70 protein-coding genes, 1 rRNA gene and 1 pseudogene are annotated in these 55,067 nt (G+C 36.9%); 32 read left to right on the forward strand and 40 right to left on the reverse strand.

From position 1 onward, the window contains the following. Nucleotides 1–835: ribosomal RNA gene (locus tag C6988_RS00005) — 16S ribosomal RNA — on the reverse strand; the annotation flags it as partial. Nucleotides 836–1,141: 306 nt separating this feature from the next. On the opposite strand from C6988_RS00005, the gene C6988_RS00010 reads away from it, so the two are divergent. Both C6988_RS00010 and C6988_RS00015 read left to right on the forward strand, forming a co-directional pair. Continuing rightward, a complete protein-coding gene (locus C6988_RS00010) occupies nt 1,142–2,419 on the forward strand; it encodes an aspartate aminotransferase family protein (RefSeq protein WP_182132483.1) in 1,278 nt (425 codons plus the stop codon). 40 nt (nt 2,420–2,459) lie between these two features. Next, on the forward strand, nt 2,460–3,278 hold the full coding sequence (locus C6988_RS00015; RefSeq protein WP_182132317.1) for a tetratricopeptide repeat protein: 819 nt from the start codon (nt 2,460–2,462) through the stop codon (nt 3,276–3,278). A 1-nt stretch (nt 3,279) separates the two neighbouring features. Here the strand turns inward: C6988_RS00015 and C6988_RS00020 are convergent, their stop codons facing one another. Then, nucleotides 3,280–3,987 (reverse strand): hypothetical protein, encoded by a 708-nt coding sequence (locus C6988_RS00020; RefSeq protein WP_182132319.1) that lies wholly within the window; start codon nt 3,985–3,987, stop codon nt 3,280–3,282. Nucleotides 3,988–4,075: 88 nt separating this feature from the next. On the opposite strand from C6988_RS00020, the gene C6988_RS00025 reads away from it, so the two are divergent. The 3 genes from C6988_RS00025 to C6988_RS00035 are packed head-to-tail and all read left to right on the forward strand — an operon-like array spanning nt 4,076 to nt 5,638. Next, the gene (locus C6988_RS00025; protein ID WP_342752352.1) at nt 4,076–4,534 is read left to right on the forward strand and encodes a cupin domain-containing protein; all 459 of its coding nucleotides are present in this window, start codon (nt 4,076–4,078) and stop codon (nt 4,532–4,534) included. 21 nt (nt 4,535–4,555) lie between these two features. Next, the gene (locus C6988_RS00030; RefSeq protein WP_182132321.1) at nt 4,556–4,918 is read left to right on the forward strand and encodes a cupin domain-containing protein; all 363 of its coding nucleotides are present in this window, start codon (nt 4,556–4,558) and stop codon (nt 4,916–4,918) included. A 42-nt stretch (nt 4,919–4,960) separates the two neighbouring features. Beyond that, nucleotides 4,961–5,638: a ferredoxin gene (locus C6988_RS00035; RefSeq protein WP_182132323.1), complete on the forward strand. Its 678-nt coding sequence runs from the start codon at nt 4,961–4,963 to the stop codon at nt 5,636–5,638. Between the two features lies 1 nt (nt 5,639). Here the strand turns inward: C6988_RS00035 and C6988_RS00040 are convergent, their stop codons facing one another. Genes C6988_RS00040 through C6988_RS00050 form a run of 3 tightly spaced genes read right to left on the reverse strand, consistent with a single transcriptional unit; the run spans nt 5,640 to nt 6,528 of the window. Then, nucleotides 5,640–6,047: an HIT family protein gene (locus C6988_RS00040; RefSeq protein WP_182132325.1), complete on the reverse strand. Its 408-nt coding sequence runs from the start codon at nt 6,045–6,047 to the stop codon at nt 5,640–5,642. A gap of 35 nt (nt 6,048–6,082) precedes the next feature. Beyond that, the gene (locus tag C6988_RS00045; protein WP_182132327.1) at nt 6,083–6,361 is read right to left on the reverse strand and encodes a hypothetical protein; all 279 of its coding nucleotides are present in this window, start codon (nt 6,359–6,361) and stop codon (nt 6,083–6,085) included. 2 nt (nt 6,362–6,363) lie between these two features. Next, complete coding sequence (locus C6988_RS00050; RefSeq protein WP_182132329.1) at nt 6,364–6,528, reverse strand: hypothetical protein; 165 nt, start codon at nt 6,526–6,528, stop codon at nt 6,364–6,366. Between the two features lie 54 nt (nt 6,529–6,582). Here C6988_RS00050 and C6988_RS00055 point away from each other — a divergent pair, with 54 nt between their 5' ends. Further along, on the forward strand, nt 6,583–7,722 hold the full coding sequence (locus C6988_RS00055; RefSeq protein WP_182132331.1) for a 3-hydroxyacyl-CoA dehydrogenase: 1,140 nt from the start codon (nt 6,583–6,585) through the stop codon (nt 7,720–7,722). Here the strand turns inward: C6988_RS00055 and C6988_RS00060 are convergent. After that, nucleotides 7,712–8,221, reverse strand: a complete 510-nt coding sequence (locus tag C6988_RS00060; protein WP_182132333.1) for a TIGR00725 family protein — start codon at nt 8,219–8,221, stop codon at nt 7,712–7,714. The genes C6988_RS00055 and C6988_RS00060 overlap by 11 nt on opposite strands. Before the next feature lie 75 nt (nt 8,222–8,296). On the opposite strand from C6988_RS00060, the gene C6988_RS11110 reads away from it, so the two are divergent. The 3 genes from C6988_RS11110 to C6988_RS00070 all read left to right on the forward strand — a co-directional run bounded on the left by C6988_RS11110 (nt 8,297) and on the right by C6988_RS00070 (nt 9,112). Beyond that, entirely contained in the window at nt 8,297–8,422 is a 126-nt protein-coding gene (locus C6988_RS11110) for a hypothetical protein (RefSeq protein ID WP_255464074.1), read from the forward strand. A gap of 80 nt (nt 8,423–8,502) precedes the next feature. Then, a complete protein-coding gene (locus C6988_RS00065; protein ID WP_182132335.1) occupies nt 8,503–8,913 on the forward strand; it encodes a hypothetical protein in 411 nt (136 codons plus the stop codon). A 4-nt stretch (nt 8,914–8,917) separates the two neighbouring features. Beyond that, nucleotides 8,918–9,112, forward strand: a complete 195-nt coding sequence (locus C6988_RS00070) for a C2H2-type zinc finger protein (RefSeq protein WP_182132338.1) — start codon at nt 8,918–8,920, stop codon at nt 9,110–9,112. Here C6988_RS00070 and C6988_RS00075 read toward each other — a convergent pair whose 3' ends face one another. From C6988_RS00075 to tuf, 3 genes are read right to left on the reverse strand one after another with little or no spacing between them, the layout of a single operon-like run. Next, nucleotides 9,113–9,313, reverse strand: coding sequence for a TFIIB-type zinc ribbon-containing protein (locus C6988_RS00075; protein WP_182132340.1), 201 nt, complete (start codon nt 9,311–9,313; stop codon nt 9,113–9,115). Nucleotides 9,314–9,352: 39 nt separating this feature from the next. Further along, nucleotides 9,353–9,661: a 30S ribosomal protein S10 gene (gene rpsJ / locus C6988_RS00080; RefSeq protein WP_182132342.1), complete on the reverse strand. Its 309-nt coding sequence runs from the start codon at nt 9,659–9,661 to the stop codon at nt 9,353–9,355. Nucleotides 9,662–9,671: 10 nt separating this feature from the next. Then, on the reverse strand, nt 9,672–10,970 hold the full coding sequence (gene tuf, locus C6988_RS00085) for a translation elongation factor EF-1 subunit alpha (protein WP_182132344.1): 1,299 nt from the start codon (nt 10,968–10,970) through the stop codon (nt 9,672–9,674). 131 nt (nt 10,971–11,101) lie between these two features. On the opposite strand from tuf, the gene fbp reads away from it, so the two are divergent. The 5 genes from fbp (at nt 11,102) to endA (ending at nt 15,839) form a co-directional block, all read left to right on the forward strand. After that, nucleotides 11,102–12,238: a fructose-1,6-bisphosphate aldolase/phosphatase gene (fbp, locus tag C6988_RS00090; RefSeq protein ID WP_182132347.1), complete on the forward strand. Its 1,137-nt coding sequence runs from the start codon at nt 11,102–11,104 to the stop codon at nt 12,236–12,238. A 56-nt stretch (nt 12,239–12,294) separates the two neighbouring features. Beyond that, nucleotides 12,295–12,705: a hypothetical protein gene (locus C6988_RS00095; protein ID WP_182132349.1), complete on the forward strand. Its 411-nt coding sequence runs from the start codon at nt 12,295–12,297 to the stop codon at nt 12,703–12,705. Nucleotides 12,706–12,742: 37 nt separating this feature from the next. After that, on the forward strand, nt 12,743–14,512 hold the full coding sequence (locus C6988_RS00100; protein ID WP_182132351.1) for an ATP-dependent DNA ligase: 1,770 nt from the start codon (nt 12,743–12,745) through the stop codon (nt 14,510–14,512). A 68-nt stretch (nt 14,513–14,580) separates the two neighbouring features. Next, a complete protein-coding gene (locus C6988_RS00105) occupies nt 14,581–15,234 on the forward strand; it encodes a DUF47 domain-containing protein (RefSeq protein WP_182132353.1) in 654 nt (217 codons plus the stop codon). Nucleotides 15,235–15,302: 68 nt separating this feature from the next. Then, nucleotides 15,303–15,839 carry a tRNA-intron lyase gene (gene endA / locus C6988_RS00110; RefSeq protein WP_182132355.1) on the forward strand — a complete coding sequence of 179 codons (537 nt, stop codon included), beginning with the start codon at nt 15,303–15,305 and terminating at the stop codon, nt 15,837–15,839. Here the strand turns inward: endA and C6988_RS00115 are convergent. Both C6988_RS00115 and C6988_RS00120 read right to left on the reverse strand, forming a co-directional pair. Further along, nucleotides 15,836–16,210, reverse strand: a complete 375-nt coding sequence (locus tag C6988_RS00115; RefSeq protein WP_182132357.1) for a hypothetical protein — start codon at nt 16,208–16,210, stop codon at nt 15,836–15,838. The genes endA and C6988_RS00115 overlap by 4 nt on opposite strands. Before the next feature lie 2 nt (nt 16,211–16,212). Further along, nucleotides 16,213–16,449, reverse strand: coding sequence for a hypothetical protein (locus C6988_RS00120; RefSeq protein WP_182132359.1), 237 nt, complete (start codon nt 16,447–16,449; stop codon nt 16,213–16,215). Between the two features lie 91 nt (nt 16,450–16,540). Between C6988_RS00120 and C6988_RS00125 the strand changes: the two genes are divergently transcribed. Beyond that, nucleotides 16,541–18,316 carry an SDR family oxidoreductase gene (locus C6988_RS00125; protein WP_182132361.1) on the forward strand — a complete coding sequence of 592 codons (1,776 nt, stop codon included), beginning with the start codon at nt 16,541–16,543 and terminating at the stop codon, nt 18,314–18,316. Nucleotides 18,317–18,318: 2 nt separating this feature from the next. After that, a complete protein-coding gene (locus tag C6988_RS00130; RefSeq protein WP_182132363.1) occupies nt 18,319–18,768 on the forward strand; it encodes a hotdog family protein in 450 nt (149 codons plus the stop codon). Here C6988_RS00130 and C6988_RS00135 read toward each other — a convergent pair. The 5 genes from C6988_RS00135 to C6988_RS00155 form a co-directional block, all read right to left on the reverse strand. Next, the gene (locus tag C6988_RS00135; protein WP_182132365.1) at nt 18,760–19,518 is read right to left on the reverse strand and encodes a sulfite exporter TauE/SafE family protein; all 759 of its coding nucleotides are present in this window, start codon (nt 19,516–19,518) and stop codon (nt 18,760–18,762) included. The two genes, C6988_RS00130 and C6988_RS00135, sit on opposite strands and share 9 nt — an antisense overlap. Before the next feature lie 53 nt (nt 19,519–19,571). Further along, nucleotides 19,572–20,498 carry a sensor histidine kinase gene (locus tag C6988_RS00140; RefSeq protein ID WP_182132367.1) on the reverse strand — a complete coding sequence of 309 codons (927 nt, stop codon included), beginning with the start codon at nt 20,496–20,498 and terminating at the stop codon, nt 19,572–19,574. A gap of 64 nt (nt 20,499–20,562) precedes the next feature. Next, a complete protein-coding gene (locus C6988_RS00145) occupies nt 20,563–21,192 on the reverse strand; it encodes a hypothetical protein (RefSeq protein ID WP_182132369.1) in 630 nt (209 codons plus the stop codon). Between the two features lie 40 nt (nt 21,193–21,232). Beyond that, the gene (locus C6988_RS00150; protein ID WP_182132371.1) at nt 21,233–21,724 is read right to left on the reverse strand and encodes a DUF192 domain-containing protein; all 492 of its coding nucleotides are present in this window, start codon (nt 21,722–21,724) and stop codon (nt 21,233–21,235) included. Between the two features lie 41 nt (nt 21,725–21,765). Further along, nucleotides 21,766–22,164, reverse strand: coding sequence for a hypothetical protein (locus C6988_RS00155; protein ID WP_255464084.1), 399 nt, complete (start codon nt 22,162–22,164; stop codon nt 21,766–21,768). A gap of 156 nt (nt 22,165–22,320) precedes the next feature. On the opposite strand from C6988_RS00155, the gene C6988_RS00160 reads away from it, so the two are divergent. Next, nucleotides 22,321–22,707 carry a metal-dependent transcriptional regulator gene (locus C6988_RS00160; protein ID WP_182132489.1) on the forward strand — a complete coding sequence of 129 codons (387 nt, stop codon included), beginning with the start codon at nt 22,321–22,323 and terminating at the stop codon, nt 22,705–22,707. On the opposite strand, the gene C6988_RS00165 is transcribed toward C6988_RS00160, so the two are convergent. Genes C6988_RS00165 through C6988_RS00175 form a run of 3 tightly spaced genes read right to left on the reverse strand, consistent with a single transcriptional unit; the run spans nt 22,694 to nt 25,331 of the window. Then, a complete protein-coding gene (locus tag C6988_RS00165) occupies nt 22,694–24,511 on the reverse strand; it encodes a PINc/VapC family ATPase (RefSeq protein ID WP_182132373.1) in 1,818 nt (605 codons plus the stop codon). The genes C6988_RS00160 and C6988_RS00165 overlap by 14 nt on opposite strands. A 58-nt stretch (nt 24,512–24,569) precedes the next feature. Continuing rightward, the gene (locus tag C6988_RS00170) at nt 24,570–24,932 is read right to left on the reverse strand and encodes a response regulator (protein ID WP_182132374.1); all 363 of its coding nucleotides are present in this window, start codon (nt 24,930–24,932) and stop codon (nt 24,570–24,572) included. A gap of 36 nt (nt 24,933–24,968) precedes the next feature. After that, entirely contained in the window at nt 24,969–25,331 is a 363-nt protein-coding gene (locus C6988_RS00175; protein WP_182132376.1) for a hypothetical protein, read from the reverse strand. A gap of 65 nt (nt 25,332–25,396) precedes the next feature. Here C6988_RS00175 and C6988_RS00180 point away from each other — a divergent pair, with 65 nt between their 5' ends. From C6988_RS00180 to C6988_RS00200, 5 genes are all read left to right on the forward strand, one after another. Then, nucleotides 25,397–27,271 (forward strand): sensor histidine kinase, encoded by a 1,875-nt coding sequence (locus tag C6988_RS00180; protein WP_182132378.1) that lies wholly within the window; start codon nt 25,397–25,399, stop codon nt 27,269–27,271. A 65-nt stretch (nt 27,272–27,336) separates the two neighbouring features. Beyond that, nucleotides 27,337–27,477: a hypothetical protein gene (locus C6988_RS00185; protein ID WP_182132380.1), complete on the forward strand. Its 141-nt coding sequence runs from the start codon at nt 27,337–27,339 to the stop codon at nt 27,475–27,477. 36 nt (nt 27,478–27,513) lie between these two features. Then, complete coding sequence (locus C6988_RS00190; protein ID WP_182132382.1) at nt 27,514–28,932, forward strand: TldD/PmbA family protein; 1,419 nt, start codon at nt 27,514–27,516, stop codon at nt 28,930–28,932. After that, nucleotides 28,925–29,470 (forward strand): uracil-DNA glycosylase, encoded by a 546-nt coding sequence (locus C6988_RS00195; protein ID WP_182132384.1) that lies wholly within the window; start codon nt 28,925–28,927, stop codon nt 29,468–29,470. Before C6988_RS00190 ends, C6988_RS00195 begins: the two co-directional genes overlap by 8 nt. A 1-nt stretch (nt 29,471) precedes the next feature. Continuing rightward, nucleotides 29,472–30,029 carry a DNA-3-methyladenine glycosylase gene (locus tag C6988_RS00200; protein WP_182132386.1) on the forward strand — a complete coding sequence of 186 codons (558 nt, stop codon included), beginning with the start codon at nt 29,472–29,474 and terminating at the stop codon, nt 30,027–30,029. Here the strand turns inward: C6988_RS00200 and C6988_RS00205 are convergent. Continuing rightward, entirely contained in the window at nt 30,019–30,669 is a 651-nt protein-coding gene (locus C6988_RS00205) for a VTT domain-containing protein (RefSeq protein WP_182132388.1), read from the reverse strand. The two genes, C6988_RS00200 and C6988_RS00205, sit on opposite strands and share 11 nt — an antisense overlap. 95 nt (nt 30,670–30,764) lie before the next feature. On the opposite strand from C6988_RS00205, the gene C6988_RS00210 reads away from it, so the two are divergent. After that, nucleotides 30,765–31,139, forward strand: a complete 375-nt coding sequence (locus tag C6988_RS00210; protein WP_182132390.1) for a hypothetical protein — start codon at nt 30,765–30,767, stop codon at nt 31,137–31,139. On the opposite strand, the gene C6988_RS00215 is transcribed toward C6988_RS00210, so the two are convergent. Beyond that, nucleotides 31,130–32,062 carry an ABC transporter ATP-binding protein gene (locus C6988_RS00215; protein ID WP_182132392.1) on the reverse strand — a complete coding sequence of 311 codons (933 nt, stop codon included), beginning with the start codon at nt 32,060–32,062 and terminating at the stop codon, nt 31,130–31,132. The two genes, C6988_RS00210 and C6988_RS00215, sit on opposite strands and share 10 nt — an antisense overlap. A 43-nt stretch (nt 32,063–32,105) precedes the next feature. Then, complete coding sequence (locus C6988_RS00220; RefSeq protein WP_182132394.1) at nt 32,106–32,465, reverse strand: DUF6659 family protein; 360 nt, start codon at nt 32,463–32,465, stop codon at nt 32,106–32,108. A 130-nt stretch (nt 32,466–32,595) separates the two neighbouring features. On the opposite strand from C6988_RS00220, the gene C6988_RS00225 reads away from it, so the two are divergent. Together C6988_RS00225 and phaC are read left to right on the forward strand one after the other, a co-directional pair. Beyond that, nucleotides 32,596–33,096 (forward strand): poly(R)-hydroxyalkanoic acid synthase subunit PhaE, encoded by a 501-nt coding sequence (locus C6988_RS00225; protein ID WP_182132491.1) that lies wholly within the window; start codon nt 32,596–32,598, stop codon nt 33,094–33,096. 10 nt (nt 33,097–33,106) lie between these two features. Continuing rightward, complete coding sequence (gene phaC, locus C6988_RS00230; protein WP_182132493.1) at nt 33,107–34,171, forward strand: class III poly(R)-hydroxyalkanoic acid synthase subunit PhaC; 1,065 nt, start codon at nt 33,107–33,109, stop codon at nt 34,169–34,171. Between the two features lie 46 nt (nt 34,172–34,217). Here the strand turns inward: phaC and C6988_RS00235 are convergent, their stop codons facing one another. Genes C6988_RS00235 through C6988_RS00245 form a run of 3 tightly spaced genes read right to left on the reverse strand, consistent with a single transcriptional unit; the run spans nt 34,218 to nt 35,874 of the window. Beyond that, entirely contained in the window at nt 34,218–34,634 is a 417-nt protein-coding gene (locus C6988_RS00235) for a hypothetical protein (RefSeq protein ID WP_182132396.1), read from the reverse strand. Then, complete coding sequence (locus tag C6988_RS00240; RefSeq protein ID WP_182132398.1) at nt 34,631–35,053, reverse strand: AbrB/MazE/SpoVT family DNA-binding domain-containing protein; 423 nt, start codon at nt 35,051–35,053, stop codon at nt 34,631–34,633. The genes C6988_RS00235 and C6988_RS00240 overlap by 4 nt, the downstream gene beginning before the upstream one ends. A 38-nt stretch (nt 35,054–35,091) precedes the next feature. After that, nucleotides 35,092–35,874 carry an alpha/beta fold hydrolase gene (locus C6988_RS00245; protein WP_182132400.1) on the reverse strand — a complete coding sequence of 261 codons (783 nt, stop codon included), beginning with the start codon at nt 35,872–35,874 and terminating at the stop codon, nt 35,092–35,094. Between the two features lie 116 nt (nt 35,875–35,990). On the opposite strand from C6988_RS00245, the gene C6988_RS00250 reads away from it, so the two are divergent. From C6988_RS00250 to C6988_RS00260, 3 genes are read left to right on the forward strand one after another with little or no spacing between them, the layout of a single operon-like run. Further along, nucleotides 35,991–36,509, forward strand: a complete 519-nt coding sequence (locus C6988_RS00250; RefSeq protein WP_182132402.1) for a transcription elongation factor NusA — start codon at nt 35,991–35,993, stop codon at nt 36,507–36,509. A gap of 2 nt (nt 36,510–36,511) precedes the next feature. Beyond that, complete coding sequence (gene aspS, locus C6988_RS00255) at nt 36,512–37,798, forward strand: aspartate--tRNA(Asn) ligase (protein ID WP_182132404.1); 1,287 nt, start codon at nt 36,512–36,514, stop codon at nt 37,796–37,798. A 34-nt stretch (nt 37,799–37,832) separates the two neighbouring features. Beyond that, on the forward strand, nt 37,833–38,189 hold the full coding sequence (locus tag C6988_RS00260) for a hypothetical protein (protein ID WP_255464089.1): 357 nt from the start codon (nt 37,833–37,835) through the stop codon (nt 38,187–38,189). Here C6988_RS00260 and C6988_RS00265 read toward each other — a convergent pair. Genes C6988_RS00265 through ilvB form a run of 4 tightly spaced genes read right to left on the reverse strand, consistent with a single transcriptional unit; the run spans nt 38,186 to nt 42,932 of the window. Beyond that, a complete protein-coding gene (locus tag C6988_RS00265) occupies nt 38,186–39,202 on the reverse strand; it encodes an isocitrate/isopropylmalate dehydrogenase family protein (RefSeq protein WP_182132406.1) in 1,017 nt (338 codons plus the stop codon). The two genes, C6988_RS00260 and C6988_RS00265, sit on opposite strands and share 4 nt — an antisense overlap. Before the next feature lie 37 nt (nt 39,203–39,239). Beyond that, on the reverse strand, nt 39,240–40,757 hold the full coding sequence (locus C6988_RS00270; protein ID WP_182132408.1) for a 2-isopropylmalate synthase: 1,518 nt from the start codon (nt 40,755–40,757) through the stop codon (nt 39,240–39,242). After that, nucleotides 40,747–41,238, reverse strand: a complete 492-nt coding sequence (gene ilvN, locus C6988_RS00275; RefSeq protein ID WP_182132410.1) for an acetolactate synthase small subunit — start codon at nt 41,236–41,238, stop codon at nt 40,747–40,749. The genes C6988_RS00270 and ilvN overlap by 11 nt, the downstream gene beginning before the upstream one ends. A 5-nt stretch (nt 41,239–41,243) precedes the next feature. Beyond that, nucleotides 41,244–42,932 (reverse strand): biosynthetic-type acetolactate synthase large subunit, encoded by a 1,689-nt coding sequence (gene ilvB, locus C6988_RS00280; protein WP_182132413.1) that lies wholly within the window; start codon nt 42,930–42,932, stop codon nt 41,244–41,246. Between the two features lie 218 nt (nt 42,933–43,150). On the opposite strand from ilvB, the gene C6988_RS00285 reads away from it, so the two are divergent. Then, nucleotides 43,151–43,555 carry a YybH family protein gene (locus C6988_RS00285; RefSeq protein ID WP_182132415.1) on the forward strand — a complete coding sequence of 135 codons (405 nt, stop codon included), beginning with the start codon at nt 43,151–43,153 and terminating at the stop codon, nt 43,553–43,555. 1 nt (nt 43,556) lies between these two features. Here the strand turns inward: C6988_RS00285 and lsrF are convergent, their stop codons facing one another. Next, on the reverse strand, nt 43,557–44,483 hold the full coding sequence (gene lsrF / locus C6988_RS00290; RefSeq protein WP_182132417.1) for a 3-hydroxy-5-phosphonooxypentane-2,4-dione thiolase: 927 nt from the start codon (nt 44,481–44,483) through the stop codon (nt 43,557–43,559). Nucleotides 44,484–44,529: 46 nt separating this feature from the next. Further along, entirely contained in the window at nt 44,530–45,558 is a 1,029-nt protein-coding gene (locus tag C6988_RS00295; RefSeq protein WP_182132419.1) for a zinc-dependent dehydrogenase, read from the reverse strand. Between the two features lie 126 nt (nt 45,559–45,684). Between C6988_RS00295 and C6988_RS00300 the strand changes: the two genes are divergently transcribed. Next, nucleotides 45,685–45,918, forward strand: a complete 234-nt coding sequence (locus C6988_RS00300) for a hypothetical protein (protein WP_182132421.1) — start codon at nt 45,685–45,687, stop codon at nt 45,916–45,918. Here the strand turns inward: C6988_RS00300 and C6988_RS00305 are convergent. Then, entirely contained in the window at nt 45,915–46,208 is a 294-nt protein-coding gene (locus tag C6988_RS00305; protein WP_182132423.1) for a V-type ATP synthase subunit F, read from the reverse strand. The genes C6988_RS00300 and C6988_RS00305 overlap by 4 nt on opposite strands. A 90-nt stretch (nt 46,209–46,298) precedes the next feature. On the opposite strand from C6988_RS00305, the gene C6988_RS00310 reads away from it, so the two are divergent. Beyond that, a complete protein-coding gene (locus C6988_RS00310) occupies nt 46,299–46,592 on the forward strand; it encodes a hypothetical protein (RefSeq protein WP_182132424.1) in 294 nt (97 codons plus the stop codon). Between the two features lie 2 nt (nt 46,593–46,594). Here C6988_RS00310 and C6988_RS00315 read toward each other — a convergent pair whose 3' ends face one another. The 3 genes from C6988_RS00315 to C6988_RS00325 are packed head-to-tail and all read right to left on the reverse strand — an operon-like array spanning nt 46,595 to nt 47,592. Beyond that, entirely contained in the window at nt 46,595–46,846 is a 252-nt protein-coding gene (locus C6988_RS00315; RefSeq protein ID WP_255464093.1) for a hypothetical protein, read from the reverse strand. Nucleotides 46,847–46,882: 36 nt separating this feature from the next. Continuing rightward, the gene (locus C6988_RS00320; RefSeq protein ID WP_182132426.1) at nt 46,883–47,254 is read right to left on the reverse strand and encodes a DUF6659 family protein; all 372 of its coding nucleotides are present in this window, start codon (nt 47,252–47,254) and stop codon (nt 46,883–46,885) included. 41 nt (nt 47,255–47,295) lie between these two features. After that, nucleotides 47,296–47,592, reverse strand: coding sequence for a hypothetical protein (locus C6988_RS00325; RefSeq protein WP_182132428.1), 297 nt, complete (start codon nt 47,590–47,592; stop codon nt 47,296–47,298). Between the two features lie 34 nt (nt 47,593–47,626). Here C6988_RS00325 and C6988_RS00330 point away from each other — a divergent pair, with 34 nt between their 5' ends. Then, nucleotides 47,627–48,376, forward strand: coding sequence for a metallophosphoesterase (locus C6988_RS00330; RefSeq protein ID WP_182132430.1), 750 nt, complete (start codon nt 47,627–47,629; stop codon nt 48,374–48,376). On the opposite strand, the pseudogene carB reads toward C6988_RS00330, so the two are convergent. The 5 genes and pseudogenes from carB to C6988_RS00355 all read right to left on the reverse strand — a co-directional run. Continuing rightward, nucleotides 48,373–51,531: pseudogene (gene carB / locus C6988_RS00335) on the reverse strand (carbamoyl-phosphate synthase (glutamine-hydrolyzing) large subunit); the annotation flags it as partial. The gene C6988_RS00330 and the pseudogene carB sit on opposite strands and share 4 nt — an antisense overlap. A 91-nt stretch (nt 51,532–51,622) precedes the next feature. Beyond that, on the reverse strand, nt 51,623–52,795 hold the full coding sequence (carA, locus tag C6988_RS00340; protein ID WP_182132432.1) for a glutamine-hydrolyzing carbamoyl-phosphate synthase small subunit: 1,173 nt from the start codon (nt 52,793–52,795) through the stop codon (nt 51,623–51,625). A 51-nt stretch (nt 52,796–52,846) separates the two neighbouring features. Continuing rightward, nucleotides 52,847–54,040 (reverse strand): AAA family ATPase, encoded by a 1,194-nt coding sequence (locus C6988_RS00345; RefSeq protein WP_182132434.1) that lies wholly within the window; start codon nt 54,038–54,040, stop codon nt 52,847–52,849. 39 nt (nt 54,041–54,079) lie between these two features. Beyond that, the gene (locus C6988_RS00350; RefSeq protein WP_182132437.1) at nt 54,080–54,538 is read right to left on the reverse strand and encodes a hypothetical protein; all 459 of its coding nucleotides are present in this window, start codon (nt 54,536–54,538) and stop codon (nt 54,080–54,082) included. Continuing rightward, the gene (locus C6988_RS00355) at nt 54,535–55,035 is read right to left on the reverse strand and encodes a hypothetical protein (RefSeq protein ID WP_220463393.1); all 501 of its coding nucleotides are present in this window, start codon (nt 55,033–55,035) and stop codon (nt 54,535–54,537) included. Before C6988_RS00355 ends, C6988_RS00350 begins: the two co-directional genes overlap by 4 nt. Between the last annotated feature and the right edge of the window lie 32 nt (nt 55,036–55,067).

Below are 55,067 nucleotides of genomic sequence, written 5' to 3' on the forward strand. Positions count from 1 at the left end.
GTACGTACTTCCCAGGCGGCAAACTTAACGGCTTCCCTGCGGCACTGCACTGGCCACAAGCCAATGCATCACTGAGTTTGCATTGTTTACAGCTGGGACTACCCGGGTATCTAATCCGGTTTGCTCCCCCAGCTTTCATCCCTCACCGTCGGACGTGTTCTGGTAGACCGCCTTCGCCACAGGTGGTCATCAATAGATCAAAGGATTTTACCCCTTCCTACCGAGTACCGTCTACCTCTCCCACTCCCTAGCTGTACAGTATTCCCGGCAGCCCATACGTTGAGCGTATAGATTTAACCGAAAACTGATACAACAGGCTACGGATGCTTTAGGCCCAATAATCCTCCTGACCACTTGAGGTGCTGGTTTTACCGCGGCGGCTGACACCAGAACTTGCCCACCCCTTATTCATCGGTGATTCTACGACCGACAAAAGATTTCTTTAGCAGAAATCACTCGGATTAACCTTGTCGTGCTTTCGCACATTGCAAAGTTTTCTCGCCTGCTGCGCCCCATAGGGCCTGGGTCCGTGTCTCAGTACCCATCTCCGGGCCACTCCTCTCAGAGCCCGTACCTGTAATTGTCTTGGTGGGCCATTACCCCACCAACAAACTGATAGGCCGCAGTCCCATCCTACGGCGATAAATCATTTGGACCATAAACCATTCCAGGAGTTATGATCTATCGAGTATTATTCTCAGTTTCCCGAGGTTATCCTCGTCCATAGGGTAGATTGACTACGTGTTACTGAGCCGTCTGCCTTGTATTGCTACAAAGACTCGCATGGCTTAGTATCAATCCGATAGCAGTCAGGTCCGGCAGGATCAACCGGATTCAGTGGATTATAGAAGTACTATTGTACTTAATTGGAATTGAACGGAATGCACATAATCTTCACATTTCAGATTTGATCATTTGATCAGATCCTCATTTTGTATGCGTAACTGGAGGCTTGGGAATCATAAAATGGTCCAATACCATACTTCATCACAAGCGCCGCTCTTGCGTTACGTATGCAGAGGGTGAAGTTTCTCAAATACATATAAACCATGCCAAGAAGTTTCGATCTTTGATTAAATTGACGATCAAATAATAGAAAATAGGACTGAAAAAAGTGGATTATATTTCAAAATACAAAAAAATGACAAGGAGATCCTCAAAGATTTTTGCAAGATCACAAAAATTTCATGTTGGCGGAGTAAGTCACAACATTAGATTTTTTGAGCCATATCCATTTGTTGTAAAATCTGCCAAAGGCAAAAATCTGATTGATGTCGATAATAACAAATTTGTAGATTATTGGATGGGGCACTGGAGTTTAATTCTTGGACATGCTCCAAGCTCAGTAAAAAATAGAGTCCAAAAACAAGTAAACAATGGATGGATGTTTGGTACAGTCAACAATCCAACAGTTGAGCTATCAAGCACAATACAAAAGACAGTGCCGGCTGCAGAAAAGATTCGCTATGTAACATCAGGTACTGAGGCCACAATGTATGCAGTAAGATTAGCTCGCTCAGTCACTGGAAAAAAAATTGTTGCAAAGATTGACGGAGGATGGCATGGATACACATCTGAGCTTCTAAAAACTGTCAACTGGCCGTTTAGTAAATCAGAAAGTAGTGGACTAGTAAATGAGGAAAACATAATATCAATTCCATACAATGATGTAGAAAAATCAATTGAAATTTTAAATTCTGTCAAAGAGGATTTGGCATGTACCATTATTGAGCCAGTACTAGGAGGCGGAGGATGTATTCCAGCAACTCAGGAATACCTCAAGGCAGTGGAAGAATTTGTACATAAAAACAATTCATTATTTTTACTAGATGAGATTGTTACAGGTTTTAGATTCAGATACGGTTGTCTTTATCCAACAATGAAACTTGATCCTGACATTGTCACTTTGGGAAAAATTGTAGGAGGCGGGTTCCCAATAGGAGTCCTGTGTGGTAAAGAAGAGATAATGGAGTATGCAAACACCGGAAAATATGCTAAAGAAGAAAGATCATATATTGGAGGCGGAACATTTTCTGCAAATCCTATTTCAATGACATCAGGTCATGCAACCCTAACAGAGTTAAAGAAAAAATCAATCTACTCAAAGATTAGCAAACTAGGAAATTATGCAAGAAGAGAATTAAAGAAAACATTTGGTGATAAAGTAATCATCACAGGAAAGGATTCATTATTTATGACCCACTTTGTCAAGGATGGAGTCACACAAATCAATAATGCATCAGATGCAGCAAAATGTGACGTAGAGTTATTGCATAGATATCACACGGAATTAATTGCAAAAGATGGCATCTTCTTTTTACCTGGAAAGCTTGGAGCAATATCTAATGCACATTCAATTTCAGATATCAAAAATTTGGTTAATGCCACACAAAGATTTACAGAAGATTTCCATCATTGAGAATTTGAAAATTATTAAGTACTAAGGATATTGAAATAGCATGATATTTTTTGGAAAAAAAGAGGACCCAGAAGACTTAATCTATCAAGGAGTGGCTTTTCTTGAAAAGAATCAGCCCAAGGCGGCACTAGTACTGTTTTCCAAAGCCCTCAAAAACGACCCAGAAAATTTGTCTGCCCTACACAAAAAAGGCCTAACCCTAAATCAATTAAAAAAATATCAAGATGCGATAACATGCTTTGATAAAATTATCGAGATAAAGAAGGATGATCCTGATGCGTATAACAACAAGGCAATTGCTCAAGCAGAACTTGGCAATACAGATGGAGCATTGGAATCATATGACAAGGCAATTGCTACAGATTCAAAGTATGCTGCTGCATATTTTAACAAAGGAGTGCTTTTTGATAGACTTGAAAAGCATGAAGAAGCATTAGTGATTTTAGATGAAGCTATAAAATTAGATCCCAGAAAGCCAAATGCATTATTTTACAAAGGAATTGTATTAGGAAAGCTTGCAAGACATGAGGAGGCACTTAATTGCTTTGAGAAAGTATCAAAAAACAATCCAAGTCATCTTGATGGTTTGTTTCACAAGGGAATTGAACTAGCAGAACTAGGAAAGCATGAGGAAGCAGTAAGAGTTTTTGATAAAATTTTAGAGAAGCATAAAGACAATGTCAATGTAATTTATGCCAAAGCAAGAAGTAAAGCTGCATTAGATGAGGTCAGTCAATCTCTAGAATTACTAAAGAGGGCAATAATGAAAGAGCCAAAAACCATAAAAAAATGGGCAAGAGCTGAAAAAATATTTGAAAGATTTGAAGACGACGAACGATTTAGAAAAATGGTAAAATAAATTACAAAATTTTGTTTCTTACAGCATCTATTCGGAGGAGTTCTACTTTCTTTTTTGGACCTACAATTCGTGATTCGTAAATTGGAACATAGATCTCATAAACTTCATCAATAGTAAAATCTTCTCTTAAATCTCTAACATTTTCGACATCAAGTTGTTTTAACTTAGTTTTTAATTTCGTCATAGCATCTTCTACAGACAAATCTGGTTTTTTTACACCAGATTGATTTTTTTGTAAAACTCTTGTAGGATAGTTTTCTAAATTTTTAGAATCCAATTTGAAGGGAAATTTTATTTCGGTCCCATGTTGATCGAAATACATTGAATCAGAGTTTACAGTGTAAGCGTGCTCTTCCATTTGAATATCTACTTTGTTCTTTCCTTTTTTACCTGAAAGCATTTTAGCAAATTTCGATTTTTCACGAATAGGAAATGTTCCGTCACCCAAAACTACCTCACTAACATTATGGTCTACAGATATCTCATGAGTTGCTTTTCTATAGTAATCAGCAGTGTAAGTACCAGAGACATAGAGTACTCCCTCATAGATTAAATCAGTTGATGCAACATTGACCTCGTCTGCTTTAGGTTTTGAGAAGAGACTCTTAAAGACACTAATCTTTTTTTGTTCTGTTATCTTTGTTGCTTCGAATTTATCGAGATTTACTTTTAAAACAAAGGTCTTACTCTCATAATCAACATTTGACAATAATACATCAAAGTTGAATCAACTTTTAAAGATTGCATGCAAGTCAGAATGATTAAAACAGATAAAACACAGTCAGATAAGGAAAATTATGGAAATTCAAAAGACGAATCTTGCTCAAGTTAAAACAAAAAATGCCGACAGCGTATATTTTACAGGAAAGACAGTAATGAAAGAGATCACCAGCAAAATAAAATCAAATGATGAAAAATTATATCATGTAACCTTCAAAAATGGTAGTAGGACGAAACTACATTACCATACAGGTGGTCAGACGTTAATCGTTACAGAAGGAATTGGCAGTCTCGAAATTTTTAAAAAAAATACAAAAACAAAGAACTCATTATTTGAAATAAAATTAATCAAAACGACTTCTTTAAAGAAAGGAGACATTGCATATATTCCGGCAAAAACACTGCACACACACGGTTCTGTAAGCAAGAAGACTTTTTCTCATTTTGCCATTAATGCATATATGCCATCAAAGAAAGAGCCAAAAACCATTTGGTTTGAATCAGACTTTAATTCAAAAGTGATAAAGAAATTATAATTATTCATCCTATAGTGTGTTATGTCGTTTAAAGATCTAAACGAAGTGGAAACAATTCATGGAAATGAAGGAACTATTATTCGCCAATTATTTCATCCACACAACACTTTGGATGGGATAAGGTATAGTATTGCACATTTTACTTTGAATCAAGGAAAAAAATCATCAAAGCACAAACTAAAGTCATCTGAGGTCTATTATTTTCTAAAGGGTAACGGAATCATTCATGTTGATGATACATCATTAAAAGTCAAAACTGGCAGTGTGATTTACGTGCCACCCATGTCACCGCAACATGTAGAAAACACCGGAAGCGAAAATTTGGAGTTTTTATGTATAGTAGATCCTGCTTGGAAACAAGATGATGAGATCATAATAAAGTGAGACACAAATTGTTTTTAAAATAGCCATGGCTTTAGGAGATTAGTGAATACATCCCAAGCTTACCAGACTTTGGAAATAAAGAATGATGCATCTTTTGATGAAGTAAAGATAGCATACAGAAAGTTGGCCCTAGAATTACACCCAGATAGATCAAAGGGAGATGATAAAAAATTCAAACTTGTAACAGAAGCATATCATATTTTAAAAAATAATCAAAGCAATCAATCAAAGAACAAGAGTTGGGATTTTACTGATGATGAAACAAAACAGAGAAAAGATATCAGAAAAAATAATTCACAGTGGGGAGCTCCACCAAAAAATGATCCACCCCAACAAGACTGGAGCAAGTATACTCAAGACTTTGAAGATGAAAATCCAGGATTTTGGAAAGAATATGAAAGAAAGTTTTGGGAAGCATATGATGCAAAGGTTAACAACAATGGAAAAAATGAAGAATTTGAAAAAACAAAAGAGCCCAAAAAGCAACCCAATCTTTTTGTCAATGTCGACCCAAGCTTATGCATAGGATGTTGTAGTTGTGAGATGATTGCACCAAATGTTTTTGAAGTTGATAGATTATCAAGGATGAATCCAAAATCAAAAGTTCACAACATGAAAGGAGCAGGCATAAATAAAATTATGAATGCAGCAGAGACATGCCCCACAAAGGCAATCATAGTTGAAAACCTAGACACTAAAGAGAAACTATATCCCCATTAAATTACATAATTAACTTTTTAAAAATTTCTTCAGTTGTTTTGTTATCTGGTTTTGGTGTGTTTTGAAACATGCTATGAACAGGTCCTGCAGAATCATCATCACTCCTAGGAATCAGGTGAACATGTACATGAGGTACTTCCTGCCCGCTTTGCTTACCATTATGTATAGCAATCAAAGTTGCACCCGTTAATTGATCAATTTTTGATGTGACCATCCTCACTGTCTCAAAGAGGTCTTTATTTTCCTCAGAGGGAAGATCTTGTACTTTTTCATAATGATTTCTTGGAATTACCAGACAATGACCTGCAGTTACTGGGAATGCATCTAAAAATGCCAGAGATTTTCCTGTTTCTAGAATTTTTTTTGATGGAATCTCACCGCTAACAATTTTACAAAAAATACAATCCATAGTCGATAGTGGAATTATCAAGATATTAAATTCAACTACGGTGTTACTATTTCAGCCCAAGCTAAATCTCGTCCAAATTTAATAGTAACAGTATCACCAACTTGGGCATTACAGTTTTCTATGGTTTTAGGGACATTGTCTTGGGTTGCAACATAGCAAACACCATCTTTGTTTGAGAGAATTTCAACTTCCTCAAAAACATCTTCACGAATCAAATTCCAAAAAGGAAACACCACAGTAGCCAAAACCAAGCCTGCAATGATAATTGCACCTCCAAAAATTAATCCATGCTTTTGTGATTCTGATAGTTCCAAAATTACCAAAGACCCCCATCACTACCTTTAGGGTCCAATTTTTTTGCAGGTACATTTCCATGTGCCTTCTTTAGATGTCTCTTTAGGCGTTCAGGGTCATGTAATTCCATACCACATTCTTTACATTTTGTTTGATTTGGATCTTCTTTTTTTCGTAGTAATCCCATTACAGATTAAAATTTTGAAATATATTATAAAGGATACTAGTTTTCATCAAACATATGGCGATTAAGAATATTACAGTTTTAGGTTCAGGAATAATGGGTCATGGGATTGCTCAAGTTTCTGCAATGTCAGGGTACAGTGTTGTCTTACGAGATATTGAGCAGAAATTTCTTGATAAAGCAATGGAGAAGATAAAGTGGAGTTTAGATAAACTAGTATCAAAACAAAAAATTACAAAAGAACAGTCTGAGGACATTTATTCACGAATAGTTCCTATCGTTGACTTGAAAGAAGCAGTAAAGAATGCAGACATGGTCATTGAGGCAGTTCCAGAGATCATGGATTTGAAGAAAAAAGTATATGCAGAGCTAGATGAGGCTGCTGATGAAAATGTTATCTTTGCATCAAATACAAGTACACTACCAATTACAGAGATTGCAAACACAACAACCAGACCTGAAAAATTTATTGGAATTCATTTCTTTAACCCACCTCAACTAATGAAACTGGTGGAGGTAATCCCAGGAGAAAAAACTGGAAAGGATATTTTAGATATAACAAATAACTATGTAAAATCAGTAAACAAGCAACCAGTAGTTTGCAGAAAAGATGTTCCAGGATTTATTGTGAACCGATTATTCATTCCACTTGTTCACGAAGCATGTTACGTTATGGGTAGATTTGAATACGATAAGACAGAGATTGATTCTGCTGTAAAATTCAAGCTTGGTTTCCCAATGGGAATATTTGAGCTTGCAGATTTTACTGGAATGGATGTCATACACAAAGCTACAATTGAGATGCATCTGAGAGATAAAAAAGTAATCAACCCACATCCGACAATTGAAAAATTATTTAACGAAAAGAAATTAGGTCAAAAGACTGGAGAAGGGTTTTACAAATACTCAGATGACAAATATGAGAGAATTCCTTTATCAGAAGATCTTGCTAACAAATGTAACCCCATTCAAATTGTTTCAAATATTTTAAACAATGCAGCATGGTTAGTATCAAATGGGGCAAGCGACATTGAAGAGATTGAAAAAGCAGCACAATTAGGATTAGGACTCAAAAAGCCATTGTTTGAAACAGCAAAAGAAATTGGAATGTCAAACATTGTAAATGAGTTAAACCAGTTGGCGCAAAAACATGGAAAGTTTTACGAGCCTGATCCACTACTAGTTTCTATGAAGTAATTTTAGATAGAATTAACTTTACAGCATCCTTAGGATTATCCGCACCAAGAATCTTAACATTATTTCTGTGGTCCAGATATTTGTCAACATACTGTTGAGATACACCGCCGGTATTTTTTATGACCACCATTGGTTTTTTGTGCATGTATGCAGCTGCCATCTCAGAGAGAGTTCCAGAACCTCCACCAATTACAATTATTCCATCAGCAGAAAGTGCATTTAGAAAATCACGAGTTAGTCCCATTCCACTCGGTATAACAATATCACAAAATTCATTTGCAAATGTTGGATCATCTTGAGGAATTATCCCTACAGTCAAACCTCCAGCATCTCTGGCCCCATGACAAGATGCCCTCATGACACCACCTAGACCACCAGATATCAATACGGCGCCTGATTTTGCAATCTCAGATCCAGTCTCGTAAGCAATTTTTTCATGCTCCGGAGTACATCCATTATCGTTATGACCTATTACCAAAATTTGGATTCGTTTTGTCATGTCTGCCATGATAAGCATCATATCAAAAATCTTTCCAATCGTAAAGGATATTAAATAAAAAAAAGATAGTAAAGTATGGAAAAACGCTCAATGCCAATTTGCTTTTCAAATGATCAATACAAGATGATCGAAGAATTTGCAAAAAAACATGGTATGGTTAATGCAAGCCAAGCAATAGAAAAGATTATTGAACAAGCCTAAACGGCCTATATTCATTTTTGATATTTGTTTTAGATTTAGACAGGGTAAACTATTTTTTAGACCTGAATATACAGTCAAAGATGCGATTATTCAGTAGAGGTCCTACATATTGCGCAGTTTGTAACAAAGAGATCACTCACAAACACAAGCCAAAAAGAGAGTGGAATATCAAGGGCTCACTTTGTGGAAACTGCCATGTGGATAAGAGTAAGGAGTATTTTGAAGCAAAATCGCGTCAGCCCTGTGCACAATGCGGAATAACGAAAAAAATTTCAGATTTATGGGAGCCAAGATGGCAATGGGATATGGACGGATTGCTTTGCAAGGAATGCTTTGATAAAAAAGAGACAAGTCATAAAAATGAAAAAAATTTCTGTAGTGTCTGCGGAAGCAAGATGGGTTTTATCAGATATAATCCAAAATCAAAGTGGAAGATGACAGGACAGCTTTGTAGAAATTGTTGGGACGAACAAAAAGCAAAATCAGGATGAGTTAATGTTTTTTAAAAAAAATGTATGCGAAATATGTAAAGCAAAATTCTCAAAGATAGAAGAGCTCATGCAACATCAACAAGTAACACACTACAAGGACCTTCCATACGATTGTAAAGAATGCAATGAATCGTTTTCAAATATGGAAGATATGAGAACTCATCTACAAAGAGAACATAGTTACAAAAAAGACAGATAGCTATACTGCGTTAACAGATTTTACTACTGGTGGACGTACTTTATTGAATACTCTAAATCCACAAATGCATTTTATTTCTGGCAAGCGAGTCAATTCGGTATTTGATACAGTTGTTCCACATCTAAGACAAGAGTAGATTACTTCAAACTGCTCAGAGGGTGCAGATTCCTCCATAGATACATCAGGGGTTTCTTCAGACATGATATTTGCTCACTTTGCTGTAATTTAAGGCTAACAAACCTAAGTTAGTGATAATTCGATGTAGACATCATCAGGAATCTTTAGTCTCATTAATTGCCTAATTGCCTTATCGTCTGCATTAATATCAATAATTCTTCTATGCATTCTCATCTCCCATTTCTCATAAGTTTCTGTTCCGTTTCCACAAGGAGATTTTCTTGTAGCAACATGCAATCTTTTTACAGGAAGTGGAGTTGGTCCTTTTACTCTAACACCAGTTTTCTTTCCAATCCCCATTATCTCGCCACAAACACCATCTAGTTTAGGGAGACTGGTGCTTGTTAGTTTGATGCGAGCAGATTGAGTCATCTACTCCTACCTATGGTTTGTGTTCTTCAGTAATTTCTTTAACAATACCAGCAGCGATTGTTGCACCCATGTCCCTTAGAGCAAATCTGCCCATCTCAGGGAAATCTTGGAATGTTTCAATTGGGGTTGGTCTTACTGGTCTGATTTTTACAATTGCAGAATCACCAACTTTCAAGAATTTTGGATTCTCTTCTTCTACTGCACCACTTGCTGGGTTTATCTTTGAGACAAACTCTGTAATTGTTGCAGCGACTTGAGCTGTGTGACAGTGCATTACTGGTGTATATCCAGGAGCTAATGCCGTTGGATGGTGTATAACAATAATTTGTGCTTTGAATTCTTTTGCAACTTTTGGTGGAGCGTCGGGTGTTCCCATTACATCTCCTCTCTTGATGTCTTTCTTTTCAATGCCTCTTAGGTTAAATCCAATGTTATCTCCAGCTTCTGCAGATTCCATTTGCTGGTGGTGTGTTTCGATTGATTTGATTTCACCAACTGCGCCTGAAGGCATTACAATGATCTTATCGTTAGCCTTCATCTTACCGGTTTCAACTCTACCTACTGGTACAGTTCCCACACCAGTGATGGAGTATACGTCTTGAATTGGAACTCTGAGTGGCTTGCCAATTGGCTTTTCTGGCATCTTAAAGTCATCAAATGCTTCTAAGAGTGTCTTTCCTTTGTACCAAGCCATGTTTTCAGATTTCTTTACCAAGTTGTCTCCTTTCCAACCAGATACTGGAATGAAAGGTACTTGATCAATTTTGTAACCTACAGATTTGATTAATTTCTCACCCTTCTCTTTTGCTACCTTGAAGGCTTCTTCAGAGAAATTGCTGTCATCCATCTTGTTGATAGCGACAATTAATTGGTTTACGCCTAGGGTTTTAAGCAGGAAAGCGTGTTCTCTTGCTTGTCCACCAGGTGCAATTGCAGTGTCAGTTTCACCCTCTTTTGCAGAGAGTACTAGAACTGCACAGTCAGCCTCAGAAGCACCAGTAATCATGTTTTTGATAAAGTCTCTGTGTCCTGGGGCGTCAATTAGGGTAAAGAAGAATTTAGGAGTTTCAAACTTTTGAAATGCGAGATCGATTGTGATACCTCTCTCTCTTTCGTCTTTAATATTATCCATAACCCAAGCATACTTGAAGGTATCACCTTTTCCAGTTTCTTCAGATGCTTTTGCATGAGCTTCAATAGTTCTTTCATCCACAACACCTAGATCCATTAAGAAGTGACCCATTGTGGTGGATTTTCCGTTATCGATGTGACCTGTAACAATCAGGTTCAAGTGGTCTTTATTAGCCATATCGAAATCGTAGATGGAGGGGATTTATTACCTTTCCGATTTTTTGAAGAAAGACAAGATTTTTTTCAATTTTTTTGGGATCATCAATTTTGATAAATTACACATAAATCAAAGAGATATTGAGACAAATCATGAAAATTACTGTATCAGTTATCAAAGCAGATGTTGGTGGAATCGGAGGACATACTAGACCAAGTGATGGATTAATCAATGCAGTTAGAAAGACTGTAGAATCTGCAGGAAATTTGTTGCTTGATCATTACATCGGATATTGTGGTGATGATGTTCATATTGTCATGACACATACCAAAGGTGTCGAAAATAAAGAGATTCATCAATTAGCATGGAATGCATTTGAAGCTGGTACTAAAGTTGCCAAAGAAGAAGGACTGTATGGTGCAGGTCAAGATCTTCTCAAGGATTCATTTTCAGGCAACATCAAAGGAATGGGTCCAGGAGTTGCTGAAATGGAATTTGAAGAAAGACCCAATGAAGCATTTACAGTTTTTGCTGCAGATAAAACAGAGCCTGGCGCATTTAACTATCCATTATACAGATTATTTGTTGACGGATTAAGCAACACAGGGTTAATTGTAAACAAATCCCTTGCAAAAGGAGTTAACATAAGCGTGATGGACGTTGAAGAAGGAAAGATTGCAAAGTTATCATTGTGGGAAGACAAGCCTACTGTTGAAGCTGCATTGATGTATCCAGGAAGATATGTCATATCAACAATTGAAACTAAAGAGGGAGAACCAATCCTAGCTGCTTCAACAGACAGATTACACAACATTGCAGGAACTTATGTAGGAAAGGATGATCCAGTTTGCCTTATCAGAACACAAAAGAATTTTCCCGCTACGGAAGAAGCAGGTAGTGTTTTTAATAATCCACATTACGTTGCTGGAAATACACGAGGAAGTCATAACATGCCTCTAATGCCAGTAAAGCTCAACACAGCTGCAACAATTGACTTTTGCATTCCAATTGTATCTGCTCTAGTATTTAGTATGCATAATGGAAAACTTACTGGTCCCTTTGACGGATTTTCAACACCAGATTGGGATTATGTCAGAGAGATTGCAACAAAGAAAGCCCTTGCAATGAGAAGTCAGGGATTTATCCATCCAGCTACACTAGTCCCATCAGAACTAGAATATGCAGAAGGATATCGCGCAAGAATGGATATTTTGGAGCAGAAGATGAAACCAATTGAGGAAGGATCTTCTTCTGGTCAGAAAAAAGAAAACTATGAAGATCCAGATTAATGTCATTTCGTGAAAATCTAGTAAAGGGTTAAAAGCAAATACAAAGAAGTATATTCATGAATAAGGCATTTTTGCTTTTTGAGATAAAGACATACATTTTAACAGCAATTGCAATTATATCATTTTCTCAGTTTGTGGGTCAGTTATTTGGAGTCACAATACCCAATTTCATATGGACATTCTTCAAGAGTTTTGGCGAAGTTGTAATTTTAGCAGCAGTCTTTGCTTTTGCATTTGCATGGCTTCTAAAAGCAAGACCACACAACAAGCCAAAGAGCTATACTGTTGTAATCTTTGATGTATACGGTAAAGAAACTCAGATTGATGGCATTAGAAAAGATTTCAAAACACACGATGTAGCATGGAGTTTTATGAAAGACTACAAGAAATCATATCCACTGCACAATTTTGCCCTAGTATCAGATGTGAAAAAGTCTGAAAAAAAGACAATTTTCAGATACATCTAGTTCAAACTTTTATTTTAGTCACAGTAGAAATCCCTAAGTGCAATTCTCAATTTTATCAGAATCTTTTGAACGAATGGAAAAAACCACAAAGAGATTAGAGCTGACAAGCATTCTAGTGGAGTTATTCAAAAATACCCCACCAGATGTTATTTCAAAAATTGTTTATCTGATTCAGGGAAAATTAAGACCAGACTTTGAAGGAATAGAGTTGGGTGTTGCTGAAAAGCTGGCAATTAGGGCAATATCAAAATCATCAGGAATTCCCAGTAAGAAAATAGAGCAAGAGTATCAAGATGGAGGAGACCTTGGACATGCAGCATCAAAAATACTAGAACAAAAAACACAGACTACATTTCTTGTCGAAGACATTACCGTCGAAAGAGTTTACGAGACATTGTATAAGATTGCAAAGCTTGAAGGGGCCAGATCACAAGACATGAAGATGAAGTACATCTCTAGTCTACTTAATGACGCAAACCCACAGGAGTCGAGTTTTATTTTAAAAATTTTGTTAGGAACATTACGATTAGGAATTGCAGAAAACACAGTAATGGATGCATTGGCAATTGCTTTTACCGGTTCAAAAGATAATCGAAAGTTTTTGGAGAATGCATACAACGTTTCAAGCGATTTAGGAAAAGTTGCAGAAACAATTGTAGCAAAAGGCATTGAGGGAATAAATGATTTTCACATTACACTGTTCAATCCGATTAGACCAATGCTTGCTGAGAGAGTAAAGAGTGAAGCTGAAGCCATTGAAAAATTAGGAGATAAATTTTCAGCAGAATACAAATTGGATGGGGAACGGGTTCAGATTCACATTAAAGATGATGCAGTAGTTTTATTCTCAAGAAGTTTAGAGAACATTACAAATTATTATCCAGACATTGTAGAAAATATTCCAAAAAGAATCAATTCAAAGCAAGTCATCTTAGAAGCTGAAGCAGTAGCAATTAATGAAAACACAGGAGAGTTTCTTCCATTTCAAGAATTAATGCACAGGAGAAGAAAGTACAAGATAGAAAAAGCGGTAACCCAATATCCAATTTCAGTAAATTTGTTTGATGTGTTGTATTATGATGATACGAGTTGCCTAGAGAATTCTTATGAGAAGAGAAGAGGCATATTGGAAAAGATCACCCAGGAGGATGAATTTGTAAAGCTTATTCCAATGACAACAGTCCAAAATGAAATTGAGATAGAAGATTTCTTGGAAAATAGTATCAATGCAGGTTGTGAAGGACTAATGCTGAAAACGCTAGATGGCCCGTACAGAGCAGGTTCGAGAGGAAATCTTTGGTTGAAGCTAAAACGAGAATACCGCAACGAGCTTGGAGATAGTTTAGACCTTGTAGTAATTGGGGCATTTTTTGGAAAAGGAAGAAGAACTGGAAGATACGGCACATTACTTCTTGCATCCTACAATGAAGATATGGATGAGTTTCCAAGCATATGCAAAGTTGGAACAGGATTTACTGATGAGGATTTAGATCAACTCTATCAGATACTATCTAACAAAGTGACAATCAAAAAGAATCCAAGAATAATTAGCGAGATGGAAGCAGATGTTTGGTTTGAGCCAGAGCTAGTAATAGAGATAGTCGCCTCTGAAATTACATTAAGTCCAATTCACAAAACAGCATTTAATGAATTACGAAAGAATGCAGGGCTTGCATTACGATTTCCCAAATTCACTGGAAAGATAAGGGCAGAGAAATCTGCTGAAAATGCATCAACAGATCAAGAAGTCATCACACTTTTTCGTGGCCAAAAGAAGGTAACACAAAACGAGGCAGAGCAGTATTAGGTTTTTTCCTCTTAATTTGACAAAGATCTAATGATTTAATTAGGCTCACAAAATTACAAATTTCTGAAATGTATAGCGGGGAACTTGAAGTTCAAGCTAAGAGAAAGGCTATTGCCGTCTTACAAGATGAAATAAACAGAATCCTAAATGCATCAAGAGAATTGGCCACACTACCAGATCTCATGATGAAAAAAGACAAGACCGGAATTAAGAATACCTTAGAACAAATTTCTACTATCGAGGAGGAAGTAGAAACACTACGACGCAAGATTACTCGTGAGGTGGCAGATGTTGGAGGACTCATTATGAATAGAGAAAACCTTCTCAATACGGCATACACAATGGATGAGATTGCAGGTTACATCACTGGAATTTCATTTAAACTTGCAAATATCAAACCGGCCACACTAAAGAATTCAAAGTTAGACAAAGATCTTACAAAACTCATTGAACTTGTAGTGGACGAAGTTTACAAACTAAATGAGGTGATTAGAAGTCTAAACACCAATGCATCAAATGCAATCGAATTAGCCCAAGAAACTCAAGCAATTGAAAGAGAGATCGATATCAAATATCGCGAAGCCACAATCACAATCCTCAATGAAATCACAAATACCAAGGAACTCCTACTAGTTAAGGACGTCATTGAAGGAATTGAAGAGATGGCTGACAAATGTCAAAGAGTATCAGATTCATTCATACTATTAGCATTAAGCCTATAGTCAAGTGAATCTAGTTATTTTTCTATTCTAACCTAACAAATAATACCAAATGTTAGAGGAGACAATTCATGAAGAGTGAGCTAATAGAGAATCGAGTAATTATTTGGGATATTGAAAATTCTAAAAAACTTTTTTCAAGTGGATACTATGGAAAGCCAATTGGAATGCCAAAACCAAAACTTGAGGAAATCAATGTTCCATTGATTTTGGATCTCATAGAAAGCTATTATTTGATGCAAAATGGAAAAATTACAGTTTATCAATTAAAAAAGAAAATTTCAGATGAGCAAATGTTAAAGATTTGTAGAAAAGAATATCATGATTTTGATAAAAAATTTACAGTGTACAAAAATTTTAGAGATAATGGCTACATTGTCAACCCTGGGATAAAATTTGGATGTGATTTTGCAGTATATGAGAAAGGTCCAGGAATTGATCATGCACCGTATTTAGTTCAAGTGTATAACAAAAAAGACATCATCACTAGTACAGGAGTAGTACTTGCTGGAAGATTAGCAACAACAGTAAGAAAGCAATTCATCCTTGCAATTCCACACGGAAAAGATAATGTTAGTTTTCTTGCGCTAGATTGGTGGCGAGCCTAAAGTGATTTGATGTGGCCAGCTATTTTATCATAGATTTCAAACATTTCTTTTGAAATATCGAAATCCAAGTGGTTCTTCCATTTGTTATGAATTCTAATTCCAGTCTCAGTTGGCTCTACAAATATTGATGCATCCTTGATTGATTGTTTTGCAATGGACTCGTTTAATGCAGAATCAGAGTTTAGTGCTTCTGCGAGTTTTCCGCCATTCCAGGATACGGATACAACTTTTTTGTCTCCAAAGTGTCCTGAGGTCTTGAGAACAGTTTTTGCAACAAAGGCAGAAGTATCATTTCCAGCATTTTTTCGTACAATAAAGTGTGCTTGAAATCTATCAAGTGCGCCCCAAGGTAGTGGATTTGGATCTTGCATTTCTATCCCTTTTGAATAATTTGTATTACGTCAATGTTGGAGTTTTTTACTTCCAAGCTTCCCTTGTTTGTAACCATTCGTGGGGTTTGAGAAAAGTACCTACTGTAATAATCATCATTTTCAACATCACCGGATGCTATTTCATTGGATTTTGAATCAATACCGATTTCTTTTAACATGTCTGAGAATTTTTCTGGCCATGTTTTTGAAACAAATGTATCTGGTTCAGAATCATGCATGTCATTAATCAAACAAGCCCACAAATAAAGATATCAAGGAATCAAACCGATCAATCCAATTAAATATCACAAAAGATTGGAACTGTTGTTCATGCTAAAATTTCAAGGAAAGGTTGCTCTAATCACCGGAAGTGGAACGGGTATTGGTAAAGCCATTGCAAAAAAGTTTGTAGAAAATGGTGCAAGTGTGATAATTTTAGGTAGAAGACGAGATCCCTTAGAAGAAGCTGCAAAAGAGCTAAACGACATCATCTCCAAAGTACAAAGCAATGGAAAGGTGACAATTTTTGATGGAGTCGATGTCAGTGATGAAGATGGAATTAATGGAATGTTTGATGAATTACAAAAAGCCAATGTCAATGTAGATGTAGTAGTAAATAATGCAGGAGTTTCAGGTCCGGTCACATGTTTTGCAAATTCTTCATTAAAGGACTTTAGAAGCACTGTAGATATTCATCTAACTGGAACATTTTGGACTTCTGTGCAAGCATTACGAGTAATGAAAAAGGGAGCAAAGATAATTACAATTTCGACATTCTTCACAGAAGAAAGACCCTTAGAACAAAGACCATACAGATTCAGAGATCCATATACAGCATCTCAAGGTGCAAAGAATAGATTAGCAGAAGCAATGTCATGGGAATTAACAGAGAAAGGAATCATATCGATTGCAACAAATCCAGGTCCAGTACATTCAGATAGAATTTACAAGACAGTTTATCCAAAGGCAGCTGCTGAATTTTTGCGCGTTAGTGGATTTGAAGACTTGACACCAGTTGAGGTTGAGTCAGTAAATAATGAATTGTTTGATTTACTTGGGGAAGATGATGCAACTGTAAAAGCAGGAATAGCAAAAGCCGCAGAAAATCTCGTAAAACGAAGAGGAGGAGATGTAGAAAAATCATCAAAAACTATAGCTGCGTTATTATCAAAGATTCAAACCATAGCAGAAAAAGTTCAAACAAACACATCCAAAATGATTGCAGATGAGCAATTTCTATCACAAGAACAAGTAGCAGAAACTGTTTTGAAATTATCCGAAGATAAATTGGCTGCCATCTTAAATGGCAAAGTCATTCCAGGGGACAGGGTGTTTTATCCAGTAAGGGCACATATTGCAAACAAGACACCAGGGGTGCATCAACCAGATTGGAAAGGAAAAACATTTGTCTTTACAATTAATGCTACTGAAAAAAGTGATGCAGATAGAGCAGAAGCACTAGCAGCACATGTTGAAAAGAATGGCGGAAAAGCAGTATGCATCATTTCAAATGATACGCAAAAAGAATTACAAGATTCTATTTCTGGAAAATTCCATTCACATGTTAGTGATTTAAAAAATCCAGAGGAGATCAAAAGATGGCTAGAAGCTGCAAAGAATATGGGCGAGATAGCAGCAGTTGTACATTTGACGGGAAATATTCCAAATGTTTCAAAGTTCGTAGAGTTATCAAGAAAAGATTGGGACAATCTGGTTGACAAATTTATTAACACTCCTGCAACTGTTATTCAGCAAGCTCTAGAGCATTTTGTTCCAGGAGGAGGAAAGGATCCAAGATTGTTCCAAGGTAAAAAAGGAACGATTGTCACTATTGGGCCAGACCTTCCCGTAGGAAGAAAGATTTCAGGTGAAGATAGAGCAAGAGTTGAAGTGTTCAGAGGAGCATTAAGACCATTTACAACAACCATTAATCAAGAATTAAGTGATGTCTTAAAATCAAATGTGAGGTCATTTTTGGTGTTACCAGGCACAGTTGATGGCGGAGAGCCAAATGTAGAGAATATCTCACAAGCGTTGAACTTTTTTGTTTCTGAATCTGCTGCGACATCATCAGAAGTAACCTTCTGTGTAGACGAATCAAGATAGGAATGAAAAAATTCTCAGAGATGAGAATAGGTGATGAGTTTTTTTCCACGTGTAGTATATCAGAAAAGGAGTTAGAAGACTATCTTAATTTCTCGAGAGTGAAAAACGCATTACTTGATTCCGGTAAAGAAAATCACATGGTGTCTGGAAGAGCAATACTATCAAGAATGGAAGGAGAATTCACTAGATTAAGCCAGATTTATGGAAACCATATGTTATTCATTGGGACTGATGGAGATACTGATTGGGAAAGCAGAAACACGCGGTTTGTAAAACCACTTAGAGTAGATGAAGTTCTACAAATAAAATTTACAATTTCAGATAAGAAAGACATTGATGAAGAAAATGGAAAAATTGCAGTAGATTTTGAAGGAACTAAGCAAAATGGAGAAGTAGTAGTTATTTCCAAAAAAAATCTCTATAGACTAAAAAAAGATCCAGAGTCAAATTAAATTTTCTGCAGAATCAATGAAGAGCTTGATTGCAGCAATGATAATAACAACAGAAACTAGGATTTGCAAATATTTTTCTTTAATATCTATTGAGAGCCTAGCGCCGACCATACCTCCGGCAAATGCACCTATTGCAAGATAGAGTGCTTGGAGATAATCAGGATGTCCAAGTATTGAATGAGTGATTAATCCTGAGAATGATGCAAATAACAAAATAAATTGGGATGTAGGAGCAGCTTTTTTCATACTCATTCCCATAGCTACTACCATCAAAGGTACAAAGATCGTTCCTCCGCCTATACCAAAAAAGCTAGAAATTATTCCAGCAAAAAAACTTGCCCCAATTGCAAGAATCATTATTTGCTTTGATGTGTTAATTGACTTTGATTCAATTTTTCTTTTTAGAAAAATGTAGATGCTGGAAGAAACTAAAACTAGTCCAAACAATATTTTAAAAATTTCTGGTGTGACGTCTGCTGAAATAAAGGCTCCAAGAATTGTTCCAGGAATACTAAGAAGACCTAATCGTAATCCTATGGTGTATTCAATTCGCTTTTGTTTAGAATAAGAAATAGTAGATGCAATTGCATTGCTAAATGCCGCAAAAAGACTATTACTTGCTGCTGCAGTTGGTGGGAATCCAAAAAATGTTAAAACAGGAACTACGATTATTCCTCCCCCTAGGCCAATTATAGAACCTAATGTTCCAGCTGCAAATCCAAGGGGAATTAACCAAATATGATCTAGCATTGTAAACGTCAAATTATTAGATTGATGCTATATTGTGTTTTTGGTAAAGAACTCTATGGAATTCTCACAGTTTGTTTATGTTGAATTCTAGGCAAAGTGATTGAAAACACAGTTGGGTTTTGTCTAAAATGAACATGACCAGAATGCTGCTCTACCATATTTTTTACAGTTGCCAATCCCAATCCAGTACCACGGGATTTTGTAGTGAACAGAGGATCAAAGATTTTTTTAGTTAATTTTTCTGGAATTCCAGGTCCCTCATCCTCCACTTCAATTGTAACATGCTGTTCATCATCAAATATTCTAATTGTGATGGTACCTTGGTTATTCATTGCCTGAATACCATTCATAACCAAATTGGAAAAGATTGCCTCGAGTTTGCGAGGATCACAATCAATTTCTGCATCAATTGTTGGTTTTATTATTTTAATGTCATCAGGAATCACAATACGGTACAAAGATGATGTAATAATATCGCGTAAGGATTTTTTTTCAAATTCCAACGGGGCACTTCGAACAAAGTTAAGCACCTCATCTAATTGAAATGCCATTCTTGAAGTAGCCCGGTCCACCATCAAAAACAAATTTTTTACATCTGGATTCAGAGAATCTTGATGCTTCATTTTTATCAAATCAATTGTATTTAGAATTATTGACAGGGGGTTCCTCATATCATGTGCCAATCTTGATGATAGTTCACCTATTGCAGAAAGTCTTTCACGTTTTAGCAAATCTGTTCGTATTTCGCCAATCATTGTGATTTTTTTAGTTAATTCATCTAGTAACCAATCTCTTTGTTCAGCAGCATCGCCAATCTTGTGTAGTTTTCTTTCCAGGCTTGCAATATGATTATCCTTACTTTGATGTTCTTGGACTAGACGCTTGTTGGTAGTCTCAAGATATGCGATTTTTTTCAATAATGCATCCTTTGAAGAATTTGGCAATTCGTGTATCAGTTTGTTTGGTAAACTTTGTCCCAAGCCCAATCGAGATTTTCTCAATTTATCTAATAATAGGCTGTGTGTTTGAAATAAACAAACTCTACTATGTGGCGATCAAGGAAATAACCAGAGTCCAAAGGTATCCATCTTCATTCTCAGATAACTCCAAGTAGAGATCCTTGCTTTCTAAAGAATCAATATTTGATTTTATTACTTTTGACTCGTTTTTCATATTTGCCGTTGCAGATATCCAATCAGAAACGCTTGTAAAATCACCTGGAGATTTTTCTTCCCAGCAATCACAGACTAAAACTTTGATTGAACTATCAAACAGAGAATCAATTGAATCTAAATTATTCATAGAGGAATCAGATTGTGCAATAATTATGATTGAATCGACTTGCTGATTGGTACCAATCATGTGAATATTTCCTAAAAAGTTACCATTAGAATCTTTTATCTCAGTAGAGGTACAGTGCTCAATTGCATCAATTTTTGAATCAGCAAAAAAGTTACAGTACTTTAAGATTGATTCAGGAGTTGATATCTTTATAGGATTTGACATTTGTAATTGATTTTCAGATAGTAATTTTTGTAATTCAAAATTAAGTGAGCTGTATTGAATGGTGAGAGGATTGAGTTTAATTGCTTCATCCTCAGCTGGAAAAGAATAGGCCAAAATTACTATCAGCCCAATAACAACAGCAATGATTCCAGAAATCAAAATTTTCATTTAATCAAAAAATGATACTAAGTAAGATAAGCCTTTGGGATTAAATTGAAATTATTTCCAGAACAGAATCCTCTGTAATGTTAAATTTCTCAACAAACCCTCCAGTCACTTCGAGGATATAAGAAGCAAATCCACCGGGGGATTTACCAGTACATGTTGCAGTCTCAAGTGCAGTCTTACAAGGAGGTACATTTTCTTCAATGTGAACGACTCTTCCTTGTTCATCAAACCAAATCATATCAAGTGGAAACTGCATGTTTAACATCCAAAGAGAATATTGCCCAGGAGTATCAAAAACAAATAGCATCCCCTCATCATATGGTAATTGATTTTGGAACATTAGACCTCTAACTCGACGAGGCTCAGTATCTGCAATTTGTACCTCAAGTACCATTCCATCAAGTTTTATGGTCCCTTTTGGAAATTGGACCGCTTCTAGTTTTGCATCAGTGGGAATGTTAAGCATTGCAACAACTCCAATGATTACGGCAGCCACACCAATAGGAAGAAGAGTCTGAGTTCTTGTTACCACAAATAATATGCAAATCTAGCTTTTAAAATACCATTATCTTTTCAAGACTGCAATACACTCTTAAAATCATTAATTGAGGACATTGTCTCTTTTGTTTGGTTTCCTACATCTGCAATAGTAGCGCTGTTGTATTTTTTCTCCATGTACCTACCAGCAAGAATCATTGGACCACCGACTGCAGCTGTAACAAATGTTGGCTCAGGTACCCAAAGCAGAATAAACCCAATCTTTTGAAGTTTCTTTCCAGGTGCAGGTGCTTTTTGCAATGCACGAAGGGGCTGAGATGGATGATGAGCGTGGATTTTTGCAATATCAGAGTATAGTCCTGCTCTGCGTTTTGCTGAATCTGAATATGCGCGTAGTTTTCCTAATCTGTGCTTTAGTGCATCCTCCATGGCCAACCAGAATCTAGCAGAAATTAGATAAGAGCAAATGATCAAGTTCGATAACTCCATTGTCAATAAAGGATAACCTTACAAGAACACTAAATTATATCAGGAACGAATCAATATCAGGAGACTTTGAAGAAAGGAAAAGAGCGCCTTGAATCAATAAAGGCTGCTCACCAATCAGTAAGAAACCAACACAGTACAAGAATGGAAGATTACCTAGAAGTAATTGCAGAGCTTGTGGAGCTAAAGGGATATGCAACTACCCTTGATGTATCAAGATACATGAATGTTAGTGCCCCAAGTGTCACAAAGATGCTAAAGAGATTAGATGAGAGTGGATTTTTAGAATATGAGAAATATCACGGAATAAACCTTACACAAAAGGGCTCACAAGTTGCAGAAACCATAAGACAAAAACACGGCATACTAGTAGAATTTTTTGAAATTTTAGGTATAGGGCATGATACTGCCAATCAAGATGCAGAAGGTGTAGAGCACCATCTAAACCCAAAAACTATCAAGCAGTTAAGAAAATTCATTACTTTTCTTAAAGCAAACCCCAAGGTTTTAGATAATTTTAAAAATCTTTAATGTAAATTTGAATGTCGTTTTTAGAGGATGCAAGATCCATTAATTTCTGTGCAGAGTCAGAACGTTTTGGAATTTTGATTTGCCCCTTTCTTCCTATTCTAGATGAAGTGACATATCTATCTGCAACGTAAATGTCTGCATGCATTCCAGTATATTCTCTGCTAACGGTTAGAACTATCCCGGTCTTTGATTCTGAAAAGGTGTAAGGAATTTCAGCGTCGGGAAATGAGTCATCTTCATCATTTTCCTCTACATCAATGTGCACATTTAGCAACTTTTGAAGGTCGTTGATTGTAGAGCCGCCTTTACCAATTATTGATGGAATGTATTGCTTCTGAACTTTGACTCTAATGTTATTATCAGATAAAATTTCAATATGTGCATTGGGATCAAATCGTTTTATCACATCTCGAATTCTGTCTTCAGCAAGTTTTTCAATTCCATGTTTTTTGCCACCCTTCTGTACAGGAACAATAACGTTTTCCTCACCAAAAGTGTAAATTTCGTGTTCTAGAACATGGTTCTCAAAATTTCTAATTTCTATTACAGGTCTTGCTAGGTCTTGCTCAAACATTCCTGATGGGACTTTAACCTTTAGTTCAAGCTCATAAACTTTTGATATCTTTCCATCTTTAACAAATACTACAGTATCAATAACATTTGGAATTATCCCAAGCTCAATTTTACCAATAAATCGTTGAATGGCATCTAATGGAGAATTTGCATGTACTACACCAACCATTCCCACCCCAGTTAATCGAAGATCAGAAAATATTCGAAAGTCCTCCCTTCTCCTAACTTCATCAAATACGGTGTAATCAGGTCGAACCAAAAGTAAAATGTCTGCAGAATTCTCAAAGCTTCCATCAAGTCTAGTGTATTGTGTGATTGCGGGATCAACCCTCAGATCACGAGGTGACTCGAATGTTTTGACTATCTTCCCAAGACCATTGTAATAGTTTGCCAATCCAGATGCAAGAGTACTTTTACCAGAACCAGGCGCGCCAGAAATTAGGATTCCTTCTGCACCACTAGAGAATCTTTTCATCAATTCATCAGAGACATGATAATCATCAAGAGAAAGCTGTACAATTGGATGTACGATTGTAATTTCATATTTTTCTGAAAAGGGAGGCCTAGTAATTGCAATCCTATAATCACCGTACTGGATTACCAATGCACCAGGCTTTGATATCTCAACGTTTCCAGAATCAGAAATCTTTGTTGCCTCTAAGATTTGAGTTGACATCTCATGCAGATAGTCACGGGTGAGAACATCCTCGCCAATTTGAGTGAGTGTTATATCCCCAGGTTTTCCTTTTTTTGCCATAGGAGTAATTCCTTCTTTTAGATGAATGCTCATGGTTTCATCATCAAAGAATTTTAGAAATTCAAGTTTTTCAGAGATTATTTTTGGGGCATGATAAACCACAGATACACCTTCAGCCTCAGCTACTAGTGCTTGAACTCTGTCGGAAGTGTAAAGTATTGCTTCACTCTGCTTTGCAATGTCTTTGATAATTGCATCAATTCTTCCACGACCAGACAGTTTGATATCATCTACGCTTGGTCGCATTCCCTCATAGGACAAAGTGATGTTGTGAGGTACGATAATTTCTTGTAATTTTTTTAATTCCTCAAGACCAATCAAACCTTGTTCTTTATTTTGAGTTGCCTGAGATTGAAGCTCATCCAAAGTAGCAGTTGGAATTATGACATCACAGTCAGAAATTTCACCAGAAGAAACAAGATGCACTAACTGACCATTAATCACTATGCTAGTATCTGCAACTATTTTTTTCAATCAAGTAAACAGATAACCGGCTGCTTTTAATCATATCTAATTTTATTGTGTAAGAGAATTATTTTGATGAAGTGTTCTTGATTACTTTAAGCACATTGTCAAAATCAAAAGGCTTAGAAACATATGCAGTGGCACCTGCAGCTAAACAATCTTGGATAACTTTTTCATTATCACTTGCAGTAATTAGAATGATAATTGCATCTGGAAATTTGTTTACAATTTCTCTAACTACGGTGAGTCCATCTTTTTTTGGCATTGCAAGATCAAGCAACATTGCATCGGGTTTTAATTCTGAGAATTTTTCAACAGCATCCTGACCATCTATAGCTTCCCCAACAATCTCATGCTCTCCAATTGCCAATATATCTCGCATTACAAGACGAATAGATTCAGAATCATCTGCAATGAGAATTTTGCTCATGTCACATAATTAATGAATTATTATTTAAAATCGCCTTTATTTCAAAGCCTCAGGGAACTGCTTACCCATAGAGTCAATGAATGTCTTTGTATCGCAATTAATGTTACCCATTGATTTTTGCATGAGAATTGTTGCATCAACTACAATTGTACGAATGTTAGAAATTTTGTTTCCCTCAATGATTTTTTTCATCAAGTGGTCCACAATGGTTGAAATTTTTCCTACATCCTCTTTTCCCATCATTGGTGCAAGCCCCTTTATTTTATGAAGGTGTTTCTCAATTCCAACAGACTTGTTCTCAATATCGGCATCATTAGTTGAGGACTTTATTAAATCAGATATCGAAGACAGTTCTTCCATTATTTCCTTTGTTGCAACACGAATAAATTCATCGGACATTGCTATTCATCAAAAAGGATTCACCCGTCATTTTTATACTCTATGTAAGTTTTAACCATAAAAGCATGAAGCTAATCTACAAGACTTACTTACTAGTTGGAATTGTAATTGTTGCCGCAATTGTAAATTTATTTCTGCTTTACCAGGTTCAGGAAATTGGAACGTCTGAATCATATTCTATTATCAGGGCAGGAGATCTTAAAGTAAAGACAGAGACTGTATCAAGTCTTGCAAGCTCGATTGCAGGTGGCAATGACGCGGACAGAGACAATCTAAAAAAAGAAACAGATGATTTTGATAACGTACTAAAGATTTTCAAAAATGGTGGAACAATCAGAGGAGAATCAATAGTTACAATTCCAAATCAGATTAACCCAGAATATAATCAAGTTCTAAAGGCTTGGGAGAATTACAAAATGAGTGCAAATCAAGTTCAAAAAACATCGGTTTTTGATCAAAATGCAGTAAACTCGTTGAATTATGTATTAGAGAAAAACGGAGAGTTAATTCTCACTACAAATTCTCTAGTCAAAGATTTAGAGGTGCTAGATAGAGACTATAATCGCCATAAAGCAATTGCAAATGAGCTTCAAGAGCTTGCAAATAGAATTGGTCAACAGGCACTTCTCATATCTATTGGAGAAGGAGAAGGAGCACAAGTGCAACTAAAACAAGATAGATTATCTTTTGAGATAGGATTAAGAAAATTATTGCAAGTACCAATTGATGGATTAGATTATCAATCAGTAGGAAAAGAGCCAGAAGATTTGATTCCTACTCCACGTGAAAATTCAGAATCACTAAGGGAGTTAGATCCCCTTTGGGAAGCAGTTCAGCTAAGAATTCAAACCTTGGAGGAGAGATCATTACTATCTCCAGAGTTTGACGTAGCACGAAAGAATCTTGAGAAACAAAAGAGCATTCTGCTTGATGCACTAGATAACTTTTTGGATGCATGGAATAGGCAATTGAATTTAGGTGAAGCACAACAGCAAACCATCATTCAGGTATTATTAGCAGTAGACGTCATAGTATTCTTTTTGGTAATTTTTGTTATCAGACAATCACTAAACCCATTGGAGATGATTACATCTGCACTCTCAAGGGTCAAAGAGGGAATCTATGGAGAAAGGATAGAGTATAACGCATCAGATGAGGTCGGACAGCTTGTCAATACATTCAACATAATGTCAGATACTATCAAACAAAAAGAGGAAGAGGCAAAAAAGACAGACCTTGCAAAAGATGAATTCTTAGCGATGATTACACATGAATTAAAGACGCCTTTGGTACCAATTCAAGGCTATGCAGACATTCTACTCGGGGAGCATTTAGGAAAATTAACCGACAACCAAAAAGAGAGATTGAGAATAATAAAATCAAGCTCATCATCGTTACTAGATATTATTTCTGACTTGCTTGATGCGCAAAAATTAGACTTGGGCCAATTAAGAATGAAAAAGGAGAGCATCAGTATTAAAAAGACCATAGAAAAGGCAGTGACATCATTCAAGCCAGAAGCTGAAAGAAGGGGAATCAAACTGAATCATTCAAGCCCAGAAATAATTGTAGTTCATGATTCAGAGAGAATAGGGCAGGTACTTAACAACTTAATTAAAAATAGCATGATTGCAATTCATTCTGACAAAGGATCAATTGACATTGATGTCACTGAAAATAATGACTACGTAGAGATTTCAGTAAAAGATAATGGAATCGGTATTCCTTTAGAAAAACAAAAAGATTTGTTTAAGAAGTTCTACCAAGTTGATGCTTCACTGACAAGAGAGAGAGGTGGTAGTGGACTAGGACTTGCAATCAGTAAAGGAATAGTCGAAGGGCATGGAGGCAAAATTCGTGTTGAGAGTACGCCAAATATCGGTACAAAGTTCATTTTCACCCTACCAAAAAACCCCCCTTTGGGCAATCAAGCTAAATAATTCAAACCTCATTACACAAATTATCTTACTCTAAAAGAGAAATTAACGAAAGAAAAGGCAGTGCAATGAATAACATCTCAAGCCAAAAGAATAATGAATTTTATGCAAATTGCACAGAGTACTTCATGGGTTTACGAAAAAAAGGAAAAACAGACTATGGGTTTGAGGATGAATTCTACTATACAATCCCAACAAAGAAAAAATAAAGATACAGTGATTTAGGAAACATTAGATATTAAATCATGAATTTTGAGGATTTTGTAGACAAGTCTATCCAAATTTCACTGGACTTGGGGGCTGAGTATTGCGATGTCAGATCAGAGTCATATTCATCAAAGAAGGCAATAATAGAAAATGGGCAAACTGAGCAGTGTGACTCGATAATAGATGCAGGAATTGGGATACGAGTTCTAAAAAATGGCGTGTGGGGTTTTTGCTCAATATCAAATCCAGGCTCATTTGAGATAATAAGAGAAAAAATAATAGATTCCATAAATTCCACTCAGAGATTTTCTAATAAAATAAAATTCTCAAAGGAAAAGACACATCTAGCAAAAAAGGACTATCCAGTAAAAAAAACTCCAGCCTTAGAAGAATTGATCAAAATTGGAACTGAGTGCGATTCTATCATCAGAGAAAAAAGAAGCATCATAAAATCAACAGTTAATCTTTATTTTAAGACCACATCAAAATATTATGCAGACAGTTATGGCTCAAGGATTAGTCAAAACTATACTGATACCATAGTAGATCTGATAGCTACTGCAAGGGATTCTGGAATTACACAATCAATCAATATTACAGAAGGAGGAAGAGGAGGAATTGAAAAAATTTCTGACGAAATCGACTTGTTAAAAGTTGCAGATGAGATTTCAGATAAAGCATCCAAACTAGTATACGCAAAACCAATCAAAGAAGAGAAAACAACATTGGTGTTTAATCCAGATTTTGTAAGCTTGCTAACTCATGAGATTTTAGGTCATCCATCTGAAGCAGACAGGGTTTTGGGAAAAGAAATGGCATGGGCAGGAGGTTCATGGTGGGCAGGAAAACTCGGCGAGAAGATTGGTTCTAGTGAATTAAATGTCTTTGATGATCCTTCAGTAGAAGGAACGCTAGGCTGGTATGAGTTTGATGATGAAGGGATAGAGTCATCAAGGACTAATATTATCGAGAAAGGAGTATTGAAAAGGCATTTGCAAAATAATGAAACAGCAAAAATTTTTGAGGTAGAATCTAATGCAAACATGAGAGCAGCATCATACAAGTTCATGCCACTGATTAGGATGGCATGCACTTGTATTGATGGTGGAGATTGGAATCCAGATGAAATTATCAAAGATGTAAAGTCAGGATATTTGATTTCAAACATGAAGATACCATCAATCGATATGAAAAGGTACAACTGGAGTATCTCTTGCCAATATGCAAATAAAATTGAAAATGGTGAAATCACTGACCTTCAAAGAGATGTAATTGTAATGGGCACTGCTCCTGAATTTTTCAGATCAATTGACGCATGTGGAAATGACTTTACCATAAGACCAATTACAAATTGTGGAAAGGGTGATCCTATGCAGTCAATGATGATGGGAAACGGCGGACCAACCATTAGAGCGGTAGCCACCGTAAAAAGTACGGGAGAGGCAAAAAATGCCTAGCATTGAGGAGATAAAAAACCAGGTCACAAAATGTACAAATTGTCAATTATGTGAGACAAGGACCAATGCAGTTCCAGGCAAGGGAAACCTTCACTCAAAGGTAATCTTTGTAGGGGAAGCACCAGGAAGAAGTGAGGACAAAAATGGAGAGCCATTTGTTGGTGCTGCAGGAAAGAAACTCACTGCAGCACTAGAGTCGGCAGGAATTGCTAGAGAAGATATCTACATTACAAATGTTGTAAAATGCAGACCACCTAACAACAGAATCCCCAGTACGGGTGAAAGAGAGGCTTGCTCTAATTATTTAGAATCTGAAATAAAGGAGATAAATCCAAAAATTATTTGCATCATGGGAAACACTGCATATGGTTCTATTCTAGGAGGCAATAACATTACAAAGAATCGAGGAAGGATAGTGGAGCATTTGGGAAATAGATACTTTATCACCATTCACCCTGCAGCAACGATTTACAATCACGAATTACTAGATGTGCTAAAAAAAGACATGAAAAAAATAGCTAGTATTATAAAAAAATAAGATGAGACCATTACCAAGAAAATTTTATTCAGATGATACTGTAGATGTTGCAAAGAATCTACTAGGTAAGATTCTAGTTAGACAGATTGGAGAAAAGACCTTCTCAGGAATCATCATAGAGACTGAGGCTTATAGATTCAATGATGATCCTGCAAGTCATGCGTTTAGAGGAATGACTGAACGCAACAAAGCAATGTTTGGAGAAGTGGGTAGAGCATATGTGTATTTTACTTATGGTATGTATTATTGCGTCAATGCAGTTGCAAGAAATGATAATTATGATGCAGGGGCAGTACTAATTCGAGCAATAAAACCTGTGCAAGGATTAGATCATATGATAAAAAATAGAAAAAACAAAAAAATTGAAGAGTTAACAAATGGTCCTGCAAAGCTGACTCAAGCATTAAAGATTACAAAAAAACAATACGGTGTGGATTTGACAAAAAAATCAGAGTTGTTTATTTCAGATACGCAAAATGATTGTAAGGTATATTCCAGTCACCGAATTGGAATAAGAAACGGATTAGACAAGAAATGGAATTTTAAAATTAATCTTTAGAGTCTTTTTTATCGTCATTGACATCATCTAATGTCCAAGGAGCAAATTTACCTAAAATTTTTGCCCAGTCTAGTCGTAAAAGTAAAATCACAACACCAGTAAGCATTCCTCCAAAACCAATTATTCCAATGTAAATTGGGGTTGCGTCATCAATGTCTTCTAGGAATGGGTCTACAAGAGACAACCCCAAAAAATGAGATATTAGAACAATCACATAGCTAAGCACGAGTTTTCCAGTAAATGTTGCAATAAAGAATCGTTTTGGATTATACTTTGCAAGTCCCAGTGGAACATATACTAGATCATCAGGTATAGGAGTAGCTGCTGCAAAAAAGGCAGCCCCTGCACCATATCGTTTTACTAGTCTTTCAAATGGCCTCATACGTTTTCTTGTTTTTTCAGTAATTATCTTGCGGCCACCATAACTGACATAGAAGATGATTTGCTTTGCAGCGGTAGATGTAATAGCAGATATTATTGCAAGAACATGAATGTTGAATTGGTCCCCAACGGCCATTGTTGCCAGTAAAAGAAACGATGGAAGAGGAACAAATGGGACAAGAGAACCAAAAAAGCTCACCAGTGTTAAACCAAAGTAACCAACTTCAGGTGCGAATGGAAACAAATCAGAAAAATCCACACAACAACGAGTGGTCAGCATTATTTAACTATAAAAAATGAGATACATGTTTAATTTTCATAATCATTAAAATAACATATTCTGGTGAAACTCCCATGGTCAAAAAAAATTTTAGTGAAATCCCAATAGCTATTGCAAAGATTAGTCCATACATTAGATTTGTAGGAGTAATTGGTTCAAGCGGTGAATTATTATCATATTATAGAAGATCAGATCTAAAGCCACTTCTAAATGCAAAAAATACACATTACCAATTCTCTCATATTGCAATTAAAACTGATTTAGAAGCATTTTTTGATAAGAGTTTAGGAGAGGTTGAATTTGTTTGGGAAGAAAGAAAAAAGGTTCAAACCATCTCATTTGCAATAAAAAAGATCAGAATTTGGATATCTATTGACAAAAAAGTTGTTCGTAGCGAAGTGTTAAGAATTATAGATTCTTGTCTTCCAATAGTGAAGCTCTACTCATAGAGCCAACATTTTACGTATCCGGTTTCAGTTGAAAAATTTGGAGGATCTTTTTTACATTTTTCAAATGCCATTGGACATCTATCAATAAATCGACATTCTGATTTTGGTTTTAATAGACTTGGGGGATCACCTGGAATAAATTTTGGTTTATCACCATGTAGTCTTGGAATAGATTCCAACAATCCTTTTGTGTATGGATGTTTGGGATTTTTGTAGATATCATTTGAGGAACCAAATTCTATCATTTGACCGCCATACATGATTCCAATCACATCTGCAATCTCAGATAATATTGCAAGATCATGAGTGATAAGCATTATTGACATACCTTCTTTTTTTAAATTCTTTAGCAAGTTGATTATTTGTGCCTGAATAAGAACATCTAATGCAGTAGTAGGTTCATCGGCAATTACAAATTTTGGTTTTAGCAATAACCCCATTGCTATAATTACTCGTTGTTTCATACCACCACTTAGCTCATGGGGATATTTCTGCAAAACAGATGCATCAAGATTAACTGCTTTCATTACATCAAGAATCACTTTTTTTGAGTCCCCATCAAAATGATGTTGTTTTAGTATTTCTTGGAATTGTTCATTTATTGAAAAAACAGGATCAAGGGAATTCATTGCGCCCTGAAATATCATTGAGATTTTTTTCCATCGAAAAACTTTCTCAAATTTATTTTCAGGTAAATCCAACAAAGAGTCATCCTCAAAGAGTATCTTTCCAGAAGTGATTTTACCACCTTGTAACATTCGGATTATTGAAAGTCCAAGAGTACTCTTTCCACATGCACTCTCACCGGCAATTCCTATTGATTGTCCATTCTCTAAATCAAATGATAGATTCTCTACTGCATGGATATTTCCTTTTGAAGTAGGATAAACTACTGATAATCCACTAACTGAGAGAAATGTCATGTATACTCAAAGGTACGGAAGTATTTTGGTTTTAATTGAAACTTTATTTTATTATTTTTAGAATTTTTTTTGGTAAAGCACCATAGTCGGCATCAGGCTCGGCTACCACATACAACACATCATTACCATGTAGAAAACTCAATGCAAGTGCTCTCTCTCGGGCGGCCAAGGCAAACTGAACCGAGCCTAGTTGTCTATCAAACTCTTTTCTCATCTTTACTCTCAAAGCTAGTTCCATAAACAGCATTTCGTCGTCTTTTTCTGTCTCTAGTGGTTCAACACCTTCTTTCATGCCGCCTGCAATCAGTCTTCCACGCTCATTAATCACTGCAGCAAAACGGACTTTTGGGTCTAAATCCTTAATTTTCGCACAAATATCCTCTAGTTTACTTATATCGGCCATATCTCAACTTTCAGTCAATACAGCTATTTATTGCGATCGAATTATAACGTTCAACGTGAAGAATCAGTTTTCAGATCCTAAGGATTACTATAAACACGTATCATTATTTTGGACAGACCTCATCAATTTGATGTACAGTAAGCCGCAAGCCCTGATGTCAGTAGGGCCAATGAGAAACTTTGCTGAAAATGCAAAGAAAATCTCAATAGAGTTAATGGAGTCAAATGAGGATTTGGCGGAATTTAATGAACACCTTACCGAATATTACAAGCAGCTAAATGAGACATGGGTAGAGGCTCAAAAGAAGGTAAACCTAAAGATTCCCGAAATTCCCCAAGACGCTGAAAACTATGAGGCATACAAGAGAGTTTGGATTGACATCTTTGATAATGACTTTACAGAATTATTTGATTCCAAGCACTTTGGAGAAAATTATGGTCACCTTGTTTCAAAGGAGTTGGAATTAACAAAACATTGGAATAATATAATGAACGTAGTCTTACAATCGGCGAATCTGCCAAACAAACAAGAGATGGATGAGGTTTATAGGGAAATTCATTCATTAAGAAAACGAGTATCAAAACTAGAGTCAAAGGTTAGACAGTACGAGTCAAAAGAAAAGGGAAATTAAAATGAAAAAAATTTCAAATGAATTAAACATAGACCCAAAGATGGTAGAGAATATTCTAAGATTTAGTAGTAATATCTCTAGAGCATCTGAATTAGTATCAGCCCCAGATGAGTTTAATTTTGAGAGTACAGAATATGATGTCGCATATCAAGAAGACAAAGCCAGACTGCTTCACTACAAACCATTAACAAAGACACAACACAAAACTCCAATTATTATTGCATATGCATTGATCAATAGATATCACATTTTAGATATTCATCCAAAAAAGAGTTGGGTGAAGAATCTTTTGGAGCAAGGATTCAATGTATATATGCTAGACTGGGGAAGTCCATCAAACATTGACAAGTATCTTGATTTTGACGATTATGTTAACGGATACTTGCACAATTCTGTTGAATTTATTAAAAACGAATCTAGTGTAGAACAGGTTTCATTACAAGGGTATTGTACAGGCGGAACTATAGCAACAACATATGCAGCACTGCATCCAGAGAATGTAAAAAACTTCATTGCAACCGCGCCAGTAATTGATGGTTGGAAGGACACTACTGTGATTAGCAACCTTGCAAAGCACATGGATGTCGATAAAATGGTTGAAATTGTCGGAAACATGCCTCCAGAATTCATGTATTACTGCTTTTCAGTTCTAAAACCATTTGAGCAGGGAATTGAAAAGTATCTGAACTTCTTTAACAATATAGAAAATGAGAATTTTGTAGATAATTTCATGAGAGTCGAAAAATGGCTATCAGAAACACCGCCTATTCCGGGAGCACTATTCAAGCAATGGATTAGAGACATCTACCAAGAAAATCTTTTGATTCAAAACAAGATGTATGTTGGTAACCAACATGTATCGTTGAAAAATATCACCATGCCGATTTTCACTCAGGTTGCCGTAGGTGATCATCTCGTATCACCAGAGTGCAGTATGCCATTGCATTACGGAGTAGGAAGTGAAGACAAAACCATACGAATCTATCCAACAGGACACGTAGGAATGATTGCAAGTTCATTATCACAAAAAGTCGTACTGCCAGAATTGGGCGAATGGCTTAAGGAAAGATCATAAAATAAAAGAAAAATTTTAAAAAACAAAAAGAATGGATTCTAGCCTTCTATTTTGAAGGGGTAAATGTAGAAATCCAGGATTGCATGATATTTTTGTTCATATCTGCAAAGGTTTTTGCATTATCGTTGAATGTCTTGATGTTTTGTTGTGTTGCATTAATTGCTGCTAATGCTACTTGATTGTTAACTGCTGTACCTTTTAGTAGTTGTTCTGTGGTCTCATCAATTACTTTTAGGGTTGCTTCTGGAATGTTGGAAGTAATTCCTGCTCTTCTAGAAGTCTCTTTCTGTGTGGTAAATGATGAATTTACTAGATTCTCAACTGCTTGTAAGTATTCTTGTTGTACATTAGAAATTGCTTGATGATATTGTGGTACTGCTTTCTTTATTGAATCAATACATTTGTCAACGTTTTGCTGATATACTGCGAAGATATCTTTTGGACTATTGTTTGTGCTACTCATTGTTTCACCTCCTTATTGGTTGACTTTTTTGAAATTGGAAGGATAACGACCTGAATAAGATCCCCTTCCTTGATTCCGAGTGCATCGCGTTCGGCCTCTGGAATTGAAATTCTACCGTTACTTCCAACGGTAGTTTTGTAAGCTCCCCAATTTAGGAAATTTGGGAGATTTTGATTCATTTGGAAAATTTGTTCAAATCCTTTGGATTGCATATTATTCATGTTTTGCATCATATTCTCTTGGGCTTCAGTAGTCTTGTTTGCAACTTCCTGTAGGGTTACTAGGGGATCAAACTTGTTCTGGTTTTGTTGCATAAGGTCACCAAAATTTTTCATAAATTCTGCTTGCGCCTTTCCACTCTTTTGAATCCATTCTTTGAACATTTCAGCAGGATTATATTGGTATTGATTACCACTCATAGGTAATAGAAGGTCATATGTGGAATATAAAGGTATTGTTATTCATCAAGAAAATTAATCACCGTTTCTGTAAATAATTCTGGATTATCGACGTAAGGAGTATGCCCAGAATGTTCCATGTTAAAAAACCTGCAATCACGAATTGCCGAAACAAAACTACTAGAATATTCTAGAGGAATTACAGGATCCTTATCCCCCCAAATTATCAATGTTGGAGATACTATTTTTTTTAGATGATCAGTAATGTCGTTACTATTTTTTAGTCCAAGTAAAGTAGACATGAATGCCATCTTTGCATTTGGTAGCTGCATTCTCTCTATGAAGCCGTTTATGATTTTTGGATCTATTTTTTCATCTCCCGCCATATGCTCAAATGCATTTTTTGCCCCTTCTTCAGTTGGATATAATGCAGCCATCACGTATGCTTCCAATGCAGGAGTTGATTGAGACATTGCACCAGAGGGCGAAACAAGAACTAGTTTTTTGACATTATCATACTTTGAAACATATTCTGCGCAGACTTGCCCCCCAAATGATGATCCGATCAAAATTGGTGATGAAATAGAGATCTCTTTTAAGAAGTGAGAAAGAAAATCTACAAAAAACTCTTGAGTATAATCAACTAGAGGTTTGTCACTATACCCAAATCCTATTAGATCAGGAACTATCAATCGATAGTGTTTTTCAAAAATGGGAATGACATACTCCCACCTTTCAGCTGATGCGCCCAATCCATGGATAAGCACCAAAACATCGTTTCCCTTTCCAGATTCAAGGTAACGAATTTTGTTTCCGTCAACGGAAACAAATTTCTCCTCCATCAAATGCGTGATGAAAAGTAGGTAGATAAATTTTCTTGTTTAGTAAAATTAGATTCGAAAAACGTTTTTGGGACCAAGGGATATAAACAACTTTATTTGAAATTATGTGATTTATCATGCAAGTTCCAATTTGTGGTTTTGATGCAAAAAATGCAGTTTTATGTCCACAATGCGAGTCAAAGGTAGAATCAGGAGATCTTACTAAAGCAGATGTGGATGCATCAATTATCTTAGCTAGATTGGCAAAGACGCACCCACAGATTGATCAATTTACCTTACATGGGTGCAAAGAGATAGATGGAAATTTCATACTGCGATTTAGTAAACAAGATATTCAAAAAATCAGACAAAGTAGAACATTATACGGATTAATTCAGGGAGAGTTTTCAGGAAAAATTTGGCTTGTTGAAGAAGGAGAAAATAACAAGCGATTCATAGAGGACCTCTTCTTTCCAACAAAGGTATTATCGATAAATTCAGTTTGGGCCCCAGGAGGAATTGAGAAGACAAAGGCCGTAATTTCAGGCAAGTGGACTCCTAGATTCCCCATTGATGTTAAAAAGGTCTCTCAAATAGTCAAAAATGCTAGAAATCTTGATATCGAAATCGAGTTTGAAGAATCACGGAGAAACTAATTTTGGGATTTGCAAAGACTCACGATATATTAGATGTCAATTCTTCTTTGATTAATTCGGAAGTCAAGCTTGGCGGATGGATAGAGGATTTACGAAAACTTGGCAAGATGACATTTCTCACATTACGAGATGTCTCTGGAATCATTCAGGTAATTGTAAAAGGAGAATTAAATGACAAGCTTGAAGGACTAAACAGACAAAGCGTAGTTTTCATTAAAGGTAAAGTTCAGGATACCAAAGCCAAGGATTTTGATTGTGAAATATTAGCACTGGAGATAGATGTTTTAGGAAAAGCAATTCATCCTTTACCAATTGATCCTATTGGCAGATTAGAAAGTAACATCGACAACAGGTTAAACTCTAGAGCACTAGATATGAGGAATCAAAAGACTGCATCAATCTTCAAGCTTCGTCACCATGTTTTAGCAATATTACGAAAGACATTATCAGACAAACGATTCATCGAAATCACTACACCGAAGATTATTGGTAGTGCAAGTGAAGGTGGTGCAAATCTTTTTTCACTTGAATACTTTGGCAGAACCGCATACCTTGCACAGAGTCCGCAGTTGTACAAGGAACAGATGACAATAGGACTAGAGCGAGTCTTTGAGATTTCAAACTTTTATCGAGCAGAAAAGTCACACACCGGAAGACACCTTAGTGAATTTACAAGTGTAGACATTGAAGCTGCATTTATGGATTATACAGATGTGATGAATGTTCTAGAGTCACTTGTCATGGAAGTTTACAAATTTACATCAGAGAATTGCAAAAAGGAACAAGAAGAGATTGAATATGAGATCAAAGTTCCAAATGCACCATTTGATCGTGTTGCATATTCCCAAGTAGTTGATGAGTTAAAATCACTTGATCAGAAGATAGAATTTGGAGACGACCTTCTTGATTCTCATTTAAGACTAGTTGGTGAAAAGCATCCAGGATTTTATTTTCTAACAGACTGGCCATTGAAGCTAAAACCATTTTACATTAGAGAAAAGGACGAGGATGCAACATTGTCTCGCTCCTTTGATTTACAATATGGATACTTGGAGTTATCATCTGGAGGAACGAGACTGCATGATCCTGCAATACTCAAGGCACGACTAGCAGAACAGGGATTAGACCCTGCCTTGTTTAAGGACCACTTGCAAGCATTTGATTGGGGAATGCCTCCTCACTCTGGATGGGGATTAGGTCTTGATAGACTAATGACTACTCTGATTGGAATTGACAATGTAAGAGAAGTTGTACTCTATCCTAGAGACCCAGACAGATTAAGACCCTAAAAAGATAAATTCGAAAAAGCCACATTTTGTATTATTGCAACAATGCAGTTTTTGTGGTTCTGTATTTGGGGATAGGAAATGCTACTTTTGTGATGCAAGATGTTGTACATCATGTATGACTGATGACAGAACACGGTGCAAACAGTGCTACATCAAAAAACGTAGATTAGGAGTAAAGAAGCTGTTAAAGAAAAACAAAATCGTTCTTGGATTTATTGGATTTTTGTGGTTTTATGCAGTGTATCCAGGCCCATTTCTACCAGGACTAGACCCAAACTTTTACTATCTGACATTAATTGCTGCAGTTTTAATCATGATACCAGTAGGATTAGCTTTGTTCTTTTGGTCCCTACATCCACCATCATCAGATCTTAAAAAAGAAAAAGACTAGACCAGTCTTGAAACGATCTCTTTTGTAAATTCTTCAGTTGTCTTGTCTCCGCCAATATCCTTTGTTTTAATTCCATCCTTTACTACATCATAGACGGTCTTTTCCAGAGTGTCACCAACTTGTCTGCATTTTTCATCATTGTACTTTTGTGACAACCAATCAAGCATCATCCTCATCGATAAGATAAACGAGGATGGATTTGCAATGTTCTTTCCAGCAATATCAAATGCAGCACCATGCACTGGCTCAAAGAGTGCAAAGTCATCACCAATATTTGCAGCAGGTGCCATCCCCAAACCCCCTACAACTTGAGATGACTCATCAGATAAGATATCACCAAAAAGATTTGTGGTAACTATGACATCAAATAATTCGGGCTGTCGAATCAAATTCATGGCACATGCATCAACATACATCTGCTCAAATGTCACATCAGGATAATCTTTTGCAACTTCTGCACACGCTTTTGAAAACAAGCCATCAGTTACTCGCATTACATTTGATTTGTGTACACAGGTTACCTTTTTTTGTAAATTCCTATTCTGTGCAGTCTCAAAGGCATATTTTGCAATCCTTTTTGATGCAGGTTCAGAAATGATACGCATGGCAACAGCAGCATTGTCAATTAAGAACTCTTGGCCAGTGTACAAATCCTCCGTGTTTTCCCGGACAATTACCATGTCAATGTCCTCACGTAATGCAGGCATGTGTGGATACGATTTTGCAGGTCGGATATTTGCATAAAGGTCTAGTGCACGACGTAATACAACTATGACATCTGCTGCACTCTCACCAACAGGTGCTTTGAGACACACTTGGGAATTTTTGATTGCAGACATTGTCTCATCAGGCAAGGCCTTGCCAGTATTTTTCAAAGCCTTATCACCTGCCTCTAGTCGTTTTATTGAAAATTTCAAATCAAGCTTGTCATGAATTGTCTTTAGAATAGTAACTACAGATTCTGATAATTCAGGTCCGATTCCATCTCCAGTAATTAATGAAACGTTATACATCTTTACCAACTCTTTTAGAATATTTGAGGATTTAAGATTAGTTTCCTATCTGTTTTTCCTTTAGCATTTTTTTGAGCATTAATCTGTTAATTCCAGCAATTACTGCCTGAACACTAGTAGTGACAATATCCTCACCAATTGATTTTGCAGAGACATGATTCCCTTGTGCATCCTCAACTCGTATAGTTACTTCACATAATGCAGTGGAGCCACCAGAGATTGATGCCAAACCATAATCTTTGATTCTAACTTCTGCAATTTTTCCAGTAACCTTTTGAATTGCATTTAGTGCAGCATCAACGGGGCCTACACCATAATCAGTTGCCGAGAGTTCTTGTCCATCAATGTTTAGCTTGACAAAAGCATATGGCATCGTTCCGATGCCAGTAGAAACAGAAAATCCAGTCAACTGGACAATTCTCTTTACGCCTTGTTCTTTTAGAATATCACTAGCAATGGATAACAACTCGACATCAGTTACTTGTTTTCCTTGATCACCTAAGCTCTTTACTTTTTCAAGAATCTCTTTTGCCTGTTCCTGTGTTGGTTTGATTCCATACTCATCTAGCATTGCATTCATTCCATGAATTCCAGCATGCTTTCCTACCTGCAACCATCTCTTTCTGCCAACTAGTTCAGGACTGATTGGCTCATACGTCAATGGATTACTCAAAACACCGTGTGTGTGGATTCCGGATTCGTGGCCAAATGCATTTTCGCCAACTATAGCCTTGTTTGGTTGGACTTGAATTCCAACTATTTTTGAAACAAATCGTGATGCGTCATAAAGTAGTTTAGAGTTGATGTTAGTCTCGTATTTTTCCCCATATGGTAAGCATTGCAATGCCATAACAAACTCCTCTAATGATGCATTTCCTGCACGCTCACCAATGCCATTAATTGTTACATGTGCGCATTCAGCTCCTGCATGAATACCGGCAAGTGCATTTGCAACTGCCAACCCAAAGTCATTGTGACAGTGCACACTGATTGGAAGATGTGTTGCATCAACTGCATCCTTTGTTATTTGTGATATGTATTCTGGAGTTGAATATCCAACAGTATCTGGAATGTCAATTCTGTCTGCACCTGCCTTTGCAACCTCGCCAAATACTTTTTTGAGAAATTCTCTATCGGTCCTTGTTGCATCTTCTGCAGAAAACTCTACTTGTAATCCACGTGACTTGCCATACTCTACAGCCTCTATAGCTTTTTCCAATGCTTGTTCCCTTGTCATTTTGAGCTTGTACTCCAAGTGAATGTCAGATGTTGCAATAAAGGTGTGAATGTAGTTTAGACCAGAGTCTACTGCAGCATCAATGTCCTTTTTGTTTGTCCTGGCTAGTCCACAAATTTCAGATTTGAGATTTGCTTGAGTAATCATCTTGATTGCATTTTGCTCTCCCTTTGAAATCACTGGAAAGCCAGCCTCAATTGCATCAACTCCTAGATCATCTAGCTTCTTTGCAATGGATAATTTTTGATCAGGAGATAATGAAATACCAGGAGTCTGCTCTCCGTCACGTAATGTAGTATCAAATACTCTAACTTTCATGAGAACCTGCCCTCTGTAATGCAGCAATCCCTGTTCTTGCAGTCTCTATAATCCCAAATGGCTTTGCTAATTCCTCAAATGCCCTAATCTGATCAGGTGTTGCAGTAAGCTCAACCATAATTGATTCCTTTTTGACATCATGGATTTTGCCGCCATATGCGTTTGCCATCTTGTTAATCTCCATGCTATCGCTTGGACTGTTTATCTTTATTTTGAATAGAATTAATTCTCTGTAAACCGTTTTGTGCTCATCTAACTGACGAACCTCTACGGTATCTATCATTTTGTCAAGTTGTTTTACGATTTGTTTAATTTGTTTTTCATCTCCATACGTAGTAATAGTCATTCTTGATATATCAGGATCAGCTGTTACGCCTACAGAAATACTATCTATGTTAAAGTTTCGTGAACGAAACAACTGAGTAATCTTCCACAATATTCCAGGTTTGTTTTCAACTAGGATTGATAAAATTGCCCACATTTTGATCACGAAGGTAAAATCATTTCCTTTAATGAAGTTCCAGGTGCTACAAATGGCAATACATCCTCTTCAGGATCAATTGGAATATCAATGACTGTTGCAACATCACTCTTGAGACCAGCTTTGATTGCATGCTCTAACTCATCAAGTGACTGAGCACGTATTCCTTGTGCGCCGTATGACTCTGCTAATTTAACATAATCAGGACAATGTTTTTGATCAACGCCAATCATTCTTCGGTCATAAAATGTTCTCTGCCACTGTGCAACCATTCCAAGTGTGTAGTTATTTACCAAGAATACAATGACTGGTAAATTCTCCAAAACAGACGTTGCAAGTGAGTTCTCAGTCATGTTAAAGCTTCCATCTCCTGCGATGTCAACTACAGGAACATCAGGTTTTGCAGCCTTTGCACCTATTGCAGCAGGGAATCCCCAACCCATTGTACCCAATCCAGTTGAGCTAAAGAAAGTTCCAGGCTGTATAACATCATAGAATAATGATGCCCACATTTGGTGTTGCCCTACTTCTGTTGTGACAATTGATTCCTTTGGTAAAACATCACGGAGTTTTCTTAGAATTCTTGCAGCACTCATCTCGCCGGGATGTAGTTTCAAGTTTTCTCTCCAGTATTCCTTAACTTCCTTTACATGTTTTAGCCACTCATTGTTTTCGTCTTGTTTTAGTGCCTTTTGCATAAGCATCTTTACCATAATTCTTAATGATGCACGGACATCTCCAACTACTGCAATCTGACTTGTTTGGTTCTTGTCAATCTCTGCAGGATCAACATCCATGTGTATAATCTTCAAATTTTTCTCAAACTCTTCAAATGTTCCAACTGACCTATCAGAGAAACGAGTTCCAATTGCTAAAACACAATCAGCTTCAGTCATTAGCTTGTTTGCTTCTGCATGACCGTGCATACCAATTGGTCCTAATGATAGTGGATGATTCTCAGGAAATGCACCTTTTCCCTTAAACGTTGTAACAACTGGAATCATCAACATCTCTGCAATAGCTTGCAACTCTGCAAAAGCAGAAGAAATTATAGTACCACCGCCTGCCAAAATTATTGGTCTGTCAACTGATAACAACATGTCAATTGCTTTTTCAATCTTTGAGATATCAGGATCAGTCCATGGATGATACCCACGAATTTTAAATTCTTCAGGAAATGTCATCTTTGCTTCATTTTGTTGAACGTCTTTTGGAATATCCAATAGTACAGGACCAGGCCTTCCAGTCTCGGCAATGTAAAATCCCTTTTTGACAACTTCGGGTATTTCTGATGCATCTCTTGGTTGAAATGCATATTTTACAACAGGGTTTGCCATTCCGATGATATCACTTTCTTGAAATGCGTCTCGTCCAATCATTTTGACTGGAACTTGACCCGTGATTGCAACCATTGGTGCAGAGTCTGCTTGTGCTGTGGCGATTCCTGTTAGAATATTTGTTGCTCCAGGGCCTGATGTTGCAAAACAGACACCTGGTTTTCTACTTACACGGCCAAAGCCGTCTGCCATGTGAGCTGCAGACTGCTCATGTCTTACAAGAATATGCCTAATGTTTGACTTGAATAGCTCATCATACATTGGTAGGTTTGCACCTCCCGGTAACCCAAAGACTTCCTTAACGCCTTCTTTTTCCAATGCTTTCATCAATGCAGCGGCACCAATCATATTTTCCATATTATATCACCAAACAAAACTTCCATAATTTTAATTGTTAAAATTTGGACTGACTTTACAGTAGTACAACCAGCAGAAAAAGTGCTGTTTTATCAGTCGATTTATTCATATCAGTCAGAATAAAGCTTCTCTGATAATTAATAAAGATTGCTAGGAGAATTGCAAAAAGACAGACATCCTAAGAAGGTTTAACTTGCTATGGGAAAACGGAAAAACAAATGGCAGACACCTCAGAGATTATCAAAGTTATTGAGACATTTTTTGAATCAGGAAAGACAAAGGACCTATCATCGCTAAGTCAGATTCAGTTAGATGATCCAAATTTTTCAAGCTTTAGTGATGTGCCGCCATATGATCTAAAAGACTACAAGACCACAATTGCACTAGAAGAGCTTCGCTTTATCAGCATATCAGATTATTCCTATGAGATAAAAAATCCAAAGATCAGCATTTTTGATAATACCGCAGTGGTTGCATTTGAGCTAAATCAGAAAGGAATGCTTGTTGACAACAAGGCATTCACTGGAGAGCACATCTCAATTAATGGCAGAGCAACATTTGTGCTAGTCAAAAAGCCAACATGGAAGATAGCACATATTCACCTGTCAAAGATAGGCTCTTAGATTATTTTTTAGATTTATTTTTGTTCTGATTTGGTTTGTTTTGTGGTTTGTTTGGTTTTTGTTTGTTTTTGTTTTGATTCTGCTGTGGTTTTGGTTTGTTTTGATTTTGTTTGTTTGGGTTTTGTTGGGGGTTTCTCTTTGGGGATTCCTTGACAAATTTCTTGTACAATTCATAGGCTTTGTTTACATTTGCATTGCCATGAACTATTGCTCGCACGGCTTTAATCATCGGTACAGGATAATCAGATTGCCAGATGTTTCTTCCCATATCTACGCCGACTGCGCCTGCTTTGATTGCATTATATGTTAATTTTAGTGCGTCAAGTTCTGGAATCTTTTTTCCACCAGCGATAATCACTGGCACAGGGCAAGAGTCTACAACTTTTTCAAAGTTATCACAATAGTATGTCTTGACAATGTGAGCACCCTGCTCTGCTGCAACGCGGCATGCAAGTGACAGATATCTTGCATCTTTTCCTAATTCTTTTCCAACTGCAGTAACTGCCAATACAGGAATGCCATAGTCTTCTGCCTCATTGACTAGTTTACCCAAATTTACAATTGTTTGATTTTCATATTTGGAACCAACAAAGACAGACATTGCCAATGCACTCGCGTTTAATCTGATTGCATCTTTGATGCTAACTGTAATTTGCTCTTGTGAAAGGTCCTCACCAATAATGCTTGGACCTCCAGAAACGCGTAAGACGATAGGAATCGGATATCTAGAGTCTACGGATGTTCTCTGTACTCCTCTTGTGAGCATTAGTGAATCACAGTATTTCAAGAGCGGGGCAATTGTCTTTCTTGGATTCTCTAGTCTTTCTGTAGGACCCAAAAAGTATCCGTGATCAACTGCTAGCATTAATGCCCGATTATCTTGAGGTTTGATGATTCGTGCTAGTCTGTTTTTTAATCCCCAGTCCAATTTACTTCGATTTTAAAAGAAACGAAATACCTTTCTTAAGCCTTTCTCATTTTGTGATAATTATTTTCATTGCATTTAATCCGGTTTTTGCATGCTCAAATGCCTTTTGAGAATCTGCAATATTGTACTTGTGAGTGATTAATTGTTTTACATCAACTCTAGAATTTGCAATGAGCTCCAGTGCTTCTTTTGTATCATTATCAGATGCGGCATAACTAGTAAGCAGCGTTATCTCTTTGGAGTAGACTGCACTCATGTCAAGATTTATCGTATCACCCTTTGATGGAACACCAAACATCATTACTGTTCCTCCTTTTCGCACAAGGTCAATTGCATCAAGTAAAGCATTTAGATTTCCAGTGGCAACAATTGCAACATCAACTCCACGTCCGGATGTCTCCTCTAGAATAATCTCTTTTCTGGAATTATCAGTAGAATGAAGTGTTTTAGTAACATTGAATTTTTTTGCAAAGTCTAATCTATACTCATTGACATCAAGACAGAATATTTTGTCAAATCCGTATGCCTGTGAAAGCATAACATGCATCATTCCTGTTGGTCCAACACCAAAAATTGCTACAGAGTCTCCTTTATGATAATCAATCTTTGACCATGCTCTGGTACAGCACGCAAGGGGCTCAATCATTGATGCCTCCTCAAAGCTCATAGAGTCTGGAAGTTTTAGTACACCATCATGTGTTACGTTCCACTCGGGTACAATGTACTGCTCTGATAATCCACATGGGGAGAGATTTGTCTCATAGTATTTTTTGCACATTGTTTCATTTCCATGCGTACAGTAATGACATGAATAACAAGGAACGTGATGATGAGTAAAGACACGATCACCTTTTTTAAAATCAGTCACATTACTGCCAACTTCTAAGACCGTACCAGCTGGCTCGTGTCCTAATTTCATTGATGGTTGACCGTATTGACCAAACACTTTTTCAACATCAGAGCCACAAATTCCACAACACTGCATTTGCACTAGAATATCACCAGGACCTAATTCTGGTAATGAGGTATCCTTGATTGAAACAACTGATGGTTTTTCAACAAAGGCAGTCTTCATAAAAAAATGACGGCTGATGAGTATAAGTACATTAATGAAAATGCAAAAAATGTTTATTTTTTCGTAACAATTTGGCCAATGTGAACATGAATTTATTCATATTCTATTTTTTTGCAGCATAATTAGATGGCACGCTGGGATAACTATGAGCCTGACTGGGTAGAGTCTGAAGAGGAATCAAAGCTGATAGAAAAATTCAATCAGTATGTGGATTTGCAAAGGGAGCAGACAAAAAAGGAAAAAGAATCAATAGACAAGACTCCAAAGTTTCTAAAAAATCAAAATATGCTAATTGGAATAATTGAAGGAGTTATTCTATCAGGATTAGCAGTTGCTTTTGCAATAATGGTTACTAGTTAGACACCCAAAATCTTTTTGAGCATTACACGATAGTCAACTTCGGTCTTTTTGCTTCCAACAGAGGGTAAGGCAAATACCAATGTTGATGATTGTGCACGAAGATCTGTGAGCTGATCATTTATTGGCTCTGAGATATCATCGCTGACAAGAATTAATCCAACATCAGAGTCACCAGATAATTTTTTGATTTCATCTAGTGCTCCCTCTGGAGTCTCTGAAATTATTCCTGGAACTCCAGCCAATTGAAAGCTTGTGACAAATGACCTGCTGCCAACAGTTACTATCTTCACAGATCGAAAGATGAATCATACCAATTTAACCCTTTTTGGAATGGATCGCAGATTAGCAAGATTGATTAGTCAAGTTTTGAGAAAATTGTCATGTCAGTAGATACACAGAAGCAAGTTTACTTGTTTACTCATGGAAGAATGGACTTGCAAGAAAAATCCATCAATGCTCTAGTTGCAAAAGGTTTTTCAAAAGACAAGATAGTCATGGCATCTCCAAACAAAGTTGGAAATGTTGGCGATTATATGGCAATGCTGTGGATGCCTCCAAATCCTGATCACATCAAAATCCAGGTGATTACCAAAGTAGAAGAGGTAAAACCAGAAGGAATGATTGGTTTGTGGAAGGGAGTATCAAAGGATGACTTGTTTACAGTTCCGCTGTAGATTTAGCTAAATCCTGCACCAAAATTGTCACCCTTTTGTAGTGGATCAAAGTCATCATTACTTTTTAGTTTCAGATACAAGAGTGCTTCATAGACTAGCTGCAATGCAGATTCATCATTTAATGAAAAGTTTGTCTTTGCATAGTTGTGATACTTTTCTAGCTTTTTTGGATCCTGCTCATCTGGAGATAGATTGTCCTGAGTCATTATAGTTGAAATCTTTTCAATTTTGGAATCATAACCAGAATCAGACAATAACTATCAAAAGTATCCAATGCTTTTAAGTTGTATCTAGATTTTTGAGACTATTTTTTTGACAGTGTTAACGATTGAGACTTTTTTTGTAATGCTAAGCTCTGGTTCTACAGTTACAAAGACAGTATACTTTGGAGTATACACAACTAGCTGGGTTACCTTTTCTCGCTCAACGTGAACGTAACGTACCTTTCCTAGAGTTTTATCAAATCCTTTTCTCATCTTTCTGCGTTCTGCTACTTGTTTGCAAAAGTGTTCCTCTTCTCTTTGAGATTCAAGTGAGGTCTTTCCCTCTTTCATTATTCCCTCCACAATGTTTCCCTTGAGGTCAATTATTGCAACAAAACGTACCTTGGAATCAATCTTGATAATCTTTTCTGCGATTCCCATCAGGTCTTTTCCAGCCAAGTGATCATGGCTTTACTGGCGCAAATATAATGTTTAGTGCACTATAGATCGGCAAATATTCCAGAAATAAATGCTGAGAACTCTTCGTCTGAGAAAATTATCTTTTCAAATTTATTTTCTTTTTGTGCAATTCGGATTGCCTTTAGATGATAACACTCTTTTTTGTCATTTAATTGACCAAAATAAAATCCAGGACACGAGCAATAATCCATTTCAGGATAAATCCAGTGTTCTTTTCCTTGTCCCACGATAGTCCAAATTTTTCTCTGACTGGGTTCAAATAGGTGTAGTTTGATTCTGTTTTCTTCAAGTGAGCTCTGAATCTTTTCTTTAGTCACAAGGGTTTAATTGAAAATCTAGGGTATATTTTTGATGGTTTCTACAAGAATTGTACCTCTCAAGCCAGCCTTGATTCTAGAGGGAGAGAAAAAGAATCTCATAGTATCTGATTTACACATTGGATTTGAGTCAAATTTTTCTGCAAATAAGATTTCCTTGGGAAAAAACACATCCACAAAAGAGACAATATCTGAAATTTCAGAATTAATCAGATCAGAAACTCCAGATACAGTAATTTTGCTAGGAGATGTAAAATCCAGTATCAAAAATATTTCAAAAAACGAATGGGATGATGTCCCGATGTTCTTTAATGAAATCAAAGAAAGGGCAGAAGTGATTCTAGTTCCTGGAAATCATGATGCAAACATTCAGCGACTTGTACCGGAAGGAGTTACAATGATTAGCTCAACTGGATTAGTAATCGATAATGTTCTTTTGACACACGGTCATACAATGCCATCTGAGAACTTTGCGCATGTAGATAAGATCATCATGGGTCACATTCATCCAGTGTTTTTTTCAGAAGAGTCAGTGCTAAACGGTCAAAGAGTTTGGGTATCAATAAAGACAGAAAAACAAAATATTTTTCCATCAAGCAACGGAGAGATTGAAATTACAATCATCCCTTCATTTAACAGATACTTTTATGCGACACATAGAAACAAATTCAAAAAATCCATCTCGCCAATTATTCAAAAGATCAAAGAAATATCAGCTGCAAGAATTGTAACACTTGATGGCACCATAATAGGTGATGAATCAAACATCAAAGAAGTGATCTAGGGAATTGGGTCATATGGCTCGATTGGATCCCGTGTTGTCTTGTTTTTTTGCAGCCAATCAAGCGTTTTTACAAAAGACTCTGCAAATTCAGGTGTTGTCAAGACTGGAACGCCAAGCTCAAGTGCCTTACGTCGAATCAGATACTCATCATCTAGCATGTCAACGTACTTTTCAAGTGTTGATGTACTTGGGATGTTTATGATAAAGTTGATTTTCCTATCATAAAGTAAATCTGCAATGTTTGGCTTGCGCTCTGGCTCACTAATCTTGTGTACTACCTGAATATTTCCAACCTTTTCTTCAAAGAATTCAGCAGTGTGCTCTGTTGCCAAAATCTCAAAGCCAAGTTTTTTGAGCAATGCAATAGTTGGAAGTAAAATTTCCTTGTTTTCAGAACCCCCAATAGTCACCAAAGCCGTGCCTGATTTTGGCAGATTATACCCTACAGAGGTAAAGGCCTTTGATAATGCATCATAAAAGCTGGTACCAAAACATGCAGCCTCACCAGTTGATTGCATCTCAACGCCTAGCACAATGTCAGCTCCGGATAACTGCATAAATGAAAACTGCGGTACCTTGATTCCATAATTATGAATCTTCTTCCACTGATCGTGTGGGATTGGTGGTAATGGTTTTCCTAAGATTGCCTGAGATGCGAGATTAATCAAATTTGTCTTAACAAGCTTTGATACAAACGGCATTGAGCGGGACGCTCTAATGTTTAGCTCAATGACATACACCTGTCCTTCATGAATTAAAAATTGCAGATTAAATGGTCCTTTGATGTTAAACTCTAGTGCAATGTTATTTGTATATGTTGTAATTGTTTCAATGACTTTGTTGTTTAGTCGCCATGGCGGAATGCACATCATTGCATCACCAGAGTGAACACCCGCATTGTCAATGTGCTCAACAATAGCACCAATGATTACATTTTTTCCATCAGATACTCCATCAACGTCTACCTCAAGTGAATTTAGCATGAACTTTGAAATGACTACAGGATGATCAGGTGATACTGTTGTTGCCTCTTGGATGTAATGTTTGAGCTCATCTTGTGACCATACAACCTTCATTGCAGCTCCACTTAGCACATATGATGGTCTAACAATTACAGGGTATCCAACTTCTTGTGCAAAACTTTTTGCCTCATTAATGTTTGAGAATGCCTGCCACTTTGGTTGCTTTATGTGCAGCTTGTCTAGTATTGCACTAAATGTTGAACGATTCTCTGCCCTGTCAACATCTTTTGCACTGGTTCCAAGAATCTTTACGTTGTTTGCAGCAAGTCCCGGCGTGAGATTGTTTGCCGTCTGTCCTCCAACACATGTGATGACGCCCTTTGGTGATTCAAAGTCTACAATATCAAGAATTCTTTCTTGTGTTAGCTCCTCAAAGTATAATCTACTTGGAATGTCATAATCAGTAGATACTGTTTCAGGATTACAATTAACTACGGTGATATTTTTCTCTCCATTATCCTTGAGCCCCCATACCATGTTCACTGTACCCCAATCAAACTCTACACTGCTTCCAATTCTGTATGGACCAGCACCCAAAACCATCGTCCCACGCTCAGAATCATCAATTTTGATGTCGTTAGTATTTCCGCCATATGTCATGTAGAGATAGTTTGTCTTTGCAGGCCATTCAGCCGCCAGTGTATCAATTTGATTTACAACAGGAATAATTCCGGCATCTTTTCGTATCTTTCGTATTTCTTCAGGAGTCTTTTCTACTGCACGAGCAATCTGATTATCTGAGAAGCCAAGATGTTTTGATTCACGTAACAGTTTTTCATCAAGATTTTTTTCTTTTAGTCTCTTTTCTATCTGTACAATATTGTTAATCTTTTCAATAAACCACGGGTCTATTGCAGAGAGTTTGTAAATTTTTTCAACTGAGATCCCTTTTTTGAGTGCTGCTGCAACATAATACAGAATCAGATCATCAGGCTTTGAGAGATGATTCTCAATGTCTTCCTCATCGTATGTCTTGCCGTTTAATCTATTCAGTACTAGTCCATCGTTTCCAATATCAAGCATCCTAATTGCCTTTTGTAGGGATTCCTCAAATGTTCTGCCAACTGCCATTACTTCCCCAACTGACTTCATTGTAGGACCTAGTTTTCTGTTTACAAGCTCAAACTTTGAAAAGTCCCAACGAGGATGTTTTGTTACAACATAATCAAGGGATGGCTCAAAGCATGCAGTGGTAGATTTTGTAATTTTGTTTACAAGCTCTGGCAATGAATAACCCAATCCAATCTTTGCAGACATGTATGCTAGTGGATAACCAGTTGCTTTGCTTGCAAGTGCAGATGAACGTGATAGTCTAGGGTTGATTTCTATTGCAACGTATCTATCAGATTCAGGTTCCAATGCATACTGGATGTTGCATTCACCAACTATTCCAACATGAGATGTTGCTCGCAATGCAGCAGAACGCAACATATGATATTCATGATTATCAATTGTTTGGGATGGTGCAATGACAATGTTATCGCCAGTGTGAACTTTCATTGCAAGGACATTTTCCATATTACACACAATTACACTGTTGCGCTCAAAGTCACGCATCACCTCATACTCGATTTGTTTCCAGTGTCCAATGTATTCCTCGATTAGTACCTGACCAACTAGACTAGCATTTATTCCTCTATCAACTATTTCGTGCAGCTCAATCTCATTGTACGCAACACCACCACCTTTTCCACCAAGGGTGTATGCCACTCGTATAATCACAGGATATCCTAATTCCTCGGCAACCTTTTTTGCATCGGTAAAATTAGTCACAGTCTTGCTTCGCAGTACTGGAACGCCACATTCAGTCATGGAATCTTTGAATAGTTGCCTGTCTTCTGTGCGCTGGATTCCAGGTACCTGAGTTCCCAGTACATTTACGCCGTATTTTTTGAGAACCCCAGTCTCCTCTAGTTTAACGCCACAGTTCAGTGCAGTCTGTCCTCCATATGCAAGCATAATTCCATCTGGTCTTTCTGATTCCACAATAGATTCAACATATTCTGGATTAACAGGAAGCAAGTACACCTTGTCTGCAAATCTAGTATCTGTTTGGATAGTAGCAATGTTTGGATTAATCAGTACACTCTTGATTCCATCTTCGCGAATTGCCTTGAGGCATTGGCTACCGGAGTAGTCGAATTGGCGGTCGTTTTAGCGACTCTCGCCGGCTTCTCCGATTTTAATTGCCCCACTACCAAGAACTAGAATTTTTTTTATCGACTCATTTTTTGGCAGATGTTCCCTCCTCCATTAGGTGTCTCAGCTTTTCAAAAACGAACTTACAATCATAAGGTCCCGGTGATGCTTCCGGATGAAATTGCACTGCAATGCATCTTTTGTCTTTGTGTTTAATTCCCTCAACAGTTTGATCATCGGCATTCTTAAACCACAGCTCAAACTCGGAATTGCTTAACGAATCAGGATCAATACAGTATCCGTGATTCTGACTAGTAACATAAACTTGATTATTCTCTAAATTGATACATGGTTTGTTTTGTCCTCGATGTCCGTATTTTAGCTTGTATGTTTGGGCATTTCCTGCAAGACCAATTATCTGAGCCCCAAGACAAATTCCCAAAGTAGGAATGTTTTGTTTTATCAATTCCTTTGCAGTGTTAATCGTATCAGGACAGCTGAGGGGGTCCCCAGGTCCATTGCTAATTACCACTCCCTTTGGTTTGTAGGATAGAATTTTATCAATCGATGCATTCCAGGGTAACTTTACAACCTTGTATCCAATGTCACGCACGTTTCGCAGTATTGCATTTTTTGCCCCAGTGTCTATTACCACAACACAGTCAGAATCATTACCATAGGTCTCTTCTTGTTTGGTAGAGACGACATCCATAAATTTTTCAGAGTTGTATGGTGTGACGTTTTTTAGCTGCTCCTTGACTTGTGCATCATCAATTGGAGTATCAGATACTACAAGGGCTGCCATCATGACACCTTGGCTTCGTAGCTTTGTAGTCAGTGCCCTAGTATCAATTCCAGAAATTCCTGGAATCTTTTCATTGTACATCCACTCATCAAGAGTCATCGATAATGTCCAGTGACTGGCAGTAAGAGATAATTCATGAATTACGAGTCCACGGGCCTGAATTTTCCCGGATTCAAAGTATTTTGGAATCCCGGATTCGTCATTTGTTTTAGGGTCAGGAACACCATAGTTTCCAACTAGAGGATAGGTTAGAGTTAGAATTTGGCCGCTGTACGAAGGATCGGTAAGCGTTTCGGTGTATCCGACCATTCCTGTATTGAATACAATCTCGCCAAATGTTGTTGTAGAATAACCAAAGCCCATCCCTTCAAGAACGGTTCCATCATCGAGGATCAGCTTCCCAAACTTGTTGGCGTGTTGTGATTTTTTAGTGGAAATTGTGACCCTCGACAAGTACTTTTGATAGATGATTTAAATTTTGTGAGCGGTGATCGCAGTTTTTGATTATAATGCTTTGAATTCTTCGCTCCACTTGTAGTATGCGCGAATCATTTCCATTGAAACACTTGGCTTTCTTTTTGACATGATATCCCTAAAGTCAGCCATAGATAGATCGCGTGGTTGTGTAGCTTCTTCACCTTCAACTGGTTCATGATAATCAGGAGAGCTAAACAACTCATGAACTGCCTTTAGTTGCGCACCTTGGCATACATCTTTGATATCACTGGCACTGTATCCATCAAAGAGTTTTGCAAGCTCTTGTGACTTTACTTTTAGATCTTTTCTGAGTGGTGCAGTGTATAGCTCAAAGAGATTCTGTCTTGCCTCAAGTGATGGCAATGTAACATAGATTCTCTTTTGGAATCTTCTAAGGAATGGCCAATCCAAACTCCATGGTTTGTTTGTTGCACCAATAACATACATCTTGATGTCTTTACCTTTTCCATTGACACCATCCATCTCAGTTAGGAATTGGTTTTTAGTTCTGATTTCTCCACCTACTTCACCATTTCGTGCTCCAAGTAGGGAATCAATCTCATCAACAAATAGAATGACTGGCTTGTTTTCTTTTTCTGCATGACTTCGAGCCATGTGGAATAATTTTGATACGTTCTTTTCTGCCTCACCTAACCATTTGCTCATCAGTGCGGATGCATCAACGTTGATAAAATAACCGTCAAGCTCACTAGCTGTAGCTGCTGCAAGAATTGTCTTTCCACATCCAGGTGGTCCATACAGGAGCAGTCCACGTGGCCATCCAAGTGGGAACAGGTCTGGCCTCTTTGTTGGATAAACAATAGATTCTCGTAATGCATTTTTTGCATCATCTAATCCGATTACTTCATTCCAGCTAACATCTGGCTTTTCCTTCATTATAAGGTCATCAAAATCATTTAGCTCTTGTTGGTGTGAAACAGATTTTTTTTGCTCTTCTGGAGATGCCTTTGGGTCTACTGCAGGCTCTACACCGTGAGCCTCTTGCAGTGCTTTAATTCTATTATGATACGACGTGGTCCTGTCTTTGTAAATTGGATTTAGTTTGCTAGTAGGGTATAATCTCATTAGTTTTACCAGTGAGTCTATTGCCTTTTGATAATTGGCAATTGCCATTCCGCGAGCACCTTGTGAATCGAACTTTATAGCATCAGACGCATATCTGCTTGCGCTATTTTCTAATTCTTGCGGTGCTAGACTCATTATCTATTCAGGCATAAGTTTAGCTATAGGTTGGTATCCTTAGGTGTAAACAGGGATCGAAGATTTGGTTAAATTAATTGAACCATTTTTCTTAGAATCAACCTCATCAGGTTCTGGGCGGCGTTTTTGGGTTTCATTTAGAACGAAATTATCAGATACGTTTCCCTGTAGCTCCTTGATATTTTTTGTATGATCTTCAGCAGACATTACTAGCTCATCAATCTGATCATTTAGGTCGCCAAGCGAATATGATGAATTATTCACAATGTCTACAAAATCTTTTAAAAGCGAGTGCACTACCTTGCGTTCTTCATATTTACAAAGTAGATAATCTGCAAACTGGAGAATTTTATTAAAATCCTGCAGCTCCTCGTAAGTTAGTTTTTCAATCTTTTTCTCATCATCTAGTTGGCCCAATTTTTTTTCTACAATGTTAGAGAATCTTCTTACCTTTTCCAAATCCTTTTGAGTGTCCCTAGAGTGATGCAGTATTGTCAAGTATCAGATAGTTTTGGAAAATCTAGATTAGGGTACTGCTTGTTTATTTTAGAGTCCACCATCAATTTTGCTTCATCTAGTATTAGCCATGAGGCATTGTTGTGTTCTGAAAAATCAAATTTTGCACCAGTTATAGTGCCTGAGTCCATCACCACACTGCCCAAAACAGTAGATAATTCAGATAATTCATGACTGGTCTTTGGCATTATCTCATAAAGACTGGCGCTGATAGTACGGATTACTAGAATTGCAGAAGGTAAAACTGCTGGAAATGTATCAATTGTGGATAAATTTTGAATTTTTTTATAAATTTGATTCAGTGATTCTATTGCAAAAGAGATTGTCTTTTCAGTTTCTATTCTTGCGAGGTCTTCTTTTTCATAATCGGTGCTATTCTTTAATGTAGATGTATTCACCTTATTGAGTACAGATTGTTCCTTTTTTAATTCTGAGAGTAGTTCTGAGAAGCGGTCAATGGTATATGATAACCGCGGCATGATTGTGGAATTGTAGGAGATATGGGGGTATC

The organism is Nitrosopumilus sp. b1, from assembly GCF_014078545.1.
Lineage (GTDB): Archaea > Thermoproteota > Nitrososphaeria > Nitrososphaerales > Nitrosopumilaceae > PXYB01.

Excerpts from the sequence above, each read along its gene's own strand:
- C6988_RS00010 (WP_182132483.1), top strand. The coding sequence starts at position 1,142 with ATGACAAGGAGATCCTCAAAGATTTTTGCAAGATCACAAAAATTTCAT.
- C6988_RS00015 (WP_182132317.1), top strand. The coding sequence starts at position 2,460 with ATGATATTTTTTGGAAAAAAAGAGGACCCAGAAGACTTAATCTATCAA.
- C6988_RS00025 (WP_342752352.1), top strand. The coding sequence starts at position 4,076 with ATGGAAATTCAAAAGACGAATCTTGCTCAAGTTAAAACAAAAAATGCC.
- C6988_RS00030 (WP_182132321.1), top strand. The coding sequence starts at position 4,556 with ATGTCGTTTAAAGATCTAAACGAAGTGGAAACAATTCATGGAAATGAA.
- C6988_RS00040 (WP_182132325.1), bottom strand. The coding sequence starts at position 6,047 with ATGGATTGTATTTTTTGTAAAATTGTTAGCGGTGAGATTCCATCAAAA.
- C6988_RS00050 (WP_182132329.1), bottom strand. The coding sequence starts at position 6,528 with ATGGGATTACTACGAAAAAAAGAAGATCCAAATCAAACAAAATGTAAA.
- C6988_RS00055 (WP_182132331.1), top strand. The coding sequence starts at position 6,583 with ATGGCGATTAAGAATATTACAGTTTTAGGTTCAGGAATAATGGGTCAT.
- C6988_RS00060 (WP_182132333.1), bottom strand. The coding sequence starts at position 8,221 with ATGACAAAACGAATCCAAATTTTGGTAATAGGTCATAACGATAATGGA.
- C6988_RS11110 (WP_255464074.1), top strand. The coding sequence starts at position 8,297 with ATGGAAAAACGCTCAATGCCAATTTGCTTTTCAAATGATCAATACAAG.
- C6988_RS00065 (WP_182132335.1), top strand. The coding sequence starts at position 8,503 with ATGCGATTATTCAGTAGAGGTCCTACATATTGCGCAGTTTGTAACAAA.
- C6988_RS00070 (WP_182132338.1), top strand. The coding sequence starts at position 8,918 with ATGTTTTTTAAAAAAAATGTATGCGAAATATGTAAAGCAAAATTCTCA.
- C6988_RS00075 (WP_182132340.1), bottom strand. The coding sequence starts at position 9,313 with ATGTCTGAAGAAACCCCTGATGTATCTATGGAGGAATCTGCACCCTCT.
- rpsJ (WP_182132342.1), bottom strand. The coding sequence starts at position 9,661 with ATGACTCAATCTGCTCGCATCAAACTAACAAGCACCAGTCTCCCTAAA.
- tuf (WP_182132344.1), bottom strand. The coding sequence starts at position 10,970 with ATGGCTAATAAAGACCACTTGAACCTGATTGTTACAGGTCACATCGAT.
- fbp (WP_182132347.1), top strand. The coding sequence starts at position 11,102 with ATGAAAATTACTGTATCAGTTATCAAAGCAGATGTTGGTGGAATCGGA.
- C6988_RS00095 (WP_182132349.1), top strand. The coding sequence starts at position 12,295 with ATGAATAAGGCATTTTTGCTTTTTGAGATAAAGACATACATTTTAACA.
- C6988_RS00105 (WP_182132353.1), top strand. The coding sequence starts at position 14,581 with ATGTATAGCGGGGAACTTGAAGTTCAAGCTAAGAGAAAGGCTATTGCC.
- endA (WP_182132355.1), top strand. The coding sequence starts at position 15,303 with ATGAAGAGTGAGCTAATAGAGAATCGAGTAATTATTTGGGATATTGAA.
- C6988_RS00115 (WP_182132357.1), bottom strand. The coding sequence starts at position 16,210 with ATGCAAGATCCAAATCCACTACCTTGGGGCGCACTTGATAGATTTCAA.
- C6988_RS00120 (WP_182132359.1), bottom strand. The coding sequence starts at position 16,449 with ATGCATGATTCTGAACCAGATACATTTGTTTCAAAAACATGGCCAGAA.
- C6988_RS00125 (WP_182132361.1), top strand. The coding sequence starts at position 16,541 with ATGCTAAAATTTCAAGGAAAGGTTGCTCTAATCACCGGAAGTGGAACG.
- C6988_RS00130 (WP_182132363.1), top strand. The coding sequence starts at position 18,319 with ATGAAAAAATTCTCAGAGATGAGAATAGGTGATGAGTTTTTTTCCACG.
- C6988_RS00135 (WP_182132365.1), bottom strand. The coding sequence starts at position 19,518 with ATGCTAGATCATATTTGGTTAATTCCCCTTGGATTTGCAGCTGGAACA.
- C6988_RS00145 (WP_182132369.1), bottom strand. The coding sequence starts at position 21,192 with ATGAAAATTTTGATTTCTGGAATCATTGCTGTTGTTATTGGGCTGATA.
- C6988_RS00160 (WP_182132489.1), top strand. The coding sequence starts at position 22,321 with ATGGAAGATTACCTAGAAGTAATTGCAGAGCTTGTGGAGCTAAAGGGA.
- C6988_RS00170 (WP_182132374.1), bottom strand. The coding sequence starts at position 24,932 with ATGAGCAAAATTCTCATTGCAGATGATTCTGAATCTATTCGTCTTGTA.
- C6988_RS00175 (WP_182132376.1), bottom strand. The coding sequence starts at position 25,331 with ATGTCCGATGAATTTATTCGTGTTGCAACAAAGGAAATAATGGAAGAA.
- C6988_RS00180 (WP_182132378.1), top strand. The coding sequence starts at position 25,397 with ATGAAGCTAATCTACAAGACTTACTTACTAGTTGGAATTGTAATTGTT.
- C6988_RS00185 (WP_182132380.1), top strand. The coding sequence starts at position 27,337 with ATGAATAACATCTCAAGCCAAAAGAATAATGAATTTTATGCAAATTGC.
- C6988_RS00190 (WP_182132382.1), top strand. The coding sequence starts at position 27,514 with ATGAATTTTGAGGATTTTGTAGACAAGTCTATCCAAATTTCACTGGAC.
- C6988_RS00195 (WP_182132384.1), top strand. The coding sequence starts at position 28,925 with ATGCCTAGCATTGAGGAGATAAAAAACCAGGTCACAAAATGTACAAAT.
- C6988_RS00200 (WP_182132386.1), top strand. The coding sequence starts at position 29,472 with ATGAGACCATTACCAAGAAAATTTTATTCAGATGATACTGTAGATGTT.
- C6988_RS00210 (WP_182132390.1), top strand. The coding sequence starts at position 30,765 with ATGGTCAAAAAAAATTTTAGTGAAATCCCAATAGCTATTGCAAAGATT.
- C6988_RS00215 (WP_182132392.1), bottom strand. The coding sequence starts at position 32,062 with ATGACATTTCTCTCAGTTAGTGGATTATCAGTAGTTTATCCTACTTCA.
- C6988_RS00220 (WP_182132394.1), bottom strand. The coding sequence starts at position 32,465 with ATGGCCGATATAAGTAAACTAGAGGATATTTGTGCGAAAATTAAGGAT.
- C6988_RS00225 (WP_182132491.1), top strand. The coding sequence starts at position 32,596 with ATGTACAGTAAGCCGCAAGCCCTGATGTCAGTAGGGCCAATGAGAAAC.
- C6988_RS00235 (WP_182132396.1), bottom strand. The coding sequence starts at position 34,634 with ATGAGTAGCACAAACAATAGTCCAAAAGATATCTTCGCAGTATATCAG.
- C6988_RS00240 (WP_182132398.1), bottom strand. The coding sequence starts at position 35,053 with ATGAGTGGTAATCAATACCAATATAATCCTGCTGAAATGTTCAAAGAA.
- C6988_RS00245 (WP_182132400.1), bottom strand. The coding sequence starts at position 35,874 with ATGGAGGAGAAATTTGTTTCCGTTGACGGAAACAAAATTCGTTACCTT.
- C6988_RS00250 (WP_182132402.1), top strand. The coding sequence starts at position 35,991 with ATGCAAGTTCCAATTTGTGGTTTTGATGCAAAAAATGCAGTTTTATGT.
- C6988_RS00265 (WP_182132406.1), bottom strand. The coding sequence starts at position 39,202 with ATGTATAACGTTTCATTAATTACTGGAGATGGAATCGGACCTGAATTA.
- C6988_RS00270 (WP_182132408.1), bottom strand. The coding sequence starts at position 40,757 with ATGAAAGTTAGAGTATTTGATACTACATTACGTGACGGAGAGCAGACT.
- ilvN (WP_182132410.1), bottom strand. The coding sequence starts at position 41,238 with ATGTGGGCAATTTTATCAATCCTAGTTGAAAACAAACCTGGAATATTG.
- ilvB (WP_182132413.1), bottom strand. The coding sequence starts at position 42,932 with ATGGAAAATATGATTGGTGCCGCTGCATTGATGAAAGCATTGGAAAAA.
- C6988_RS00285 (WP_182132415.1), top strand. The coding sequence starts at position 43,151 with ATGGCAGACACCTCAGAGATTATCAAAGTTATTGAGACATTTTTTGAA.
- C6988_RS00295 (WP_182132419.1), bottom strand. The coding sequence starts at position 45,558 with ATGAAGACTGCCTTTGTTGAAAAACCATCAGTTGTTTCAATCAAGGAT.
- C6988_RS00300 (WP_182132421.1), top strand. The coding sequence starts at position 45,685 with ATGGCACGCTGGGATAACTATGAGCCTGACTGGGTAGAGTCTGAAGAG.
- C6988_RS00310 (WP_182132424.1), top strand. The coding sequence starts at position 46,299 with ATGTCAGTAGATACACAGAAGCAAGTTTACTTGTTTACTCATGGAAGA.
- C6988_RS00330 (WP_182132430.1), top strand. The coding sequence starts at position 47,627 with ATGGTTTCTACAAGAATTGTACCTCTCAAGCCAGCCTTGATTCTAGAG.
- C6988_RS00345 (WP_182132434.1), bottom strand. The coding sequence starts at position 54,040 with ATGAGTCTAGCACCGCAAGAATTAGAAAATAGCGCAAGCAGATATGCG.
- C6988_RS00355 (WP_220463393.1), bottom strand. The coding sequence starts at position 55,035 with ATGCCGCGGTTATCATATACCATTGACCGCTTCTCAGAACTACTCTCA.